A 57,671-nucleotide genomic window follows, 5' to 3' on the forward strand; every position below is an offset into this window, starting at 1 on the left:
GCATGGTATAACGATGTCAGAATTGACCTTCTCAGCCAGCGGTTTGACACGCTTGCCAAGAGCGTCACCCTGATAGGTGAACGCCAGTTCGGCTCCATGATCATGCAGCATCTGAGCGATGCCCCACGCAATAGAATTACCGTTCGCAACACCCATAATCAGGCCGCGTTTTCCTTGCATCAGTCCGGTCATATTTCTGACAGTCCTTATCCGTTATAACGCTGGAAGATGAGCGTCGCATTGGTGCCACCGAAACCGAAACTGTTAGACAAAGCAACATCAATCGATTTATCGAGGCGTTCACGCACGATGTTCATATCCGCAAATTCCGGATCCAGTTCGGTGATGTGAGCAGATTCGCCAATAAATCCAGCCTGCATCATCAACAGGGAATAAATGGATTCTTGAACGCCTGCGGCACCCAGAGAGTGACCTGTTAACGACTTAGTGGAGGCGATATGAGGCTGATCGCTGCCAAAGACTTCGCGAATAGCACCCATTTCAGCGATATCGCCTACCACAGTAGATGTGCCGTGACAGTTGATATAATCAACCTTGCCATCCAATGTAGCCATCGCTTGATGCATGCAACGTTTGGCGCCTTCACCTGATGGGGCAACCATATCATACCCATCTGACGTGGCGCCATAACCAACGATTTCAGCGTAGATTTTTGCGCCACGTGCTTTGGCATGTTCAAGCTCTTCAACCACCAATACACCAGCACCGCCAGCGATAACAAAGCCGTCGCGCGTAATGTCATAGGCCCGAGAAGCAGTGGTGGGTGACTCATTATGTTTGGAGGTCATCGCACCCATAGCATCAAACAGGTTGGACATGGACCAGTCGAGATCCTCATGGCCACCGGCAAAGACGATGTCTTGCTTGCCCATCTGGATCAACTCACAGGCGTTACCAATGCAATGGGCAGAAGTGGAACAAGCCGACGAAATAGAATAGTTGACGCCGTGGATCTTGAACCATGTTGCCAATGTGGCAGAGGCCGAAGATGACATGGCTTTTGGCACAGCAAAAGGCCCAATGCGTTTCGGCGACCCGTTTTTGCGGGTGATATCCGCTGCCTGAACCACCGTTTGCGTGGATGGTCCGCCGGACCCCATAACAATACCGGTGCGCTCGTTGGTGATGTCGCTTTCTTCCAGACCTGCATCAGCGATGGCCTGTTTCATGGCGACATGATTCCACTCACCGCCTTTGGACAGAAAGCGCTTGGCGCGACGATCAATCAAATCGGTTGTGTCTATGTCTGGGGCACCCCAGACCTGACAACGGAATCCATGATCGGCAAAATCCTGCGCAAAGGATATACCGGATTTTGCATCACGCAGGGATGTTGTAACGGCGTCGGCATCGTTACCGATGGAGGAAACAATACCCAAGCCGGAAATGACTACACGTCTCATAATCTAGGCCTCACTATCAAATTCGGGGCGCACTATTTTCAAGCAAATCATACAGATTTACTTGGGCCATGAATATGGTGCTGACAAGGGAAGAAGCCATTTTTTCAGAAAATGCTTCAATCAACAGCATAATTCACACAGCCATATATTGGGTTGGAACAAAATAAGGTTCGCTAAAGGCTCAATACCCTCTTAAGCGTCCTTAAAAGCACCAACACGTAAATCCTTGGCGGTAAATACGGTTTCTCCGTCGGCTTTAACCCAACCATCACCGATGCCCAGGTTAAGACGTCCCTTCATGACGCGCTTATATTCGACGCCGAACTGCACCAGTTTGGTTGCTGGTGTGATCATGCCAGAGAATTTGATTTCACCAACCGAAATGGCGCGGCCCTTGCCTTCAAGCCCCAACCAACCAAGGTAAAATCCCGTCATCTGCCAAAGCGCATCCAGCCCCAGACAGCCAGGCATGACCGGATCGCCAGCGAAATGGCAATCGAAGAACCAGCGCTCGGGGGTGATGTCATATTCTGCCAGAATCTGGCCCTTGCCATATTCGCCACCATCTTCTGAAATCTCGGTGATCCGATCCAGCATCAGCATAGGCGGCAGAGGCAACTGGGGATTACCCGGCCCGAACATTTCACCGCGACTGCAGGTCAGAATTTCTTCGTAAGTGTAGCTGGATTGGCGCTTTTCCATTCGGTTTCCACTCTCATCTTTCGTAAGTTCGCTCACGTCTCTAAGCGAGATCGTCTTAACGCACGGATGGGCTGTCCGAAGCAGCCGCATAACCGTGCATACCGATTTGCATCGGTCTGCGATATGACTTTATGTCATCTGTTTGTCTTTCTCATTCGCTTATAGCCTGTTCTGTTGGACAGGACTAGGCGTTCTAATGATTAAGTTAACACTTGTTATACAATCAATTGCGGCAAAATTGGCATTCCTTACGGCATTTCCAAAAGGAAATGAGATCGGACCCAAATGAACCGTTTACCCCAAGCATGACTCTGGCCGCCACTTTCTTGGGTGCGGTTAAGAACCAGCAACAAATGTCCATTTATCGCCGACTTTATTATTACGCGGGAGATGTGGTTTTATGTAGTTTACTTGCTGTCTCAAAAAAAAAGCTCTATATCTGAAGGACGGGCAATAAACTGCCCCATTGAGACGCCATGCGTCGCTATGAACCGCATGTTCGTCTATCAGGGATTATTGGCATGAAATCAGAGTTGAAACAGTTCGACAAGCGTTCCGCTAGGGATTTGCTGGTAGGAGCGGGTCTGAGGCCAACCCGACAAAGATTATCGTTGGCAGAGCTGCTGTTTGCCAAAGGTGACCGGCACGTGTCTGCTGAATTGCTGCATGAAGAAGCCGAACGGGTCAATGTTTCAGTGTCACTAGCGACCGTTTACAACACGCTGCATCAATTTACCCAAGCAGGCTTGTTGCGTGAAGTTGCTGTTGAAGGCACCAAGACTTATTTCGACACCAATGTTTCCGATCATTATCATTTCTATTTGGAAAACGAAGGCAAGGTTGTCGATATTCCAGGCGGACTGCGTGTAAGTGAGTTGCCCGACGTACCTGAAGGTATGGAAATCACTCGTGTTGATGTGGTTGTCCGGCTTCGCCCCAAACAAAATTAGTCTAATTGCACATCTCTGGATTGCGAGGCTGCTCTTTATAACCGGGTGCGCTTAACGTCGAGGCCTTGGCTTAGAGCCATCTCTTCCATTAGCAAATTCAAGAGTGTGCAAATCCCCTAGTTGATCTCTTCGTTGGGATAAACACCCCAGAGTAGGTTGGCTTTTAGCCACCCTTGGTGGCGTTTTGCGCTGACTTCGCACCAGCTTTTCTCGCACGTTTTGATGTCAACTTGCAGACCAATCTGGGCTTGGGCCGCCAGGTCTGCCTTTTCGTTAGGCTTGTCACGCAAAGATACAATCGTTCCGGTGCGCTGCCATGGACTGATAAGCGCAGTACGACGCCCTGACAAGAGCGAGTGATAAACCCAGCCCTCTTCACCTTCGGAGTCGCGAATCCGACGCCAATTTTCAAATTCCGCAATAATTTCTACCGGCAAGCCAGCACGACGAAAAATCCATTTCACTTTGTGGTCTGTTGAGGGGCCGCCTCGGACATTGACCCGGTCCGATTTAAGAGACACAAAACGTGGTATTTTCAAACCAGACGGTCCAACGCTGGTGCCTTGAGCCACTGCAGGCGACAGTGTTCCTGCGCATATTCCCGCCACCAACACACATTTTGCGAGGATAAGTCTCATGGTCATAATCAATAGGTGCCCTAGGTTTCGATGAATCGTTGCTTTGCAAAACGGCCTACAGATTAGGATCTTGCGATAAACAATCCTTTAACCAAGTGCGCAAAAGTCGAGGGACTGAAGCACCATCTCAACACAAGGAATGACTGGTCAAGATACGCGCTTTGCCTATAGCATCAACGAGAGAAGAAAATTTGGCGCAGGAAAAGTGCGCTGCAAATCAAACTCGCTCACCTGAATGTGGCCGAAAGCCCGGATTGGATAGAGGATTCCACGATCCTAACCTACTGATCAGGCTCGTTGGAATTGGGTGATGCTATGAGGCATGAATAGGGCAAACCTATGGCGAATACCAAGCCGATTGTTGTTGTTACCCGCAAGCTCCCCGATGCGGTGGAAACTCGTATGCGGGAATTGTTTGACACCCGATTGAATGTTGATGACCGTCCAATGAGTCAGGCCGAATTGGTTGAGGCTGTCAAAACGGCAGACGTGCTCGTGCCGACAGTGACGGACCGCATTGATTCTCATATTATCTCGCAAGCGGGTGAGAAGTTCAAATTGATCGCCAATTTTGGTAACGGGATCGACAATATTGACGTTGCCACGGCAAATGCGCGCAATATTACCGTAACCAACACCCCTGGCGTTTTGACCGAAGACACCGCCGATATGGCTATGACTCTGATTCTTGCCGTTCCTCGCCGCCTGATGGAGGGTATGGCGTTTATGAAGGAGCAAAAAGAATGGTCAGGCTGGTCACCCACATGGATGCTGGGAAACCGCATCTGGGGCAAGCGGTTGGGTATCATTGGCATGGGCCGCATCGGTCAGGCCGTTGCGCGCCGCGCCAAGGCCTTTGGTATGCAGGTTCATTACCACAACCGCCGCCGCCTGCCGGAAAAAATCGAAGATGAGCTTGAAGCCACCTATTGGGAAAGTCTGGACCAGATGCTGGCGCGGATGGATGTGATTTCCATTCATTGCCCTCATACACCGGCGACCTATCATTTGTTGTCCGCCCGCCGTCTAAAGCTGATCCGGCCAGAAAGCTATATCGTCAATACTGCGCGTGGTGAGGTGATTGACGAGAATGCCCTCGCCCGCATGGTGGTCAATGGCGAGATTGCTGGCGCCGGGCTTGATGTGTTCGAGCACGAGCCTGCGGTCAACCCAAAACTGGTTAAATCTGATCGTGTGGTGCTTATCCCCCATATGGGGTCTGCGACCAAGGAAGGCCGCTCTGATATGGGTGAAAAAGTCATCATCAACATCAAGACCTTCATGGATGGGCACCGCCCGCCAGACAGAGTTCTACCGTCAATGCTCTAGGAAGCAGATATTCAGGATTCTCCAGCCAGTTTTGCGACGCCAATTGGATAGACGGAAACACTTGAATCCCTGATGCACTTTTTGTTAGTTCCATCGATTAAAGAGAGACTAGTGGTTTCAAACATCGGTTTCAGACCACTAGTCTTTATCGTGTCGTCTGCGATATTTGATGGTTTCAAAACGAGCAGCACGGGCGTCATAGAGCACCAATCGACCGACCAAGCCCTCGCCCAGACCGACAATTTCCTTGATCACTTCCACCGCTTGCATGGAGCCGATCACGCCAGTCAAAGCGCCCAAAATGCCCGCTTCCGCACAAGAAGGGATGGATCCTGGTGTTGGTTTGTGAGGGAACAGATCCCGATAGCGCGGGTTAAGCTGTCCCTTGTCGTTGACCTCATAAGGCTTGAGCATGGTGATTGAACCGTCAAACAGCCCCACAGCTGCTGTGATAAGTGGTTTTTCCGCTTGCTCACAAAGGTCAGCCACCAAATAGCGGGTATCAAAATTGTCCGACCCGTCAACAACCAGATCATAGTCTGCGACAATTGCCGCCCCATTGGCTGCATCAAGCCTAATCTGGTGGGCATGCACCGTCACGTGAGGATTGATGCGCTTGAGGCTATGACGCGCGCTTGCTACTTTGGGTTGTTCAATCGCATCAGAATCGTGAATAATCTGTCGCTGCAGGTTCGACAGCGAGACAACATCGTCATCGACCACTCCCAACGTGCCGACACCAGCGGCGGCAAGATAGGCAAGCAGTGGCGAGCCCAAACCACCAGCACCAATGATCAACACCCGCGCCGCTTTTAGTTTTTGTTGGCCGAGTCCACCGACATCACGCAGTAATATGTGGCGCGCATAGCGCTCAAGTTCCTGATCAGAAAGCATATGTTGATTTTCTTTATGCCGATTTATGCATATTAGAAGGAAAAGGGTACTGCGATATAACGCAGGTCCGGTCCTTCAAACCCCTGACTAAACACACCAACCAACGCTACAGCATATGTAGCTTCTCTATGACGATTTGGTGCAAATACAGCGATCAGATGATATTGTGACGGGCAACCACGAGATTGAGGGGCGGTGCTTTCATCATGCAATGTAGTGGATTGACCGTTCGGCTTGGTTAGAGAGAGTGAGAACCCCATCACACGTCCATTTTGGAAACCACAATTATTCAGGTCCCTGACATCGATATTGCTCAGCTGCAAACGGTAGGATCCGAGCTGATTAGACAACAGCGGGTTGATTGACTGTCGAAACTCCAATTGTGCTTTGTCACTGACTTCATTAAGTGGCGATGCGGCCATCATCACACCCGAATTGGAAATACCATATTTCTCCATCAGGGGGGTGGCTTGCTGAAAGGCCTGGATGCGGGCGGCCAGTTGCGGCTGGCTTTCGTCTTCCAATAAAATGCGAATCGGCGTTTGCGGCACCCATTTGTCCGTTTGCAAATCGACAATATAGATGTTTGAGAAGGGGAAACCGGAGCCGTCTTGCGTGCCAAATTCCTCAAAGGCAAAATAGCGCCCCATCTTATCAGCGGAAAAGCCATGAGAGCGAAATTCCGCAGCATCACCGGCCTGTGCAACGGGGCCTGAAAGCAAAGGGCCAACACAAATGGTGATCAACAATAGAACCACCAACCAAACCGTTTTTTTCATAGAAGCAATCATATCAAGGCCTTTCGCACCAACTTGAGCATTTCTGGGCGTTAAAAACTCAGCCATAATGCGGGCAAGATGTGGAAATGAAAAGGCAAAGCATGGTTTGGACAAAAAAATCACCGCGGCAGTGTCGCGGTGATTGAGGTTTCAATTTATTTCGACTGTGAAACGAAGCTTATTTTTCTTAGATACCGTCAAACAAAGCCGTTGAGAGATAGCGCTCTGCAAAGCTTGGGATAATGATGATAATGTTCTTTCCGGCCATTTCGTCACGCTTGCCGACTTCGATGGCAGCCGCCAGCGCAGCCCCTGAAGAAATGCCACCAGGCACCCCTTCCGTACGAGCCAATGCACGGGAGAAGGAAAAGGCATCTTCATTGGCGATGGTGATCACTTCATCATAGATTTTGGTATCCAGAATATCTGGTACGAAGCCTGCGCCAATGCCTTGGATTTTATGAGGGCCAGGAGTGCCACCAGACAGGATCGGGCTGTCGGTCGGTTCCACGGCCACGACATGCAAGGAAGGCTTGCGGTCTTTCAGAACGGACCCAACACCTGTGATCGTGCCACCGGTTCCGATACCGGAGATCAGAACATCGACTTCTCCGTTGGTGTCGTTCCAGATTTCCTCTGCAGTGGTGTTGCGGTGTATCTCTGGATTGGCGGGATTTTGAAACTGCTGCGGGATAACCGCATTTTCGATTTCCGAAGCGAGTTCTTCGGCGCGCGCAATCGCTCCCTTCATGCCTTTGGGGCCTTCGGTCAGTTCCAGCTCGGCTCCAAGGAAGGAGAACATCTTGCGGCGTTCGATAGACATGGTTTCAGGCATGACCAAAATCAGACGATAGCCTTTGGCCGCAGCAGCAAATGCCAGCGCAATGCCGGTGTTACCGGATGTCGGTTCAATCAGGGTTGTTTTCCCTGCGACGATGGTGCCAGCTTCTTCCATCGACTTGATCATATTGACACCAATGCGGTCTTTGACGCTGGCGAGGGGATTGAAAAATTCGAGTTTACCGATCAAATTAGCCTTCACACCATATTCCTTGGCTATCTTGTCGAAGCGCACAAGGGGGGTGTTGCCGATGGTGTCGATGATGGAATCGTAAATCCGACCACGACCTTCGGTTTTGATTGGGTTATTGGTCATGAGATTCTCCTCGCTTATAGGATCAACCTGCCTTCGCCCTGCAATGATGCGGGCGGCATTTGTTGATCGACAACATGATCACAGTATTTGCTGTTAATGTAGGTAGTTCGGCGAGTGAGTGCTAGGAACTTTGTACCAACTTTAATGGCTTACAGAGAAAATATACCCCTCAAAACTTCTTTTATTAGGATATAGCAGTTGCCCGTCTAAAGCTCGTTCTGATGCAAAGAAAATTATTCTAACAATGGGCTTATTTAGTCGCGCAGAAAACACCCGAGAGAAAACAGAGCCAACCTCTAATCTTTGTGGCCGGTGGAGCCAAAACCGCCTGCCCCGCGTTCTGTGTCATCCAGAGTGTCAACCGGCACGACCTGCATTTGCAATACGGGTGCGATGACCATTTGCGCGATGCGCATACCGCGCTCGACGATAAACGCCTCCTCACCATGGTTGATCATCAAGACTTTCACCTCACCTCGATAGTCCGAATCAATGGTGCCGGGTGTGTTGAGCAAGGTAACCCCGTGTTTGAGCGCAAGTCCGGAGCGTGGTCGAATTTGCGCTTCAAAACCAAGATCCAGCGCCATACAGAACCCCACGGGGACCAAAGCGCGGCCGCCCTTGGCTTCGAGTGTCACAGGCTCGCCCTCGGGATTGGCGGCTTGAAGATCAAGTCCGGCTGCTTCATTGCTTTTGTAACAGGGTAGTTCAAGCCCTTCAAAGTGAGGCAGCGGCATAATGGAAAGTTGTGTTCTGGCCATGAAGCCCTCCTCTGATGGATTTATAAATTTGAAATACGGATTGATCTTAGACTTGTGGAGTCTAGACCTCGATCATCCCATCCAAGGTTTGCGCGATTAAAGCAATCACACGGTTCGCGACTTCTTGTTTGGGCATATCGGGCCATGTCTCGATGCCGTCGCTCCGGACAATTTTAACCGCATTGTGATCTCCACCCATGATGCCCGTTTCTGGCGAGACATCGTTGGCGATGATCCAATCAGCGCCCTTTTTGGCCAATTTCGCGCTGGCGTGGCGATCCAGGTTTTCTGTTTCGGCTGCGAATCCAACCACTAGACGCGGGCGTTGACTTTGGTGGGTGCCGACAAATTTGGCGATATCGGCATTTTCTTCAAAAGCCAATTGCGGCAAGCTGCCGTCTGCCTGTTTTTTGATTTTTTCCGCGCCCTGATTGGAGACCCGCCAATCGGCAACGGCTGCGGCCATGATGGCAACGTCAGCTGGCAGATTGTCAGCAACGGCCTTATGCATGTCTGCTGCGGTTTCAACGCGCACCACATCAACACCGACAGGCACATCAAGAGATACCGGACCGGATACCAAGGTCACCCGCGCACCGGCGGCTCGGGCAGCAGCAGCAAGCGCATAACCCTGTTTTCCGGAGGAACGGTTGGCGATGTAGCGGACAGGATCAATCGGTTCATGGGTGGGACCAGCAGTAATCAAGACATGTTTGCCAGCCAGCGGTTGATTTGATCCATTGAGCAATGCTTCGATGGTGGCCAAAATCACTTCAGGTTCGCTCAGACGCCCCGGGCCTTCTTCGTTGCAAGCCATCATGCCATGGTCAGGACCAAGGATAGACACGCCATCGGACTGTAGTGTTGCAAGATTGCGCTGGGTGGCCGGGTGCAGCCACATGCGCACATTCATGGCAGGCGCAACAAGGACCTTTTTGTCCGTGGCCAATAAAGTGGTACTGGCCAGATCATCGGCGATACCATTTGCCATTTTGGCCATGATATTAGCGGTTGCAGGGGCGACAACCACAAGGTCTGCGTCGCGTGATAATTCGATATGACCAATTTCGCTTTCACGCGTTAGATCAAACAATTTGGTGATTGTGGACTCGCCCGTCAGGGTGGAAATGGTCAGTGGCGAGACAAATTCCGTCGCCGATTGAGTCAGGATCACTTTGACACTGGCCCCGCGTTTCATCAAAAGACGGATCAGATCAATCGCCTTGAAAGCAGCGATACCACCCGAGATAATCAGCAATATTCTTTTATCAGCAAGCATGGTGACTAACTCCAAAGATTGAGCGCAATCGCGCTCAGTGCCAACGCAATCACCCACAAAGCAACACGTCCCGACCGGCTCTCGCGTGCTTCGGCGCGGCCAATGGCGGCAACTGTGCTAGCCTCAAGGCGCATCCCTTCGCGGCCCATAGTATCAAAGCTTGCAGACAGACGCTCGGCGCGGCGGGCCATTTCAGGTAAACTTGCCGTCATTGCCCCCAGAGACGCCAAACCACCGGTCACTTCTTTGACCTTGGCTGCGGGCCCCAGATTGCTTTCCATCCAACGTTTGACCACCGGTTCGGAGGTGTTCCAAAGATTGAGGTTGCTGTCCATCATGCGGGCAACACCTTCAACCACAACCATGGTCTTTTGCAACAAAATCAGTTCGGTACGTGTGGCCATGCCAAAGACTTCGGTAAATTCAAACAGCTGGCTTAGCAAACCAGCCATTGAAATTTCTGATGCGTCACGACCATGGATTGGCTCTCCAATAGACCGCAAGGCTTGGGCAAAGGTGTCGACATCTTGGGTTGATGGCACATAACCGGCATCAAAATGCACCTGACTGACCCGACGATAATCACGGGTGATGAAACCATATAGGATTTCGGCGAGAAAGCGTTTCTCTTGTGGCCCGATGCGCCCCATGATACCAAAATCAACCGCAACCAGCTTGCCGTCGCGGTCTAAAAACAGATTGCCCGGATGCATATCAGCATGGAAGAATCCATCGCCCAGCGCATGGCGCAGGAACGACTGTATAACTGTCTCACCTAAGGCCTTCAAATCATGACCAGAGGCCTTGAGCGCTTCCTGATCATTGAGCTTGATACCGTCAATCCATTCCATGGTTAGAACGGATTTAGCGGTCATGTCCCAGTGCACGGTTGGCACACGGAAATCAGCATCATCTTTGCTGATTTCACCCATTTCGCTCATGGCGGCAGCCTCTAAGCGAAAATCCATTTCCAATTGGATAGAACGCGCCAACGTATCAACAACGGCAACGGGGCGCAGTCGGCGCGATGGGACATGCAGGGCCTCAATCACGCGGGCCGCGAGGTAAAAGCCTCCCAAATCGGCCTTGAAGCGTTCTGCAAGGTGTGGACGCAGAACTTTGACGGCAACGTCGCGCGCCACACCATCGGCATCAATGACACGGGCTTTGTGAACCTGAGCGATGGATGCGGCAGCAACTGGTTCAGAAAAATGCTCGAACAGTACTTCAATTGGTTTTCCCAGCGCTTCATGCACCACTTTTTTTGCTTCTTGCATGCCAAAAGCCGGCACGCGATCCTGCAAACTGGACAAGGCCTGCGCCAATTCGGGCCCAACCACGTCAGGGCGGGTGGCCAGAAATTGGCCCATTTTGACATAAGAAGGCCCCAGTCGATTGAGCGCTGCACTCAGGCGTTCGCCTTTGTTGCGCTCTGATATGCCGCGCCGCTCCAACAGCCGCAGCATAGAAAGGCCAAGGCGTGGCAGAGTTGGCAGATCCGCGGGCGGCGCGATGATGGAGAAAACCCCCTCACGAGCCAGAATGTAGCCCGCACGCCCGAGGCGGAACAGGGATGAAGACGCACCAATCATTGCAACCCCTATAATTTCCAGCCTGAATGCATGGCGGTGATACCGCCCGACATGCTGCGATAGGATACCTGCCGGAAACCGGCATCTTCAATCATCGCCTTGAATCGGGTCTTGTTGGGGAACTTGCGAATGGATTCAACCAAATAGCTGTAACTCTCGGCGTCTCCCGTGACAAAGTCACCAATTTTGGGAATCGCATGGAAGGAGAAGGCATCATAGACTTTGTCGAGCACCGGCATTTCGACATTGGAAAATTCAAGGCACATGAAGCGACCACCACGCTTCAAAACCCGATGTGCTTCGGAGAGAGCTTTGTCAATGCGCGGTACATTGCGAATGCCATAAGCGATGGTGTAGGCGTCAAAGCTATTGTCTTCAAAGGGCAAGTCTTCTGCGTTACCTTCAACAAAATCAAGATAGGCATTCAGGCCATTGTCCTTGGCCCGATCACGGCCGACATCCAGCATCGAGCCGTTGATGTCAAACACCGTGGAATGGGCGTTTTTACGCGATCGCTCAATGACACGAAAGGAAATATCACCAGTACCGCCAGCAACATCAAGCAGTTTGAACGGCGTTGCTCTGGGGCGCTGGGGTGGATTGAGCCAAGCAACAAAGGCATCCTTCCAGAGCCGATGCATACCACCGCTCATCAAATCATTCATCACATCATAGCGGTCAGCGACCTGATGGAAAACGTGATTGACGCGGGGTTGCTTGTCCCCTTCCTTAACGGCTTCAAAGCCAAAGGACGTGGCCATATCCACGACATCTTCAGTGCGTTGTTTATTCTGTGCCGACATGTTTTTGTCCTGCGATCCAACCGGTTGCCAGAAGGATATTCTGTTCATATTTGACCAGACAATAGCCGATCTTTTTGCCAAATACCATGACGCATCAGCGCTTTTGTCGCCTTTGGCGATGGCAATTGGTCTGGATTAACCGCTCTCTTGTCACGGCTTGGCTGCATTGATACGCTGGCGCGTCTTTCCCCGATCAAATCTTCTCTTCTAGCCAAGTGGTTTTCTATGGACATCGATAAAATCAGATCTGAAACGCCGGGCCTTTCCCATGGCATTCACATGCTTGCCTGCGGTTCGGCTCTTCCTTCTCAATCAGTTGTTGATGCCGTCGTGGAATTCACCCAACTGGAATCGCGCATTGGGGGGTATGAAGCCCATACCCAAGAATCAACAATGCTGGACGCCACTTATGACAGTGTCGCGCGGTTGGTCGGGGCCCAGCGCCATGAGATCGCATTGGTAGAAAATGCGACCGTGGCTTGGTGTCAGGTCTTCTATACATTGCCTCTAAAGGCCGGTGATCGCATCATCACCTGTCAGGCGGAATATGCAGCCAATTATGTGGCCTTTCTGCATCGCCAAAAAAAGGATGGCATTGAGATTGATGTAGTACCCAATGACGAGGCTGGCGCCTTGGATATCACGGCGCTCGACGCCTTGATCACGGATCGCACGGCACTCATCGCCATCACATGGGTGCCAACCAACGGTGGCTTGGTAAACCCCGCAGCCAAGGTGGGGGCGATTGCCGCCAAACATCAAATCCCTTATTTGCTCGATGCCTGTCAGGCCGTGGGGCAAATGCCGGTGGATGTGACCACGCTCAAATGCGATTTTCTTTCGGCAACGGGCCGCAAATTCCTGCGGGGGCCGCGGGGTACCGGCTTTTTGTATATCAAGGAAAAGTGGCTTGAAAGGCTGGAACCTGTGATGCTGGATCACTTTTCCGCTCCGCTTGAAGATTCCAGTCTCTACAGTCTGCGCAGCGATGCTCGGCGATTTGAAACATGGGAAAACAACTATGCCTTGCGCGCGGGGCTTAAAGTGGCCTGCGATTATGCCATGGTATTGGGTTTGGAAAAGATTCAATCACGCGCATGGGGGCTGGCCGCCTCTTTGCGGGAGAAGCTTTTGGGCCTTCCGGGCACAACGATTATGGATCTTGGTGCGGAACACTGTGCCATCGTCAGTTTTACCATCGACGGATTGGATCCGGTGGAAACCGTTGCCCTGCTCCGCCAAAAGGGAATTTCGATCGGCGTAACAACACCCGCCAGCACCAAGTTGGATGCGGAGCGGCGGCACTTGCCTGTGATGCTGCGCGCCGCGCCTCATTATTTCAACAATGAAGATGATCTTGATGCCCTGATCCGGGCGTTAAAAGACATGCTCTAAGGAGCCAGTATGCCCGAATTGCCTGAGGTAGAGACTGTGCGACGCGGCTTGATGCCCGTTATGGAAGACACGGTCATTGAAAGCGCCGAGATCCGCCGCAAGAATCTACGTTTTGATTTCCCGGACGCTTTGGCGGAGCGATTGACAGGGCGCAGGATTGTTGCTCTTGGGCGGCGCTCCAAATATTTGTTGGCCGATCTGGACGACGGCATGGTGCTTGTGATGCATTTAGGCATGTCGGGTTCCTTTCGAGTGGTCACCACCGATGAGAGCCATTTGATCGCGGACGCGGCTTTTCATGCCGCAAGGGGCAAAAAACCAGCGCATGATCATGTGGTGTTGCATCTCTCCACCGGCGACGCCGTGCTGTATAATGATCCGCGCCGATTTGGCTTTTTTGACCTGATTGCAAGGGCCGACCTGGCCGACCACCCTTATTTTGCCAGGCTCGGCATTGAGCCGGTGGGCAATGAATTGAGCGCGGATTATTTGGCCGAAAAATTCAACGGCAAGAAAACGCCACTGAAATCAGCGCTTCTGGATCAGCATATCATCGCAGGACTCGGCAATATTTATGTTTGCGAGGCCTTACACCGCAGCGGACTTGATCCACAAAGACAAGCGGGCAGTTTGGTTACCAAAGCAGGCAAGGCGTCCAGCAAGCTGATGCTTCTGACCGATGAGATTCGCGCCACCATTCATGAAGCAATTAAAGCGGGAGGATCAACCTTGCGCGATCATACCAAGACCGACGGCAGTCTTGGTTATTTTCAACATCGCTTCAAAGCCTATGATCGCGAAGGTGAGCCCTGCCGCACCGAGGGCTGCGGCAGCACAATCATCCGCATCACCCAAAGCGGGCGCTCAACCTTCTATTGCCCTAAGTGCCAAAAATGATGGGTTTAAGACCGCTTTTCAAGTCATTTTCTGCAAGGTTTCTCGAACGAAAATCTGAGAATCGAAGGGTTTCTTTCCTTCAAACCATCGCCACTTTAGCATTGTTTAGCTTAGGGCTTTTTATCGCTTATTTGAGGTTCACTCGAAATTTTTAGCGACAGATCTTCTCTGAATGTGCCAAGCGACAGTCAAAAAGAAAGGGAGCCTTAGCTCCCCTTTATTGCGAAATCATCGATTGCCCGATCAATGGGTGATCAGCGTGCCTGCACCGCCTTCGGTGAACAGTTCGAGCAACACCGCATGGGGCACTTTACCATCGAGGATAACCACGCCCTGCACGCCCTTGTTGAGGGCCTCGATGCAGGTTTCGACTTTGGGAATCATGCCGCCAGAAATGGTGCCATCTGCAATCAGGGCATGAGCCTGTTTGATGGTCAGCGCCTTGATCAACCGTCCCTCTTTGTCCAACACACCGGGTACGTCGGTGAGGAACAACAAGCGCATGGCATCAACGGCCCCCGCGATTGCCCCGGCAAAGGTGTCTGCATTGATGTTGTAGGTGTGGCCATCGGCACCGGGAGCGACAGGGGCTATAACCGGTATAAGCGCGTCACGGGCAACCATATCGATGACAGACCGATCCACCTTTTTAGGCTCACCGACAAATCCAAGATCGACAACTTCCTCGATGGCACTGTCGGGGTCGCGGATGGTTCGGGTCAATTTTTCTGCCGTTACCATATTGCCGTCTTTACCGCACAAGCCAATTGCGCGACCGCCCTCTGCATTAATGTCACGTACGATGGACTTGTTGATAGAACCGGCCAGAACCATTTCCACCACTTCCACGGTGTGGGCATCGGTGACACGAAGCCCGCCTTTGAATTCGGATTTGATGCCCAAACGCTCCAGCATCGATTTGATTTGCGGCCCACCACCATGCACGACAATTGGCTTCACGCCTGACTGCTTGAGCAAGACAATGTCGCGTGCGAAGGCTTGGCTGAGGTCTTCCTCGCCCATGGCATGTCCGCCATATTTCACCACAACGGTCTGTCCGTCATAGCGCTGCATATAGGGCAGAGCTTCGGAAATGGTTTTGGCGCGGTTGGCGGGTTTGTTGGAAGCTGTGTCAGGTTTATCGGACATGAATTTTCTCAAGTTTTGCAGAGGATCAACTGGTCTAGCTCTATAAACCTTTGGAACCAGAAGGGCAATCGGGACGTTTATTTGCTCTCAGAACACATTCAATCACCGTCAGTTGGGATGGACTATTTTTGAACGTGCTCTTCAGAAGAAATTTATTGCCCTTCAGACAAATGCAACATTTGGGCGCGCAACAGGGTGATGCCGATTTTCTTTTCAGCCGAGGTGAGCAGCACTTCAGGGTGTGCTGCGGGGCGTTTTTTAATGCCCAGCTTTACCTTCACAAGTGTCTTTGTCAGCTCCGATAGTTTGGTCTTGTCCACTTTGGTCAGGATCACCTGATAGTTGACCGCTGCTTTATCAAGCGTGGTCATCACATCCAGATCGCTCTGCTTGAGACCGTGCCGACTGTCGACCAACACATAGACGCGGCGCAAATTGGGGCGCCCCTTGAGATAATCAAGGATGAGCTGGTTCCAAGCCGCGACTTCCTTTTTGGATGCTTTGGCATAGCCATAACCAGGCATGTCGCAAATGACGAGTGTAGGGTCTTTTTCAGGACGAAAGAAATTGAGCTCTTTTGTCCGGCCTGGCGTCTGGGAGGTCCTGGCAAGCGCTTTGCGGCCAGTGATCGCATTGAGCAGAGATGACTTGCCCACGTTGGATCGACCGGCAAAAGCGATTTCCACACCCTCGATCGGGGGCAGCTGATGGAAGAATTTCGTTCCCCACATGAAATCCCATGCTTGCGCGAACAGCAGTCTTCCGCGTTCGGCCGATTCCAGATCCACTTCATCTTCACCCACCAGCGCAGCAAGGCCAGTCAGTTCTTCAGCTTGGGGAGAGATCTCAGGTTTGTTCGGGTCGGTCATGGCACGGGATCCAATAATGAGAAAGGCAGACCTTGGTTAGCCTGCCTTGCTTCGAGAAACAAGCGGTTTGCGGCTGATTAGGATGCAGAATCGCGACAAATCACCTTGGAAGCCTGTTCCAACGCATCTATATCTGCTCCCTGTATCAAGGAGCGATACTCGCTTATCATTTCAACAGGCCAGTCCCACCATGCCAAAGCCATCAAACGGTCGATCACATCGGGTTCAAAACGCAGACGAATGAGTTTGGCGGGATTACCCCCAACAACCCCATAGGCTGGCACATCGCGGCTGACATAGGCCCCTGCCGCGATTATGGCTCCGGAACCGATGGTCACACCGGGCAAAATGGTCGCATTGCGGCCAATCCACACATCGTCACCAACAACGGTATCTCCCCGCGACTGGGCCCGATAGGAATCCAGATCAAAGCCCTCTTGCCAGCCACCACCCATCGCCGCAAAAGGATAGGTGGAAAAACCGTTCATGGCGTGATTGGCGCCGTTCATGATGAAGGTAGCGCCGGTGGCTATCGCGCAAAACTTACCGATGACCAAATGGTCACCAATGAATTCAAAATGGTAGAGCACATTGTTGCTCTCAAAGCGTTCCGGCCCGTCAGGATCATCGAAATAGCTATAATCTCCCACCGAAATCAGCGGATTGCTTATGAGAGGTTTGAGAAAAGCGACGCGATTTTGGCCCGCAATTGGATGGGGCTGGTCTGGGTCGGGACCATAAGACATGGGATTGGACATGATTAGCTGACCTGTTCGTTAAAAGGATGGGCAACAAAATATCCAGCAGACTAGGCACAAGGCTATCTGTCGGCAGTCGAACAACTGCATCGAACATCGAAGGTAATCGCCACACCATCTGCTGCTGTCAGTTAATCATCAAAACAAGTCCTTCTGCGCGAAACAACGAGGGTTATAAACCAATATCAAGATGGTGCGTTGATGCAACGATCAAGGTTGATGATACTCATTGTTTGGCAGGATATGTGGCATTCACACAACAAAAAGGCGGCCCGAAGACCGCCTTTAATTGTATCAATTGTATCATTAGATCCGTTATTCTGGCTTCTTTTTGCGCGAGAAGGAATCTTTGATGTTCTGGAAGATCTCTACCTTGGCACCATGCTTTTTCATAATGGTTGCCTGCTGCAGGATCGACAGTGAGTTGTTCCAGGCCCAGTAGATCACCAGACCGGCAGGGAATGTTGCCAGCATAAAGGTGAAGATAACGGGCATCCAGTTGAAGATCATCTGCTGGGTTGGATCCGTAGGAGCCGGGTTCAGCTTCATTTGTACGAACATGGTGATACCCATGATCAGTGGCCAGATGCCGAGGATCATGAAGCTGGGCGGGTCCCAAGGAATAAGACCAAAGGCAGTGAAAATGTTGGTTGGATCTGGTGCCGACAAATCCTGAATCCAGCCAAAGAATGGTGCATGACGCATTTCGATGGTGATATAAAGCACCTTATAGAGAGAGAAGAAAACCGGGATCTGGATCAGAATGGGCAGGCAACCGGCAAGCGGATTGACCTTCTCATTCTTATAGAGCTCCATAATCGCCTTTTGTTGACCCTCTTTGTTATCAGCAAATGTCTTTTTGATCTCTTCCATTTTTGGCTGAAGCATTTTCATCTTCGACATGGAAGCATAAGATTTGTTTGCCAGCGGGAAGAAGATTGCTTTAACGCCAACGGTGACCAGCAGAATGGCGACACCGAAGTTGCCGAACATGCCATACAGATAATCGATCACGGCAAACATCGGTTTGGTCAGGAAGTAGAACCAACCCCAGTCAATCAACAAATCGAAGTTGTAAGCGCTTGTGGTCGACTGAACGGCATCAAGAACCGCAACTTCTTTTGCGCCAGCAAACAGTGCGGTTTTATAGGATCCAGAGGACCCAGCGGCTACACCAACAGCATCGCCAAGATAATCGGACTGATATGCTGGTTTGCCAGCGACTTCACTGTAGCGGAATGTCGGCTGGAAAGACTGGCCCTGTGGCGGGATGATCGCAGTGGCCCAATATTTATCCGTGATACCGACCCAGCCTTGGGTGGATTTGGCAGGCGTCTCGATGCGGGATTCGGCGAGATCCTTATAATCCACTTCTTGCAAGCCGTCGTCACCGGCAACGCCAATTAGGCCTTCATGCAAGATATAGAGACCAGAGGTCTTGATATCGCCATGCCGTGAGATCAAACCATATGGATAAAGGGCAACCGCCGCGTCCGAGCTATTTTCTACCTTTTGATCAATAGAGAACAGATAATTTTTGTCCACAGTGATGGTGCGGATAAACTTCAGGCCAGCGCCATTGTCCCAACTCAAAACGAGCGGTGTATCCAACGTCAACTTAGCGCTATCACTTGCAGACCAGACCGTGTTGGCATTAGGAACGGCGATATCCGTTGACCCTGCGACCCAACCAAACTCAGCATAATAGGGAGTAGCGCTGCCAGAAGGGGACAGAAGCACGATTGTATCACTGTCTTTGTCCAGCGTCTCACGATAGTCGTTGAGATGCAGGTCGTCTATGCGACCGCCGGTCAAGTTGATCGAACCGGACAATTTAGGCGTGTCGATATCGATGCGGACAGATTGGGCCAGAACCGCAGCGGTAGTTTGTGGCACCGCTCCTGCGATTTGGACGCCGGGAACCACCGCACTGTTGCCGGTCGGACTGGTCACGGTCCCTGATTGGGCATCTGTTTGGCTCTGTGTCGCTGCTTGTTGAGCTGCGATTTGCTCTTGCCTAACCTTCTCCGCTTGCATCTGTGGTGCGGCGACAAAATACTGCCAGCCTAACAACACAACAAACGACAAGGCGATGGCAAGGAAGAAATTGCGATTATTTTCCATCGACTTTCTTCATCCCGTTTTTTGCGGATTTGCCTGCGGGTCTAAACCACGCAGACAGGTCCGTCACATTTGTTCCACCTGGCCACTCTTACGAGCGGCGTTAAGTGTTCTAATCGAATTTGAACCACGTTTGAACGGTCCTGACATGCAGCCCAGTTGGCGCTGTCGTCAACCAATGTGCCATAACTGGCCTTGTTGTGGTCCAATGAATACGCAAAATCAATCGGTCTTTTGCGTATTTTTGTGTGCCGCTGGCTCTCTTGTGCTAACGGAATTGGGCGCTTCGGTTGCTTTTGAATGCGGCCGCCTTTTTCGATAAGCCCCATCCGTTTTGCCACCCATTATATCGCGCACGCACCCTTTGAAGTCGGCAACCATGGCATCGAACGTCAAATGCAATGCTCCGAACCGCCCTATCAAGACATAGTCCCAGCCTGACTTCAGGTGATTCGGACCATGCAGCCGAGCCAGTTCGCGCAGACGGCGTTTGACTCGGTTGCGAACCACAGCGTTGCCCACTTTTTTTGTAACCGTGAACCCAACTCTGGGTGGCTGCAAATCTTCCGGGCTTCGCCGTATGGCCTGAAGCACAAAACCGCGACGCGAGAGACGAGCTCCCCTGGCCGCGGTTAGAAATTCGCTGCGCTTTTTCAATCGAAGCATCAATGCCTCCATGAAGCGCTGGTCGTCCGAGATAGGGACGAGAAAAATTGCTCTTTTCCACCCCCAGACATACAAAACCGCCAGATTTGAAACTCAAGGAGCCCAAAAACTGGCGGTTGTTGCTGATGTCTTAGGCAGACAGACGCTTGCGTCCTTTTGCCCGGCGTCTAGCCAAAACCAGACGGCCATTCTTAGTTGCCATCCGTGACCGGAAACCGTGGCGGCGCTTGCGCACCAGGTTACTTGGCTGAAAAGTCCGTTTCATGGGCTTTACTCCGCTTTCGCGGCCCCTTTTTTGATTTTCTCAAATCCCATCAGGCCGGGTAAAAAAGAGCGCCTCGAATGAGACGCTTTCCGCGATCCTGATACACTTGCTGCGGCTTATACGGAGATGCGGCCCCTGAGTCAATTGGGATCATCCAAAAAAGCTATTTTTTGCCAATGCTCAACCACTCAATCAACCACAAGGTCGATATCACAGCCCAATCACCGGACAAGCACGGACTGTCACATCGACGTGAGGCCTGTTTGAGGTGGGATCAAATGACGGTGAGACACCCCACAAGAGCATCTTTTAGGGCTATATAGAAATCAGAACAGTCAGCAAAGAGAAATGATATTTTCTTTGCATGACCTGAAAATGACCGCTTACCAGACAGAATGAGCCATATGATAAATCCGATCCGAACGTCACGCAACCACAGCCGCAAAGCAATACAGGGCTTGGCGGTTGCCCTGTTTGCGGGTTCTGTGCTTTTCGGGCTTGAAGCACAAGCCGCATCACTTGCCAAAAACTTTACCCCCAGAGGGGCTCAAACTCTGGATCATTCTGCCTTTGGTGCTTTGCTGTCCCAATTTGTCATACCCGGAACGGATGGCATCAATCGGGTCAACTATCGCGGCCTCAAAGCAGCCCGCTCCAAACTGCAGGCGTATCTGACGCGTATGCAAGCGGTGTCGGTACCGTCTTTATCATCCAAGGCAGCCAAGGCTTATTGGATCAATCTATACAACGCCAAGACGCTGGATGTGGTTGTTACGCATTATCCGATGAAATCAATCCGCGACATCAATCTGGGCGGCGGCTTTTTGACAAAAGGCCCTTGGAAGAAAAAACTGCTGAAAGTCGGAGGGGTTGACTTGTCACTGGATGATGTTGAACACAGCATCGCCCGCGCGACTTGGAAAGATCCCCGTCTACATTATGGTTTCAACTGTGCATCCATCGGTTGCCCCAACCTTGATACATCAGCCTATAGCGCTAAAACCATTGACGCACAGCTGGATGACGCCGCCCGCGCCTTTGTCAATCATCCGCGGGGCGTGGCGGCCAGCAAAGATGGCCTGACGGTTTCTAAACTTTTCAAATGGTACAAAGCTGACTTCGGCAACGACAACCAGCGGCACGCCCACTGGCAAAAATATGCAACAGGGTCTCTCAAGACCAACCTATCGTCCAACAAGACCGTCAAAGCCTATCGCTATGACTGGTCTTTGAATGAGGCCCGCTAAACAATGACCGACCAAATGACACAGACATCAGATCAATCCAGCATGATCCTGAGTAAACTGAAAAAATGGGGGCCTTTGTTCGCCATTATCGGCCTTATGGGTTTTGGTTTTTCTCAAGGCTGGCACAGCTATCTCAGCCTTGATTCTCTGGTACGCAATCGGGCGCTTTTGGCTGGTTATGTCGCTGATCATTATGCATTGATGCTTGGCGGCTACGCGCTGGCCTATATTCTTGCGGTTGCTCTTTCTTTCCCAGGGGCGTCCTTTTTGACCATTGCCGGTGGCCTATTGTTCGGCTGGGCCGTTGGTGGGGTGACAACCGTATTTGCGGCGACAGTCGGGGCCTCCCTTATCTTTTTGGCGGCCCGTTCAGCATTTGGAGCGTCGTTGCGCGCCCGCGCCGGTGGTTTTATTGATCGCTTTGCCGAAGGGTTTCGTGATGACGCCTTCAACTATTTGCTGTTTTTGCGACTTGTCCCATTGTTCCCATTCTGGCTGATTAATGTTGTGCCCGCGCTGTTCAATGTGCGGCTGGGCTCCTATTTCCTAGCTACTTTTATTGGCATTCTTCCGGGCACATTCGCCTACTCTTTCATCGGGGCGGGACTGGACAGTGTGATTGCAGCGCAACGCGCCGCCAATCCTGCTTGCGCAACAAACCCTGATTGCAGTGTAACCCTTGATCCATCAGCCCTCATTACCGGTGAGCTGATTGCGGCCTTTGTGGCAATGGGATTTGTATCGCTGATTCCGCCTGCGCTGAAGGCACTGAAAAAACACCGTTCGCAGAAATCCACTTGAACAATACGCCAAATAGGCGAAAAAAGACGATAGGGCTGTGATTGCGCTTCTGGGCCCAAAAGGAAATTCTATGACCAAACAGATTAAAACCGATATATGTGTGATTGGCGCCGGTTCGGGAGGCTTGACTGTTGCCGCCGCTGCTGCGGCCTTTGGCGAAAATGTCATCTTGCTGGAAAAGGGCAAGATGGGTGGCGACTGCCTGAATTATGGCTGTGTCCCTTCCAAGGCAATGATTGCCGCAGGCAAACAGGCGCACGCCATGCGCAAAGCCAACCTTTTTGGAATCAGTTCTGTTGAACCCAATGTCGATTATTCTGCCGTGCATGATCACATCCATGCCGTGATTGGCGCCATTGCACCAAATGATTCGGTCGAACGCTTTGAAAGCCTTGGCGTCAAGGTGATACAGCAGGCAGGTCAGTTCAAAGATGCCAAGACGGTCGTCACAGCAAATGGCAAAACCGAAATCACGGCCCGCAGGTTTGTTATCGCGACCGGCTCTTCGGCTGCAAAATTGCCCATCAAAGGGTTGGATGATGTCGATTATCTCACCAACGAAACCGTATTTTCGCTGACCGAACGCCCGCAAAAGCTGGTGATTATTGGTGGCGGCCCGATCGGCATGGAATTGGCCCAAGCCCAGCGCCGGCTTGGTGCTGACGTCACAGTTCTGGAAGCCTTTGGTGTCCTTTCTAAGGATGATCCGGAAATGTCGGCGGTGGTTATCGATCAGGTTCGCCGTGACGGGGTAGACATTCGCGAAGGCGTACGGATCGCCCGTGTGGAACGGCCACACAATCGTGTCGAACATCCCCATGGTGCGAAAATCATCCTCTCCACGTTATCTGCCGATGGCGAGGAAACTGGGGGAGAAGAAGAGATCGAAGCCACCCATCTTCTGGTCGCAGCAGGTCGCAGCCCCAATGTAGAAGGCCTTGGTTTGGAGAATGCACAAATCAAGTATGACCGCCGTGGCATCAAGGTCAAATCAAACCTCAAGACGTCGAACAGTCGCGTATATGCGATCGGCGATGTAACGGGCGGACTGCAATTCACTCATGTTGCCGGTTATCATGCCGGTCTGGTGATTCGCTCCATGTTGTTCCGCATGAATGCCAAAGAAGATCGCTCGATCATCCCATGGGTGACCTACACAGATCCGGAAATGTCCCATGTTGGTCTGAATGAAGAACAAGCCCGTGAGAAGCATAAAGGTGTCAGCATTCTACGCTGGCCTTATGGGGAAAATGATCGCGCGCAAGCCGAGCGCAAGACCGAAGGCCTTATCAAGATTATCATTGACAAAAAAGGTGTTGTTCTTGGTGCATCGGTGGTTGGTGCCAATGCAGGTGAAATCATCAACATGTGGTCGCTGATTGTTTCTCAGAAAATGAACGTCAAGGCCATCGCCGGTTACATCTCCCCCTACCCGACTTTCTCCGAGATTGGACGACGCGCAGCGATCAGCTATTATGGCGACTTGCCGAAAAAACCTATGATTCGGCGTGTAATTTCCTTCTTCAAATTATTCGGATAGAGGGCACAGATCAGACAACAGACTGGCCATGGTGTCCTGCCCTTACGAACCTCAAAACTGGACGGACCCATGGCTGACCTGCTCACTCTCGATAATTTTTTTACTTTTCTTATGCTTACAGTGCTGCAAGCCGTCCTGGGTTTTGACAATCTGCTTTATATCTCAATCGAATCTAAACGCGTCGCCATAGACAAACAAGCCATGGTGCGCAAAGTGGGGATCGGATTGGCGATTGTCCTGCGCCTAGTGTTGTTGTTTGCGATTATGTCGGCCATCTCCTATTTCCAGACACCCTTTGTCTCTTTTCATGTGACCGGAATTGTGGAGGGCGATGTCAATGTGCACGCTCTGATCGTGCTTCTTGGCGGGGTGTTCATCATGTATACCGCGTTCAAAGAAATCATGCATATGCTCAGCATTGATGATCTGGAAGGCCATGCTTCTGGCAAGAGCCTACGGTCTGTTGGCAAAGCCATTTTCTGGATCGTCGCGATGAATTTGATTTTCTCTTTTGATTCAATCCTCTCCGCTATGGCGTTGACCAACGTGTTCTGGGTGATGGCGGCAGCGGTTGTGGTGTCAGGTATCGGCATGATCTTTCTGGCAGACACCGTGTCCAATTTCTTGCAAAAGAACCGTATGTATGAAGTGCTCGGCTTGTTCGTGCTTTTCATTGTCGGCATCATGCTGATCTCTGAAGGCGGACACTTGGCGCATCTTTCCTTCTTTGGTTTCCACATCGAGCCCATGGCAAAAAGCACCTTCTACTTCGTTCTGGCAGTGTTGGTCGTTGTTGATATTGTACAGGGGCGCTATCAGAAGAAACTGATTGCGCAACGCAATGCCGAGATGAACAACACCAACGCCTAGCGGATGCCCGCATTTTCAGAACAGATTAGGGTGGCCCTCGGGTTTGCGCTGGTGCTATTGTGCCGGTGTACATTGGGGGCCATTTTCGCAGAGAGACAAGATGTCTGAGCGCATATACATCAAAGACGGTTTAAGCCTCGATCCGGACGAACTTAAAGAGCGTTTTATTCGCGCTTCCGGTCCGGGCGGTCAGAATGTCAACAAAGTTTCGACCGCTGTTGAATTGCGCTTTGATGTGTCAAATTCGCTGTCCCTACCGGGCTATATCAAAGCCAATCTGCGCAAGAATGCGGCGCATCTGATGACGCTGGACGGGGTTATGGTGATGCAAGTGCAGACCCATCGCACCCAAGCCCGCAATCGCGAAGAAGCCACCGAACGATTGGTCGCATTAATCGAAAAGGCCTCCTACCGGCCCAAACGACGCATAGCGACCAAACCAACACGCGCCAGCAAGAGACGGCGGGTGGATACCAAAACCAAACGTGGTGCCTTGAAAAAAACGCGCTCAGGCAAAAATTTTGAATAAGAATGCAGGATATTCCTGCATAAGTGCTTATTACATCACCAGTGATCCCATCGCGGCCATACGATAACTCAGCGCTTCAGCAATCTCTTCCTTGCCGGGTTGAGAGCGCCCGGCTAAATCAGCCAAAGTACGAGCGACTTTGAGAATCCGGTGATAGCCACGCGCAGATAAAGCCATGCTGTCAGCAGCATGCGCCAGCAATTTCCGCGCCTCGCCCTTTGGCTCACAAACCTTTTCAATGACACTGGCCGGACATTGAGCGTTGGTCAAAATGTCTCCAAACCCAAGAGCCTGATAGCGCTCTTTTTGTAAGTGTCGAGCGTTCAAGACACGGAACCCCACCTCGGCGGAGCCTTCTTTGGCCGAGGGCAACATCAAATCACTGGCTGAAACGGCCGGAACCTCAATGCGGATGTCAATACGATCCAGCAATGGGCCTGAAATGCGGGCCTGATAATCTGAAGCGCAACGTTGCCCGCGTTTGCAGACATACCCCGGATCCCCCGCATGGCCACATCGGCAAGGGTTCATTGCAGCAATGAGCTGGAAGCGTGCCGGATAGGTGACCCGATGATTGGCGCGTGAGATCACGGCCTCACCGCTTTCGATGGGTTGGCGCAAACTGTCCAGCACTTGCGGTGTGAACTCAGGCAATTCATCAAGAAACAAAATGCCGTTGTGTGAAAGGGCAACCTCACCGGGCTTGGCACGCAAACCGCCACCGACCATTGCGGCCATGGACGCAGAATGATGTGGCGCACGAAACGGTCTGGCAGCAGACAATTGCCCCTGAGGCAACAACCCCGCGATGGATTGGATCATAGAAACGTCGAGCAACTCAGCGGGACTGAGTGGCGGAAGAATGGTCGGCAAACGCGACGCTAGCATGGATTTCCCCGAGCCAGGAGGCCCAACCATCAGCAAATTATGACCACCGGCGGCTGTGACTTCCAGCGCTCGTTTGGCCATTTCCTGCCCCTTGATGTCTCTTAGATCGAGCCGCGTGTCTGTTTCTGTGCGAATGGCCGCTCGCGGCCGCGACAGCACCTGCGTGCCCTTGAAATGATTGGCCAATGCAATCAGACTGTCTGGGGCTAAAATGGTCATATCCGGATCAGCCCAAGCGGCTTCCGCCCCACAATCGGCTGGGCAAATCAGCCCTCTATCCTCACCATTAGCGGCCATGGCAGCGGGCAATACACCAACAACCGAGGCGAGACGACCATCAAGTGCCAGTTCTCCCAAAGCGGTATAAGCGTCAAGACAGTCAGCAGGAATGGCACCAATGGCGGCCATGAGACCCAAAGCAATGGGCAAATCGAAATGACTGCCCTCTTTGGGCAAATCTGCAGGTGCGAGATTGATGGTGATGCGCTTGGGTGGCAGAGACAAACCAGAAGCGGTCAACGCAGCCCGCACCCGCTCGCGACTTTCAGCCACCGCTTTGTCAGGGAGACCAACGATGGTGAAAGCGGGCAAGCCTGAGGCAACTTGCACCTGAACATCAACAGGTCGGGCCACGATGCCATGAAAAGAAACTGTCTGAACGTGTGCGACCATGGCCAGCCCCGGTGAGTACAATTGAAGAACCTAATTTCACAACCTTAAAGAGCCGCCAATTGCATTGCAAGAACAAATACCGAACAATATACGGGTGTGCAGTCTCGGTTTTTCGTGTAATTTGGGGGACAGAAACCATCACACCACATGCAATAGGGATTGACCTGACAATGCCGAACCCGAAATCTTCTATCCACTATTGCCAGTATGACAGCCCTTTGGGCCGCCTAGTGGTGGGTGGAGCCGATGGCCGATTGGGTTTTCTGCATTTACCCAAAGAGGGCCGCCCGTTCGAACCCGAGCCAGACTGGATTCCGGTCCCCTCTTCTTTTGATGACACGCGTCACGAACTGGATGCATATTTTTCCGGCAACCTCAAACAATTCACCGTTGCCTACCGGTTGATTGGCACTGATTTTCAAATGGCGGTGTGGCACGCGCTTGCAGCTATCCCCTATGGGGCCTTGCGGTCTTATGGCAACATCGCCAAAACGGTAGGCAGACCAAAAGGGTCGCAAGCCGTCGGGATGGCCAACAATGCTAACCCCTTGCCCATCATCGTTCCATGCCATCGGGTTATTGGGACCGATGGGTCGCTAGTTGGTTTCGGGGGCGGAATAAAAGCCAAGATCTGGCTATTGGAGCACGAGGGTATCGCTCCGAGCCAGGTGCATACACCCAATCAAATGGGATTGCCCTTTTAGGCGCCCCCATTCTACAGAGCAGCCCCTGTTGCTATCGTTGGATCTCGTTGGATATCAGGCCAACAGCGTCTATTTCAACGGACACCACATCGCCATTGTCCAGCGCTTGTGTGCGCCCAGGCGTCCCCATGAAAATCAGATCGCCTGGCAACAGCGTGAAATAACGCGATAGATAGCTCAGCACTTTGCTTGGTTTGTGAATCATGTTTTTGGTGTTTTCTTGTTGGACAATTTCACCATTCAGGCGCGTCGTAAGAAGCAGGTTGTTGTAATCAACTCCCGTTGCGATTACGGGGCCAACAGGACCAAATCCATCAGCGGCCTTGGACCGCATCCATTGCAAATCACTGCCTTGCCAGCTGCGTTCTGTCAGATCGTTGCCTGCCGTTACACCAAATATGTAATCTGGAGCCTCTTCGATTGAAACATTCTTGGCGGTTTTACCAATGACGAGAACCAACTCCCCCTCAAAATGCACATTGGTTGCATCCTTTGGCAGTAGAATCGGTGCTTGGTGCCCAATGAGTGATGTTGGTAATTTAAGGAACAAAGGTGGCGGCGCATCTGATTGCGATGAGATGTGGCTCGCAAAATTCATACCCACAGCAAAGACTTTTGATGCTTGTGTTGGTGGCAAAATCGAGACTGAGTTAAGCGCGACCTGCCTGCCCGATTTCTCGGACATCGGAAACAGCCCACCCGCCAAAATGTCAATCATCGCACCGTTCAAGATGCCATAATGCGTATCTCCGCCTTGTTCAAACCGGAGATATTTATCCGCGGCAGACGCAAAGGACGAGGCAGCAAAGCACATAATAAAAATAGCGCCAGCTAAAATACGGCTCCTGTTTGAGTTAGTCATTGCCACCCCAATCAATTAATTATCCAAATATGAAATGATACGGGTCCATTCAGCCCCGATGTCTTGCTCGACTTGTTCCTGCCCCGCCCGACGATACCAATAGCGCGCGTTCGAAATATCGCCTTCGATCAGATGGACCAGTGCATGCCCCAGATCATAATCCGGCTCGCCTTCATGAGCCTGACAAAGATCGTGGCATGCCTCCCAATTTGGGCCGGTCGTGAACTTATCATCTGCCAGTAATTTTACCGCATCTAAAAGCACCGCATCCGTCATATCAGCCTCCCCTTTGATTGGTTTGACCAATAGTAACCGCAGATTATCGGCTTCGACAAGAATATAACAAAACTCGATGCCCACCAACCCAGACGCCAGGACGTTTAATCGTCCAGCAAATGCTCATATCGTTGATCGGTTAGTGTCTTGAGGAAAGCCACCAAGGCCTTGATACGTTGATCATCCAATGCAGGACCGGTGGTCAGTTCTTTGACATCCAGCGTTGCAGGCACTTCAGGGTCACCAAATGGCTTGCCCGTTTCGGGGTTGATCTGGGCTGCTGCCGATTTGGAATTGTAGCGATTATAGAAACGAACCACAGTTTCCAAATCAGCGAACACGCCATTGTGCATATAGGGACCGGTGACCGCGACATTGCGCAAGGTTCCCGTCTTGAACTTGCCGTCCCACGCTTTGTTTTTAACCTGTGGGTTGGCCAACAGGCCATGGTCCACGGCATCCGCAGCCGAGCCATTGACGGCGCGCAGGGCTTTGTTCACGGGAACGCCGATATTGAAATATTGATAATTGGAGAACGGCTCCCGCGCCGCGCCCGGTGTTTTGTGCAATTGGTGACAAAGATTGCAGTTGGTAAATTGCTGAGAGAAAAACAGCGTCCGGCCCAATTCCTCATCACGGCTGAATTCGGCCTCACCGCGCAAATACCGGTCATATTTGGAATCAAACGGACTGAAAAATTCCGTGCGTTCAAAGGCCGCGATGGCGTCGGTCATGGCTGCATAGGCTTTGTCGGCATCGTTAAAAATGCCATCGCCATAAAGCAGTTTGAAACCAGACACATATTCGTCATTCTCCTGCAGGCGCGTTACAACGGACATCTTGTCCGGCATACCCATTTCCAGAGGATTGAGCGGCGGCCCTCCAGCCTGACCTTCAAGATTGCTCTCACGGCCATCCAGAAACTGCCCACCAACCCACAGGCCGTCTTTGTTTTTGTGGAAGTCTGGTGTTATCGCGGCATAGGAAGCCGTTGGAGCATTGCGATCCCCAATGGACACTTCATCATCACCCAACGAAGCAGCGCGCCCCACAGGCCCATCCTTGCCATTGTCTCGTGGATCCGCAAAACCGGATTCCGGCGCGTGACAGGTTGCGCATGATTGGTTTCTGTTTTTCGACAGATTTTCATCAAAGAAGAGTGCAGCACCCAAGCCTTCCAACGTCGCCTTGTCGGTGGGGAGGGTCGGCAAATCTTGGGCTGTGGCGGCAACGCATGTCAGCAACGGGGCCACAGCGGCATAGGCCGCCAAAGTCCGCAGCTTTTTAAAGTGAGACATAGATATCCTCATATCAAAAGCATGCGTTTAAGGCCGGTCACGCCAAACGCAATCCAAAAGGGTTGGTCCTTGAGAATTTAATTCGTGCGATCTTTTTGGCCCAGACTTGGCGGAGGGTCAATCACATATGGTTATTTAGCGCGCTTGGCTTCAATGTTATCCCAGATCATGGCAGCGATATCGATACCATCCAGACGTTTGATCACGCGGATACCGGTTGGGGATGTAACATTGATTTCGGTGAGATAATCACCGATCACATCGATGCCAACAAAGATAAAGCCACGCTCTTTTAGGGATGGCCCGATGCGGGCGCAAATTTCTTTCTCCCGCTCGGTCAGCACGGTTTGTTGTGCTTGGCCACCGACCACCATGTTCGAGCGCAGATCATCAGCAGCAGGGATACGATTGATCGCGCCGACAGGTTCTCCATCAACCAAAATGATGCGCTTATCGCCATTTTTAACGTCGGGCAGGAATTTTTGGGCAACCCATGGCTCAACGAAAATCTCACCAAACAAACCCATTAAAGAGCCGAAATTCTGGTCATCCTTTCGCAGCCGAAATACTGCTGCCCCGCCATTGCCATACAGTGGCTTCATAACGATATCACCGTATTTTTCCTTAAAGATCCGCAATTCTTTCTCAGAACGGGTAATCAAGGTTGGCGGCATCAAGTCGGGAAACTCGGTGACGAAAATCTTTTCCGGCGCGTTACGCACCTGGGCTGGATCATTGACCACCAAAGTCTTAGGGTGCAGACGCTCGAGCAAATGCGTGGCGGAAATATAGGCCATATCAAATGGCGGATCTTGACGCATATGGATCACGTCAAAGGTAGCAAGATTGGTGCGAACCTGTTCCCCAAGCGTATAGTGATTACCTGGCTCGTCACGTACCTCCACCGTTTCAACCTGCGCAAAGACTTCGCCGTCTTCCATTGCCATGGTGTCAACGGTGTAGTGGAAAAGCTCATGACCGCGACTTTGCGCCTCTAGCATCAGGGCAAAACTGGAATCCCCCGCGATGTTAATGCCTTCGATATGATCCATCTGGATCGCGACTTTAAGGGGGCGGGCTTGGACCATAACGGGGCTCCGGTGCACGGTGGCTAAAATTTGGGAATGCCCGAATGAAGCATTCGGGCGCGACTTTCTATATGTCCGCTTTGTCTATCAATTTCAAGGCGGTCAAAGCCACAACTGTCAAAATGCGTCAAAAGCAGCTTCAATATGCTGCCAGAGAGGCACAAATCGTGCCCCCTTGGCAAAGGCCATCACATCGAAGCGGTAAGTGTTGATTGTTTCATCAGGGTAAGCGGCCAGATAGTGCGAAGCGGCAGTGACAATGCGGGCCTGATTGCGGGGCGTGATCGAATAGAGCGCGTCATCAATTGATGCGCGATATTTGACTTCCACAAAGACCAACAGATCGCCCTTGCGACAGATCAGATCGATTTCCCCCCCTTGCGCCTTGTAGCGGCATTTCATAATTTGAAACCCTTTGGCGCGCATCAACCAACCAGCCCACCGCTCCGCCCGTATGCCGCGATCATAACTACGTTTGCGCTGCTTTTCTTTGGCAACCGCCATTGCACTGGCTTTGGCATTTGGGCGGTTTTTAGTGGATGCTGGTTCACCAATCATACCGGTTAGCTTTCATCGGGAGTGGTGGTGCGGTCTTTCAGGCTTTGAGCCAATTTGTAGATGTCATTTTTCTTGGCACCGACTTTGGTGGCGATGTCAGCCGACAATTGTTTAACATGCAAACCTGCCTGCAGCCCTTCCAGAATCATTGTTTCAATATCCTGCTCGCTGGTGACTTGAACGTCCCCCGGCCCTAACAGAATGACAGCCTCCCCTTTGGGCGCTTCTGCGGTGGCATAATGCTCGGCGAGCTTATGCAGCGGGCCACGATGGAAATTTTCAAATTTCTTGGTCAACTCTCGCCCAATGACCGCAGACCGTTCGCCACCGAGCATGTTGGCCATCGCCGTCAGAACAGGGCCTAGCCGACGAGGGCTTTCATAAAACACCAGTGTACCGGGCACAGCTGACAAATCGGCCAGCTTCCGGTCACGGGCACCCGCTTTTTGTGGTAAAAATCCTGCAAAGTGAATCTGGTCAGTCGGCAGCCCTGCGGCCACCAGCGCCGACAACATGGCCGACGCACCAGGAATAGGGACCACATCATAGTCAGATGCTATCATATCGGCGACGAGCTTGTATCCGGGATCGGACAACAGCGGCGTACCGGCGTCAGATATCAACGCCACAGCTTTTCCGTCTTTCAGCGCTTGCAACAAATATGGTCTTTGTTTGTCGGCATTATGCTCGTGATAGGTGATCAATCGGGTTCGGATACCATAATGGGTTAGCAACTTGCGAGACACCCGCGTATCTTCGCAAGCAATCAGATCGGCGGCGGCTAACACTTCAAGCGCGCGGATTGTCATATCCTTGAGATGGCCAATTGGAGTTGCAACAATATACAGAGCTGCAGGCAGTTTTTGTGCCCGCACCTTGTTACCAAAGAGGATAAAATTTGAACTGGCATCACCTTCAACCACCTCATTTTCATAAGATTGCATTTTATCATCATGCATCTCTTGGTATTCTTCATCTTGTGTGGTGGTCATGGTGTTCGGCCTGCTATCGTTGATTCTATCATTGGTGATTCTATCAATTGAATGAGAATCCTTGAATTTTGTCAGCCCATGTGAATTTGCATGGGAATTAGCGACAATTTGGCCACAGTTCTGCCGAAACTTTAGCCAATGCTGCGTTCAAAATCCAACCAGCTTGTTTTGACAGGTTATTTCTGACAAATCAAACGAACAGATGCGCGTCGTGTTTAATGCTACATCGACTGGTCCGGAGGCACTGTAGCTATCTACGTTGCCTCGGATGCGTCGGTGAAACATCACAACATTCTGAAACGACGCGCCTGAATTTCAGGCGAACGGTCTGATCCTGGAGGCCCGTATAGATGCGTATTTTTCGACAGTCACCCAAGCCAAAGACCGCCCTACTCAAAGGTCTGATGAGACACAGCCTAGCAGGTGCGATGCTTGGTGCCGTTGCGTTGCTCGCAGCTTGTCAGCCAGTCAGCATGTCCGGACCCGGGTTTGGTACTTCGAACAACACGCTTGGCCAACCAGCAGTCCTGGCACAGCCAACCGGCGAAGTGCTTGGGTCTGGTTCTGTACGCGTGGCCTTACTAACACCTTCATCAGCGCAAGGGTTCTTTGGGCAAACCGGCGTTGCCATTCGCAACGCCACCGCCATGGCACTGGAAGATTACAGCTCGGCTGATTTGCAAGTTATCGTGAAGGATGTCGGCACGGGAGCCACAGCAGCCACCGATCAGGCAGGGCGTGCGCTGGCGGAAGGCGCTCAATTGGTCATCGGGCCACTGCGTTCCTCATCAGTCAAGCAAGCTGGACTGGTGTTAAAACCAGCGGGCGTGCCGATGATTGCCTTCACCACTGACACTGGCGCTGCTGCGCGCGGTGTTTATCTTATCAATTTCTCTCCGGAAAATGACGTAGAGAGCATCCTGTCCTATGCAGCGTCCAAAGGCAAACGCAGCCTCGCTGCGATGCTCCCCAGCACACCTTACGGTTCGGTGGTGGAGGCTGCCCTCAGGCAATATGCTGCTCGTTTTGGCATTCGGGTCGTGACCATCGAGAAATACAAAGCCGGCTCACAACCAGATCCGTTTGATTTGCAAAAGGCCGCGGAACAAATCGCCCAGATCAAAGGCCAGGTGGACACCCTATTCATACCGGAGGCGTCAGCTGCAATATCCGCAGCACAGCTCTTGGCTGGACAGGGCGTGCGTGCCAATTCTGTTACCTACCTTGGATCAAGCCAATGGGACAAACCCGAGATTTTGCGAGAGCCAATGCTCAAGGGCGCTTGGTTTCCGGCTTCCCCAACATCCCTTCGGAATGACAAAGGCCAAATCATAGGCTTTGAAGCCTTTGCGAATCGCTATGCTTCCAAATATGGGCAGCAGCCACCGCGCGTTGCTGCGTTGGCATATGATAGTATCGTTCTCACCGCCACATTGGTCGCATTGGCTGGCGAGCGCCGGTTTGCACACGAGACACTTACCGGCCCGCAAGGCTTCATTGGCTTTGGTGATGGTTTTTTCCGCTTCCGCGGCGATGGAACATCCCAGCGCAGTTTGGCGATTATGGAGATTGCTAGCGGATCGTCCCGCATCATCCAAGATGCCCCGATGTCCGCAAGCGGCCTACCAAAGTAATTGGTATCTTATGTAAAAGAAAAAGGGAGCCATTGGCTCCTTTTTTATTGAGCGCATGGCCATTTTATCTCAAAAGGCCCGCTTGGCCGTTTGTGGCCGGTATATAATGGATAAACAGCATTCATTGCAGAGACTTTTTGCCTACACCAACCTAAGAATAATGGCGGTCGTTGTGTCTCCCACGACGGCGCACTGATGTCCTCCTAAATCGCCACGCAAATAAGCCCTCTTGCGCGATTAGGCCAGAGCGGCGACCAGTGAATTGAGCACCAAAAAACCGGCACGAGTGGCGCGAATCCGATTGTTGCCTTGCCGCTCGATTAGGCCAAGGCCAATAAGGTCATCCACTTTGTCCCAATCCATCGAGCGGCCCGCCAGTAGAGCATATCGATCCAGATTGATGCCTTCCTTGACGCGCAAGCCCATGATGAGAAATTCATCGCCTTGCTCTTCCGGACTCAAGCCATCCTCTGTTATTGCTCCGGTGCCTTGCTCTTCGACCCGCTTGAGCCAGCTTTCGGGGTGGCGCTCGTTGGCCGTGGCGATGCGGCCTGTTGGGAAGGTCAAACGACCGTGGGCGCCTGCACCCACACCGACATAATCACCATAGCGCCAATAGGTCAGATTGTGCCGAGATTCAAAGCCCGGTTTGGCATGGTTGGAGATTTCATAAGCAGGCATGCCGTTGGCTTCCAACACATCATGAGTCATTTGATACAGCGCCACAGAGGTGTCTTCATCGGGCAAATCAAATTTACCATTGCGATAGAGAGCAAAAAACGGCGTATCTTGCTCAATGGTCAGTTGATAAAGAGACAAGTGATCAGCGGCGAGCGAAACAGCTTCTTCCAGTTCCTTTGCCCAATCGTCGGGCGTTTGTTTGGGCCGCGCATAGATAAGATCAAAGGACATACGAGGGAAATGGGTTTGCGCCAATGCAATGGCAGCGCGGGCTTCATCGGCGCTGTGCAAACGTCCCAAGAAGCGCAATTGCTCGTCATGCAACGACTGGACCCCCAAAGACACACGATTCACCCCAGCGGCCGCATAGCCTTTGAAATGATCCGCTTCCACCGAGGTAGGGTTGGCCTCTAGTGTGATTTCCGCATCCGCATCGACAGGCCACAGCTTTGCGATTGCATCCAGCAGATCCGCCACGATGGCAGGCTGCATCAGGGACGGCGTGCCACCCCCAAAGAAAACTGACGTGACCGTTTTGTTCAGGCCGGCAGCTCTTTGTCTTTCGGCATACTGGCTTAGCTCGGCAATCATGGCGCGAGCGAAGCGTTTTTGATCCACAGGTTTGTGGCGAACGTGGCTGTTGAAGTCGCAATAAGGGCATTTGGCCATGCAGAAAGGCCAGTGCAGATAGAGACCAAAGCCGGGATTATCCGGCCCTGGCATGGTTTCACTTTGTGCCCGTTGCTCGGTCATTCAGCCCTTATCCTTCCAGACAAGCATCAGCGAAGAGCTTAAACGCCCGCGAGCGGTGAGACAGACCCTTGTCTCCGCCAGGCTTCCAGCCGTGTTTTTGTTGAGAGTCCATTTCACCAAAGGTGATGCTATGGCCCTCTGGCTGGAACATCGGATCATATCCAAAGCCCTTATCACCACGCGGTGGCCAGACAGCTAGACCCTCGACTTCACCACGGAAAAACCGGGTTTCGCCATCCGGCCACGCAAGGCACAGAACCGCAATAAAGCGGCATGTGCGCTGATTGGCTTGTGTCGCCCCTTTGACCTGCAGCTTTTCTTCAACATTGCGCATGGCTTGAGCAAAATCCTTATCCGGACCCGCCCATCGAGCCGAATAGATGCCCGGGTCGCCATTCAATCCATCGACAGCAAAGCCGGAATCGTCGGCCAGAGCAGGCAGACCGGTCGCATTGGCGGCGGCCACCGCTTTCAATTCCGCATTGGCTTCAAAGGTCGTGCCCGTTTCTTCTGGCTCTTCCAAGTCCAACTCGGTTGCGGTTTTTACGGTCAGACCATAATGGGCAAGCAATTCGCGAATTTCACGAATTTTGCCCTGATTATGGCTGGCAACGACAAGCGGTGTTTGTGCGGTAAGCTTGTTTGTCATCCTGCGCCCCTCGGTTTATTCAGCTGCATCAGCCGTTTGTAGGACCAGCAATTCGCTGATGCCCTTTTTGGCCAATGCCAGCAGTGCCATCAATTCTTCTTCCGAGAAAGGCTCGCCTTCAGCTGTGCCCTGAATTTCGACAATGCCACCCTTACCGGTCATAACAAAGTTGGCGTCTGTTTCGGCATCCGAATCTTCCAGATAATCAAGATCAAGAACCGGCGTGCCAGCATAAATGCCGCAAGAAATGGCCGCGACCTGATCTTTCAGAATTACAGCATCGGCAGCGATCATGCCACGGGTGCGCATCCATTCGATGCAGTCATTGAGCGCGATCCAAGCACCAGTGATGGACGCGGTGCGGGTGCCGCCATCGGCCTGAATGACGTCGCAGTCAACAGTGATTTGCCGCTCGCCGAGAGCACCGAGATCCACGATGGCGCGCAATGAGCGGCCAATTAGACGCTGGATTTCCTGAGTACGGCCCGACTGCTTGCCTGCTTGGGATTCGCGGCGCATACGGTCACCAGTGGCGCGGGGCAACATGCCATATTCGGCCGTGACCCAACCACGATTCTGACCGCGCAACCAAGGCGGGATTCGCTCTTCAAGGCTTGCAGTGCAAAGAACATGGGTGTCACCGCTTTTGATCAAGCAGGAGCCTTCCGCATGTTTGGAGACATTGCGCGTGATGCTCACTTCACGTTTCTGGTCGGGCGTTCGTTTGGAAGGGCGCATAAAAATCTCCTGCCTTGCCGTTGTTTTAGATGCTAATTGGATATCAAGCATTTCGGGGCGAATCACCCCATCGCTTGTCAATTCGCATACAGTGTCTATATGAAATTTTGTGCAACACGTATTTCGATACATGAGGCATTGCTTGGGACTTCTTAGAAGTGCTGGCCTTGATAGACAAGGGCCGCTTGCAGCTTTTCGTGTTTTTGGGGCATAACAATGGTTCTGGCTTCGCACCTTTGGTGCCGATGTATGATTGGCAAACGGAGCAGAACACTGAAAGTAGCGACATGATTGATCGTGACCACTTTAATCCCTTTCCTCAGCTTACAGGGCTGGATGACCGATCGAAGGATATTTTCCGCACCATTGTGGAATCATACCTCAATACGGGCGATCCTGTGGGGTCGCGCAATATTTCCAAAGCCCTACCCATTTCCCTATCTCCCGCTTCTGTGCGCAATGCGATGTCCGATCTGGAGCAATTGGGCCTGATTTATGCGCCACACACCAGCGCCGGGCGCCTGCCAACAGAAATCGGGCTGCGCTTCTTTGTCGATGCGATGATGGAGTTTGGTGACCTATCCAACGATGAGCGACATAAAATCGAACGCCAAATGGTTTCCACACATCAACCCGAGGCGGGGGTGGAACACTTGTTGACCAAGGCCAGCCAAATGTTATCCGGTCTGTCCTCCGGCGCAGGGTTGGTATTGACCACAAAACAAGACAAGCGTCTCAAACATGTTGAGTTTGTCCGCCTTGAAGCCACCAAGGCGTTGGTCGTGTTGGTCGATGAAGAAGACAGGGTTGAAAACCGTTTGATTGATTTGCCGTCCGGCTTGCCCGCCTCGGCAATGACCGAAGCCAGCAATTTTCTCAATGCGCATATTCGGGGCAAAACCCTAGCAGACGCTCAAATGGAGATTGAGGCCCATCGCCATGAATTGCAGGCAGAACTAGACGGTCTGACAGCGAAGCTGGTAGAAGCCGGTCTGGCAACGTGGGCAGGAGCAAGCACCGATCGCCCTCAAAGCCTCATTGTTCGGGGTCGGTCGAATTTGCTGGAAAATGTCACAGCATTGGAAGATCTGGACCGAATTCGTCATTTGTTTGATGATCTTGAATCAAAGCGCGATCTCATTCAACTGCTTGAACTGGCCGAGAAAGGCGATGGCGTCCGGATTTATATCGGTTCTGAAAATCAACTCTTTTCGCTTTCCGGCTCATCGGTCATTGTATCGCCTTATCGAGACAGCGAACAAAAAATTGTGGGAATATTGGGGATTATCGGGCCCACTCGACTCAATTATGCGCGGATTGTACCGATGGTTGATTACACAGCACGTGTCTTGAGCAGCATGCTATCCGACCCGAACTGATTACAATATTATGCAGCAGAAGCGAGGGATATAAACTTTTTTCGCTCCGAGATATTCACCTGTTATCGATGCAGCACTTGATTTTTTGCTCAGAAAGCCTGATATCCGGTGCAAATGAGCACCTGCTTGATAGGCAGTAAAACCGCTTGCAAGGTGCATAATCCAAATTAGAGGCCAACATATGTCTGACGAATTGCAAAACGCCGACGCTGTAGAGGGTGCAAACGCTGAGGCCCAGGCGGACGAATCCACTCAGGGTGAAACCTATCTCAATCCGTTGGAAGCCGCCGAGCTTCGCATCGCTGAATTGGAAAAAGAAGCATCTGATATGAAAGATCAGTTGCTGCGTACCATCGCCGAGATGGAGAATCTAAGACGCCGGACACAAAAAGAAGTACAGGACGCCAAGCAATTTTCTGTCGCCAGCTTTGCCCGTGACATGCTGGGCGTTGCCGACAATCTGCGGCGCGGCCTTGAAGTGATTACCGATGAGCAGCGGGCTCAGGCTGACGGTGCACTGAAGGCATTGCTGGAAGGCACCGACTTGACCGAGCGCGAGATGCTCAAAACCCTTGAAAAGCATGGCGTCAAAAAGCTTAATCCCGAGGGCGAAAAGTTTGATCCAAATTATCATCAAGCCATGTTTGAAGTGCCAAATCCTGATGTTCCCAATAACACTGTCGTACAGGTGATTCAGGCAGGCTATGTTATCGGAACACGTATGTTGCGCCCGGCTATGGTCGGCGTTTCAAAAGGCGGCCCGAAAGCCTCGCCAAAAGTCGTTGATATTAACGGTGAAGAAGCTGCTTCTGGTGGTTTTGATAAAACAGTTTAAACCATTTCTCTCAATGATATTTTCAATTAGGGCGGTTCACAGGCCCCTTTCGTTTTGAGACGAAAGGGGCCTCGTTATTTTAAGGCATTGGATGCGCGCCCCGCGCCTCAAAAAAAGACTGAAAACTCTTCATGTGCGCTGTTTCGTCGCAGTAAATAGGCGCAAGTTGGTGACGCTGTATGACTTCGATCAAAGTTGAACAAAATCTCATTGGCTAAATTGAATTTAACCTTGTGGTTCGGGTTAGCCAGTGCGTCTCTCTCCTCCCCTCGACGTTCCTCTGCTGGCGCTTATGCCCATGGATCACACCTTCAAGGAGACTCCCAAGTGAGTCTCCTTTTCTTTTTCAAAATACTATTGGCGATGATTGTGTGCCTACGCGATCCGCATGTTGGTAAGCAGCCACGCGCGGAACTGCACCGCGGCAGGATTGGCATGACCTCGGCGGCGCATCAAATAATAGCTTCGGCCTGTTGGCATGGGTGTCTTTGTCAAAGATACGAGAAACCCTTCCTGCAACGCTTGTGCAATGGACAGAGACCGGGCAATCAATAGGCCCCGCGCCTGCTTTGCCGCTTCAACTGCCAACCATTGATTGGGATAGCGCAGACCGGACGTCCAATCACGCTCGGGTGATGCATTTTGCGCGGCCCAGTTCGACCAATCTCCTTCACAAAGCGCATCATGCAACAATGTAACCGATTTCCAATTGTGGGGATCCTGAAGGCCCAACAGATCCCGATATTGCAAGGTGCACACGGGCTGTAGTGTGTCTTCGAATAAAAAGTCTGACAACACGTCACGTGCCATTGCTTCTTTGGTGCCGATTACAAAATCTACATCTCCATTTTTGGATAACGGGATCGATTTCTCCGCAGTTTTGACATCGATCACAATACCGGGATTTTTGGCATAAAAGTCAGACAGGCGCAGCAACAACCATCCGTCCGCCAGAGCGGGTGCCATTGCAATAGTAAGGCTGATAGCGTCGCTTTGTGTTCTTTCCGGCGGTAACAATATTGCCATGTCATCGAGAATACGACTGAGGCGGCCCAACAGATCGGCCCCTTTTTCCGTCAGCTTCACCCCGTTAGCACGACGCAAAAAAAGTGACTCGCCAAGCCAATGCTCCAAGCCTTTTACGTGTTGGCTCACGGCTGTTGGCGTCACATCCAACTCGTGTGCGGCACGCGAAAATGACCCATACCGCGCCGCGGCTTCAAACGCCTTAACCGCACTGAAAGGCGGTAGTTTTCTTACCACACCATTCTCAGCTCAACACTCGACTTATCAATTCATTCGCGAAGAATTGACAATTCGCTTTCTTTTTCTGGATCATATAGCTCTCAAAAGAACAAGCTATGTAAAGTTTTACTACCCCTATTCTAACTTATGCTTAGCATCATGACCAGCAACATTTGAATTGCAGCTTCATAACCAATTCGAAATTCATGTTTTTTCGTTCAGATGTCAGGGTTGATCTCATTCTCCTGGCTTATTTCATAAAAAAGCCCTCGCCAGCCAAGCGCCGACGAGGGTAGGTTTAGGGGACTTAAAGGTTCTTACGCGACCGATTTTATTCCTTCTGCAGCGGACAACAAAGACGCGTTGCCGCCAGCAGCCGTGGTATCAATGCAAAGATGACGTTCGAGAATATAGCGACATGGATCGGCCTCAACGATCAATGGCACAAGAGGACCATCGCGCTTGGCTAAAGCTGTTCTTATGGCAATCAATTCATCGAGACCAGCATTGCTTGCAATCGCATCAATTCCCTCAAGGCTTGCGATCATTTCGAGTTCGATATGACCATCAACGCCAACAACTGGAGCACCAGCCGCAGTCAGCGTCGCTGCAAAGGCTTCGGCCTTCTCTCCGACCATGACAACAGCGTTGCCGGCCACCAGAGCCGCGACGGATTGCATGAATAGAGCATGCACATCCGGTCCTGTCACGAGTACAATACCACGCGGCACAAATGTGAGGCGATTGGATTCCCCTGTTGGACCAGGCAGATCTTGCGGTGCCAGATCACACTGCATGTAAGCCATAAAATCACTCGGCATATCAGTGCAATTTTTAAGGGCCTCGAAACGGTCCTGATTTGCCTGCCAAGCGGCATGGGTATTTTTATCGGCAATCACTGTGTGTATTGCCCTTTGCAACACGTCAGCGGAGGCGACTCCAGCAGGTGCGACTTGGCTTTCATATCGAGGTGCTTGGTAGAAGCGCTCTACATAATGTGGACCGCCTGCCTTTGGACCGGTTCCAGACAGCCCTTCACCACCGAAGGGTTGGGACCCGACGATCGCGCCAATCTGGTTTCGGTTAACATAGGTATTGCCAACTTCAATCTGATCAACAATCTCTTGTACTCTATTGTCCATGCGCGTGTGCAGGCCAAAGGTAAGACCGAAGCCTTTATCGTTTATTGACTTGATCACATCATTGATTTTGCTTGCTGAGAATGAGGCGACATGCAGAACAGGGCCAAAGATCTCTTCTTCCAGCTCTTCAATCCCAGAAAGCTCAACAATAGACGGAGCGCAAAACAACCCCTTTTGAGGCACAGGCATTTGCTTGAGCAGCTTGCCCCTCGCCTTCATTTTCTCACAATGGCCATCAATTTTAGTCTTGGCCAGTTGATCAATAACCGGACCAATGTCAGTGCTCCATTTCCAAGGATCACCAAGCGCCAATTCATCCATCGCGCCACACAGCATTTCGATCACTTTGTCGTAAATATCCTCTTGCACATAGAGCATACGAAGGGCGGAACAGCGCTGCCCTGCTGACTGAAAGCTGGAGGCAACGATGTCTCTCACCGCTTGTTCCGGCAAGGCGGTCGAGTCCACGACCATCGCATTCAGGCCACCGGTTTCGGCGATCAGTGGCGCGTCGGGTGCCAAATTGGCCGCCATGGCCTTGTTGATCAATTGAGCCGTGGGTGTAGAACCGGTGAAACAGACACCAGCAATGCGCGGATCGCTGGTGAGCGGCGCGCCGACCGTAGGCCCATCGCCGGGCAACAACTGCAACGCCGCGATAGGCACTCCAGCCTGATGCATCATCTCAACTGCACGGAAGGCAATCAACGGGGTCTGTCCTGCCGGTTTGGCGATTACGGCGTTACCTGCTGCGAGCGCAGCAAGGATTTGGCCTGTGAAAATAGCAAGCGGGAAGTTCCAAGGCGATATGCATGTGATCGTTCCGCGTGGATTTTTCTCGGCCTCTCCGGCCAAACGCTCTGCCTCATTGGCATAAAAACGTGCGAAGTCGACCGCTTCGCGGACCTCGCCGATACCATCCAGCATAATTTTTCCCGCCTCACGGGTCGCAAGAGCGAAGAATTCTTCGGCGTTGGCTTCATAAAGATCCGCAACCTTGCGCAGTACGCGTGCGCGCTCGGACACGGCGATCTGGGACCATTGTTCAACTCCCGCCTTGCTGTTTGCAAGCGCCGCCTCCACATCCTCAGCATTGGCTTCTACCACATTGCCAATATGATCGGAGGAGTCAGCTGAATTGAACATCGATTTTGTTTCTGATGCGGATTGATGTCCAGAAATCAAAGGATGAGCCGACCATACATGGGATTTAAACCGCCCTCGCGCAGCATCCAATGCCTCGATCACGACGGGATCTGTGTGATCCCAGCCTTTGGCATTGACGCGCCCTTTGCCGAAAATATCTGCTGGTTTGGTCAAATATGGGTTGGCTATGGCCTCCCCCAATGCCCTCACCTGAGCAAACGGATCTTTGGCAATTTCTTCCGGGGCAATTGTCTCATCAACAATCTGATTGACAAAAGATGAGTTGGCACCATTTTCTAGCAAACGGCGCACCAGATAAGCCAACAGATCCGAATGAGCCCCAACCGGGGCGTAGATACGACAGTTGATCTTTTCTCCTTTCATGACCGTTTCAAAAAGGCTTTCTCCCATGCCGTGCAGACGTTGAAATTCGAAGCGATCCTTATCAACACCCATCATCTGGGCAATTTCCAAGATAGCGGCCACCGAATGGGCATTGTGTGAAGCAAATTGCGGGTAAATGCGGTCGGTCATGTCAAGCAAGCGGCGGGCATTGCTGAGATAGGATACGTCGCTGTTCACCTTGCGCGTAAAAACGGGGAAACCGGAAAGACCCATCACCTGAGCGCGTTTGATTTCTGTGTCCCAATAAGCCCCTTTGACCAAGCGCACAGTAATTTTGCGATCGAGCTTTTGGGCCAGCATATAGAGCCAATCAATAACAAAGGAGGCGCGATGCCCAAACGTCTGCACTACGACACCGAACCCGTCCCACCCAGCGAGGGCAGGATTGGACAGCACTTGTTCGATCACATCGAGGGAAATATCGAGCCGATCCATTTCTTCGGCATCTATATTGAAACCCATGTTGGCTGATTTGGCCAGCAATGCGAGCGCAAAGGTGCGTGACGTCAATTCAGTCAGAACGCGCTCTTTCTTGGCTATTTCATAGCGCGGATGCAGCGCAGAGAGCTTGACCGAAATACCTGGGTTTTTATGGATTGATTTGGATTTGCAATGAGGTGCAAGTTCGGTGATCGCATCAGAATAAGACAGGTGATATTTTTTGGCATCATCCTCGGTGCGGGCCGATTCGCCAAGCATGTCGTAAGAGTAGGTATACCCCTTGTCCTGCATCCCCTTTGCGCGATTGGTCGCTTTTTCAATTGTGGTGCCAAGAACAAACTGTCGCCCCAGCTCTTTCATTGCCTGCGCCACTGCGGTACGCACCACCGGTTCGCCCATGCGCTTGACCATAGAATGCAGGGTAGAGACGAGACCTTGTTGTTCCTGATCTTTCAATATTTTTCCCGTAAGCATCAGCGCCCAAGTGGATGCGTTGATCATAGGGGATGAAGATTGCCCCAGATGCACGCCCCATTCACTTGGCGCGATTTTATCGGAAATCAGCGCATCAATGGTTTCGTCGTCTGGCACCCGCAGCAAAGCTTCAGCCAAACACATAAGAGCAACACCTTCACGGGTCGACAAACCATATTGTGCGAGAAAATTCTCCATCATGGTTGGGGTGGTTGAGGACCGAATTGCCCGAATGAGATCGGCCGCGCGTTGGCTGGCGCTTTTGCCCAGACTTTCATCCATATGGGCATCTTCCATCAAGCGTCGCACATTAGTGGCTTCATCAGCCAAATAATGGTCGCGAATGATATGGCGCAAATCAGTCAAACGGGTATCAAGATCAAGCGTATCAGAATCAAGCATTGTGGCGCTCCAGGAAGGGTTTGCCTCAACAATCTTTTCGATTTTTTATAGTGGTGCGACCCGCATAGAAATATGTGCGACAGAAGCCCGGATGTTGAGGAAATTAGATTGCAATTATTTTATTGCTTCCAGCTTAGACAAAAACATCTAGGCTGAGCGCCTAAAATTCACGCAAAATCAGTCAAATCGTTTGTATTTTCGGGCGTAATTTGCACTTATTATTTATAAAACAGGTGATTCATGGACGATTTGGATAGTTTTGATCGCAAAATAGTGGCTGTGCTTGCAAACAATGGGCGCATAACCGTCACCGAGCTTGCCCAGCGCGTGGGGTTGTCCAAGACACCCTGCCAGATCCGCATGCGCAAACTGGAAGAAAACGGCTATATTCTGGGCTATGGTGCGATACTCGACCCGGAACGCTTGGGCGAAGGACATATCGCCTTTGTACAGGTGACATTGAGTGATACACGGTCTGAGGCGCTCAATGCCTTCAACGAAGCCGTGCGTCACATCCGCGAAGTAGAACAGTGCCACATGATCGCCAGTCATTTTGACTATCTGCTTAAAATCCGCACCCGTGACATGGCCAATTATCGCAAAGTGTTGGGCGAAAAAATTTCGGCCCTGCCTCATGTGGCGCAGACATCAACCTTCGTGGTGATGGAAAATGTGAAAGATCGGGCTCAATGATTGCAAAGACAAATCAAAAGGCCTGATCCATCCCTGTTACTTCGGCGCATAGTCCGCGTTGTCCAACGTAACCGCTTCATGGAAATGACGCAGCAGATCACGATCTGCAGCGCTGACGCGGCTCCAGTTGGGAATGAACGGCGTCTCCATTGGATTATCCAAATAAGCTGCCCCAGCTTCAACGATATTGGCCGCAAACAGCTCACAAGCACGCTCTTCTTCATGGCGATCGGTATGCAAGCCGTTCATAATGGCATCATTGTAATAGGTTTCCACCATATCGAGGGAAACGCGCAAGTAAGTCGCCTTCAGAGTGCGGAAAAATTCACCCGAGAAGATAACACCATCAATCGCCAGTTTCCGGTAGAGCGCTTTGGCAATGTCTGTGGACATGCGCGATAGACCTTGCGTGGCGTCTTCCTCCGACAGCGGCTGGTGTTTGTGATCGTAGATATCTGCGATTTCTGTTTGGCAGACAGCTTTGGGCGACAAATTGCGGTGCACTTCCGACAAAACACCGATTTCCAAACCCCAATCAGACGGTATCCGGATATCGGGCAACATATAGGTCCGCATGGCAAATTCACCGGCCAAAGGATATCGGAACGCTTGCAGATATTCCAAATATTGATTGTCACCAATCAATTTGCGCAAGGCGATCAACAACGGAGAAACCAATAGGCGTGTCACCCGGCCATTGAGTTTGCCATCGGCAATGCGTGGATAATATCCCTTACAGAATTGATAGGAGAAATCGGGATTGGCGACGGGATATACCAGACGCGCCAGCATGTCCTTTTTATAGGTCAAGATATCGCAATCATGCAAAGCAACAACATCACTGCTTTGGTCAGCAAGAGCAAACCCCATGCAATACCAGACATTGCGGCCCTTACCCGGCTCGTTTGGAGCGATGCCCAGCTCTTTAAGGCGGGCGTCGATTGCCATGAGCCGAGGGCCATCATTCCACAGAACGCTGTGTTCTTGCGGAAGACGCGAAAAATAACGCTTGGCATAGCGATATTGTTCTTCGTCGGCGCGATCAAGGCCAATGATGACCTGATTGATAAATTTTGCTTGGCTCAATTCGTCGAGAATATTTGCCAGCGCTGGCCCTTCCAGTTCTGAAAACAGAGAGGGCAGAATGAGAGAAATCTTCCGGGTTTGAGAAAATTCAACCAGCTGGCGTTCAAGCTGTTCAGAGGATCCTGTAGAGAAATGATGCAGGTTTGCTACTTTGCCATTTTGATGAAAATCACCCATTGCTAATCTCCCTGACTTTTTGGGTTTTGGGTCTGTCTATGTGCATCATTGCTATAGATTTGACCAAAAAGTTTCTGGATCGCTTCGTTCCAGCCTTGCGGCCCTGATTTTTGTGTACGGATAATATGATCTGGATATGCTTCCTCGCCAGACAAGGCTGGAAGCGTTGGGCCGTGGGGATTTTTTATAATAACCGCTCTATCAGCTGCCTCCAGCATTTCAATGTCATTGGGTGCGTCCCCGAGCGCAATGGTTAAAACTGGACGATCCCGCCATCCTAGATCATCGATAATGTTACGCATTTGATCCGCTTTTGTGGCGCCAAAAGACAGGGTGTAATACCGTCCACCCTGTCGAGCCTTGATGCCCTTTTTCTCAAGCCATGTCTCAAACTCTTGCCTTTGGCCATCATCCCCACGCCAGAGCCCTGGCTCTGAGTAAAATCGTTTCGATGCCAAAATGACCTTTTTCAGATCTAGTCCAGTTTGAGTTGCGATCTCACGATCGCTCCAATCACCAAATCCGACAAACAGCCCTTGCAAACCCGACGGTAATTGCTTCAAAGCCGCACGAATGCGCTGATACTCACTCACCTCGCCACTGGACGCATTCAGGCTCATATGAGCAGGAAGAAGGCCGGCCCCATTTTCAACGATGGCTGGACAATGCACAAAACCAAGCTCCGCGCGAAGAGGCGCAATTTCTGCTGCAGTCTTGCTGCTGGCCAAAATGAGAGGGACATCGCGATTGCGCAAAAGATCAAGCGCTGGCTTGGCTGCGTCGTAGCTGTAGCTGTTATGATCCAGCAATGATCCATCAAGATCGGTAAAGACGATCAATCTCATTTCGTTACTGACCAGTTGGCCCAACCTATTAGCCTCATCGCTTAAGTGATGCCCGAATCGATATCAAATGGGTAGCATTAATTTGCAGAGAGAACCAGAACGAGCGCCAAAATTGACCCGTTGCCGCATGGTCATATTATTGCGCGGGCACTGCCAAAACCGAAAGTGCTTTGGGGTGAATTTTGATATCGATGACATCAGGAACGGGCCATAATTCGCCATCCAGAACACTCTTGGCAGGTTTTCCCTTATGCAGCCGCTTGATTTGCACAGAGCTGCCTGAGCTGACCAGCATATTGGAATTGTCCTGCATTTTGCCAATCAATGTATCGGCAGCAAGGGCTAGTGCATCCTTGCGGCTCAAATTTCCGGCCATATATACGCCCAGAACGCCACCATCGGGTTTTTCTGCCCTTGGCGGTGCAGTTTGCTCAAACAGATTGTTTGAGACCGACAGGCTGCTCAATCGAACTGATTTGGCCACACCATCTATTGTCATTTCCAGCGCATGACATGGCATATGTCTGATCGTGTCGAGATAGGCGCGAATACCCGCTAGCATTTTTCCAAATCTGGATTGATAGGAATAATTCTTTCTTTTAATGACCGTTGTTGGATGCAGGCCGATGGACAATTGATGCACAAAGGCGTGATCGTTGGCTGTTGCGATATCGACCTTGCGTTCCTGCCCTTTGGCAAGCGCTTCAATGGCACCTTCCACGTCTAGTGGCAGATCCAAAGACCGTGCATAAAGATTCATAGTCCCTGCAGGTACGACAGCGAGGGTTTTGCCATGGCGCCACGCCAAAGAAGCCGCGGCTGAAATTGTGCCATCCCCGCCAGCGGCCAGCAATATGTCCAGCTCAGGATCGCCCGCTTTTTTGGTCATAAGCTCAATCAGTTGTTTGCCACCATTTCTATGAATTTCAACCTGATAGCCTTGCGACACAAAACAGCTTTCCAGCTTTTCCTCGACCATTTGAATGTCAAGCGACCGTAAGGTCCCACTATCTGTATTGAGAAATGCGACAAGTTTTTTGGCGGATTGTGGCATCGAGGAATAGGCCTTTATCATTAAATTGCATTGTTGTTTTTGCGTTCTTTAAGGCAGAGTTACCCGTCGTATCGTCAAGTTTATCCGACCCGGCTCCCTGAGCAATGCCGATGTGCCCGCATCTATGCGATCCACCCCATGATAGGCCATACGATCGGCCCCATCCAAAATCAAGATATCGCCAGATCTGAGCAAAAAGCTTTTGGTCGCAGCGGAGCGTTCTGTACCACCCAGACGAAAGCGCGCATCGTCCCCCAACGATATCGACAAGATTGGCGCTTTCATGTCCTTTTCATCACTGTCCACATGCAATCCCATTTTGGCATCCGCGCTGTAATAGTTGATGAGGCAAGCTTGGGGAGAATGGGAATAGCCCGTCACTTCATCCCACAGCACCATGAGACTATCTGGAATGGCTGGCCAAGGCTCTCCCGTTACAGGGTGTGTTTCCTCATAACGATAGCCAGATTTATCCGACACCCAGCCAAGCGGCCCGCAATTGGACATGCGAACCGAAAATGGCTTTCCCCAACGTGGCATGGTCGGTGTAAACAGCGGAGCTTTTGCCACTATGGCCCTGATTTCTTCAAGCAGGGCAGTTTGTTGTGGATGGTTTAGGTAACCGGAAAGCAGCTGCATATCTTACGCACCCACCCTACTGGAACATCAAATGACTTGGAGCGCCGAATTGTTCGGCCCACGGTTCCCATGCAACGTCTGTGGGACCGATAACGACAGCCTTGGATATCCAGCGACTGCCATTATAATTCACCAACGCATATGTCGTGAAACCGTCAAAAAAATCAGCATCCGCTGCTACGGGTGTTTTGCGTATGTCAATAGGGCGACCACCAGGTCTCTGCGGTTCGACAACGACAAAAGCCCAATTGTTCGCTACCTTCATGGAGGTGACGACAAATTCTATCGGTTTGAGCAAATCTGCTTCAACACTGGGGCGAACGGCATCGAGAATCGCTTTGCGTTCGGCTGAACCACGTTGGGGCGTATAAGAATCACCTGCAGCCAAAGCGCTGTTCACAACGGTGAAGCAAAGAAATATAGACGACAAAATGGGCACAATAAAACGCATTAAGGGGTTCCTTTTCCGGCTTTTTGTTGGCCCTTCGTTGATATGGTTGGTCAATATATCGGTACAATGTGACGGGAAATTCACATCAAAAATCCCATCTTGTTTTTCAGCTATAGCATCATTAACCAGATATTAATGCAATTCTCCCTCTTTATTTTGCCTCTGCACTCTTATATGAGGGGTGCCTAATTTTAAAATTTTGTGGCAAAAGCACTCAAAGTGATAGGGTTTTCGCCTTGCAGGAAGCAAGACTGAGCCTTATATGTCCCCTGAATGAGTATGAAACCCGCGTCCTAGACGCATCTTCATGGGGGCCGGACCGATATTCGGTGATGCAAAACCGCTTTTGAAGGGTTTGACCGGCCTGCCGATAAGGAGAAGAGAAGATGAGTAAAATCATTGGTATTGATTTGGGTACCACCAACTCTTGTGTATCCATCATGGATGGCAAAGAACCCAAAGTTATCGAAAATGCGGAAGGTGCACGTACAACCCCTTCCATGATCGCTTTCACGGACGATGGCGAACGCCTAGCTGGACAGCCTGCAAAACGTCAGGCTGTGACCAACCCAACGAATACCCTGTTTGCTGTCAAACGCCTGATCGGTCGTCGCTATGATGATCCTGCTGTGGCAAAAGACAAAGAGCTGGTGCCATATGAAATCGTCAAAGGCGACAATGGCGATGCATGGGTTAAAGTAAACGGTGAGACCTATTCTCCCTCGCAGGTTTCCGCGATGATCCTTCAGAAAATGAAGGAAACCGCAGAAGACTACCTCGGTGAGAAAGTCACAGAAGCGGTTGTGACCGTTCCGGCTTACTTCAACGATGCACAGCGACAGGCAACAAAAGACGCCGGCAAGATCGCTGGTTTGGATGTGAAACGCATCATCAACGAGCCAACCGCAGCAGCCTTGGCCTATGGCCTTGACAAAAATGACGGCAAAACCATCGCGGTTTATGACCTTGGTGGTGGTACGTTCGATGTGTCCATTCTGGAAATCGGCGACGGCGTGTTTGAAGTGAAATCCACCAACGGTGATACATTCCTTGGCGGTGAAGACTTTGACATGCATCTGGTCGACTATCTGGTGGGCGAGTTCAAAAAACAGAGCGGTATGGACCTTAAAGGGGACAAACTGGCGCTGCAGCGTCTGAAAGAAGCGTCAGAAAAAGCCAAAATCGAGCTGTCTTCTGCCACTCAGACCGAAATCAACCTGCCATACATCACGGCCGATGCGTCTGGTCCAAAACATCTGACCTTGAAATTGACTCGTGCCAAATTCGAAGCCTTGGTTGACGGTCTGATCAAACGTACGATCAAACCTTGTGAAGCAGCTTTGAAAGACGCTGGCCTCACTGCTTCTGATATCGATGAAGTGGTTCTGGTTGGTGGCATGACCCGTATGCCTAAAGTTCAAGCTTCAGTGAAGCAGTTCTTCGGCAAAGAACCTCATAAGGGTGTGAACCCCGATGAAGTGGTTGCCATGGGTGCTGCCATTCAGGCTGGCGTTCTGCAAGGCGACGTGAAAGACGTTTTGCTGCTCGACGTGACACCATTGTCATTGGGTATCGAAACCCTTGGCGGTGTCTTCACTCGTCTGATCGACCGCAATACCACGATCCCGACCAAGAAAAGCCAGGTCTTCTCTACTGCTGATGACAATCAGAATGCAGTGACGATCCGGGTCTTCCAGGGCGAGCGTGAAATGGCGGCCGACAACAAGGCTCTTGGTCAGTTCGATCTGGTTGGTATTCCGCCTGCACCGCGCGGTGTACCGCAGATTGAAGTGACATTCGATATCGACGCCAACGGTATCGTGAATGTGTCAGCTCTCGACAAAGGCACCGGCAAGGAGCAGAAGATCTCGATCCGTGCTTCTGGCGGCCTTTCTGATGCAGACATCGAGCAGATGGTCAAGGATGCGGAGACCAACGCTGAATCCGATAAAAAGCGGAAAGAGCTGGTCGAAGCCAAAAACCATGGCGAAGCTCTGGTACACTCTGCCGAGAAGTCACTGGTTGACTTCGGTGACAAGGTTTCGGAAGCGGATAAATCTGCGATTGAATCAGCCATTGCCGCTTTGAAAACGGCTCTGGAAGGTGAAGATCTCGAAGCAATCAGTGCCAAATCTGAAGCACTGGGTACCGCATCCATGAAACTGGGTGAAGCCATGTATGCAGCGCAGCAGTCAGACGAAGAAGCTCGGGCCGCTGCCGATGCCGCCGCGGATGCGGCACAAGGCGAGGACATTGTCGATGCGGACTTCGAAGAAGTACGCGAAGATGACGACAAAAAGTCCTAAGCACACTTCGGTGTCGATGTAGATCACTTAAGAGCCGGCGCCTCACTGGCGTCGGCTTTTCCATATTGATCCCGCAAAGACAGTCGCAGAACGGAACCGAGCATGATCGTCATTTCAGCGCAGGCTTTTCCCCCAAGAACCGGTGGTATCCAAAATCTTCTGGCCGGTACTGCTGAGTATATCGCCAAGGCAGGCTATTCTGTTCTGGTGCTCGCAGATGGAGGAAAAGACGCACGGCAATGGCAGCAGCAGGCCAATCTTCCCTATGAAGTGGAATGGTTTTCTGGCCCCCGCCCTTTGCGGCGACGTCTAAAGGCACGCCGGTTATCACAATTGGTGAAATCGGGCGAGGTACAGGCGCTTTATGCTGATACATGGAAGAGTTTGGAGCTTTTGGATCCATCCCAGCCCTTCCCTGTTGTGACATGGGCTCATGGCAACGAATTCCCTAATGTCGGAAAAAAGATCGAGCGCATCCAAGCAGCCCTGAGCAAAGCTGACCATATCATTTTCAATTCACAGGAAACCATGGGACGGGCAAAAGCCTTTACTCCCGCTGGGGCATTATCGTCCATTGTCCATCCACCCATTTTTGATCCGGAGCTCCCTGCCCCGGAAGACCAAGCTCGGTTGGACCAGATTTGGTCTACGCATTCTCCAAAACTGCTCTGCACCTGTCGGTTGATCGACTGGAAAGGGCTTGATCAAGCAATTTCAGCGATGCCCGCTATATTGCAGCAGTTTCCTGACGCCAAGTTGGCTATTGCCGGTATCGGTGATGATTTGGAACGCTTGCAGGCGTTGGTGCTGTCGCTGGATCTGGATAAAAATGTTGAGTTTTTGGGTTGGATTGACGATTCGACGAAAACCGCTTTGTTCCGATCTGCTGATTTGTTTCTTCAACCGGGAAGACAAGTGATTGAGGAACGCGAAGGTTATGGCATCAGTTATGTTGAAGCCGCCTTACAAGGATTGCCAACGGTTTGTGGCGATGCAGGTGGTGCTCCCGAGGCGATTGTTGATGGCGTAACAGGATTGGTTGTGGATGCAACCAGCACAGAAAATGTGTCCAGCGCAGTGCTTTCGGTCCTCGGCGACAAGGCGTTGCATGCTTCGATGCAATCCTCGTCCAAAACCCACGGTGAAGCGTGTCTTTGGCGCAACCGCATTGCTGCCGTTCTGGCGCCTTGTGGCCTTGCGCCAGTTAATGACTTGTCTGAGCATGATATTAACGGGGTAGCGACCTAACGCTTTTACAGGTGGATTAAGCAATTATGTCCAAAGCCGATTATTACGAAACACTCGAGGTCTCCCGCGAGGCTTCCGACAAGGAGCTGAAAAGCGCCTTTCGCAAAAAGGCTATGCAGTTTCACCCTGACCGGAACCCGGACAACCCAGAAGCCGAGTCGCTTTTCAAGGTTGTGAATGAGGCCTACGAAGTCCTCAAAGACTCTGAAAAAAGAGCCGCTTATGACCGCTACGGTCATGCCGCATTTGAGCAAGGTGGAGCTGGCCAAGGGTTTGGATCTGATTTCGGCTCTTCTATGTCCGATATTTTTGAAGATATCTTCGGCGATATGATGGGCGGCGGCGGTGGGCGACGCTCGCGCGGTCGAGAACGCGGCGCTGATTTGCGCTACAACATGGAAATCTCACTCGAAGAAGCCTTTCACGGCAAAACCGCAGAAATCGATGTGCCGACTTCGGTTACCTGCACATCTTGTTCGGGAACAGGCGCCAAGGCAGGCACCAGCCCCAAACCATGCCGCACCTGTGGTGGTATGGGGAAGGTTCGGGCAAGCCAGGGCTTCTTTACCGTCGAGCGCACCTGTCCGAGTTGTCACGGTCGTGGCGAGTTTATTGAAGACCCTTGCGACAGCTGTGGTGGCGCAGGCCGCACCACCGAAAATCGCAACCTTTCTGTTAATATTCCAGCCGGAATTGAAGATGGCACGCGTATCCGCCTGTCTGGTGAAGGAGAAGCAGGTGTTCGCGGTGGCCCACCCGGCGATCTCTATATCTTCCTGACGCAAAAACCGCATGAATTGTTCCAGCGGGACGGGGCCGATATTTTCTGTCGTGTTCCCATTTCCATGACCACCGCAATTTTGGGCGGGCAATTTGAAGTGCCGACTGTCGATGGTGGTAAAACCCGCGTGAAGGTTCCTGAAGGAACCCAGACCGGCAAACAGTTCCGCTTACGAGGCAAAGGCATGCCGGTGCTACGCAGTCCACAATATGGTGACATGTATATTCAGGTTGAGGTGGAAACGCCGCGCAAATTGACCAAGCGTCAAAGAGAACTGATTCAGGAGTTCGGTGATTTGAGCCATGACGATAATCACCCCGATAGCACAGGCTTTTTTGCCAAGGTGAAAGATTTTTTCGAACGTATCGCAGAATAATTTGATAAGCTGATGCATAAAAAGGAGGCAAGCCGAGACATGCCTCCTTTTTTGTGCATTCTAGAAAAACATGACGATTTGTTCTGCTAAGGTCTTTTCACCGACATAAATACACCCTAAGTCTGGTATAAGCGTTTTTCATAGTGCTGTTACGTGATCAGGACCGCACCCAGTTTCGCAACAATGACAGTTACGAGCAGTAGGGCTTGGGCACGACAAGTTTTCGAGGAATAAATGCTCAAGAAATTGCGTAACCGCCCCCTAATCGGCCGTTTGCCAGATGAAATCCGTTTTCTCCGGCAGTGGTTTGACAATCCACTAAAAACGGGCGCTGTGGCTCCTTCAAGCCCGGCACTTGCGAAGCGCATGGCTTCCTATATCGACACGAGTATTTCAGGACGTGTGCTGGAATTAGGGCCTGGAACTGGCGTCGTCACCCAAGCAGTGATCAACTGCGGTGTTGATCCGATGCGTATTCTTGCCATTGAATATTCTACTGAGTTTGTTGAGATCCTGCGTGATCGGTTCGCGGGAGCAACGGTGATGCAGGGCGATGCCTATGATTTTGAAGCGATCCGTCAAGAGCACATTGATGAACCCTTGTGTGCGGTTGTCTCAAGCCTGCCTCTCTTCACCAAACCAAAAGCAATGCGCAAGCGTTTGATCTCACTGTGCCTAGATGCCTTGTCACCGGGAGCGCCTTTTATCCAGTTTTCTTATGCGCTGGTTCCGCCAGTGCCAGAGAGTGAAGGCAACTTTACGATAGAAACCAGCAGTTGGGTCTTGGGCAACTTGCCCCCTGCACGGGTTTGGGTCTACCGCCGCCCTGTAAATTAAGCTTGGGCAAATATTGTTGCCGCAAACGAGCGACAATGAATAGCTGCGATGCCCTGAAAATCAATCGAAAACAGGCATAAAATCGCAAGCGAAACAATTTTCTTGATCTTTGAAGCCCGCCATTCTGATTGTATGCACCCTTGCAATTTTACAAGAATGCAGGTCTCAATTGCATCGTGACATATCAGAATAGGGGCCTCCTTATGCAAACATTTCGCCTTCTTTGTCTGGCGGGTTCAACCCGAACCGATAGCTATAATTACGCCCTCGCGGGAACGATGGCCAAGCAATTGAGCTTGACGGGAATAAATGCCACCCTCATTTCGCTAGAGGATTATCCCTTGCCGCTTTTCAATGCGGATGATGAGACTGAAAAGGGATTGCCAGACAACGCCGTTCGACTGTCCAAACTTTTGGCGCAGCATGACGGTGTTTTTATCGCCAGCCCTGAATATAATGCGTCTCTCACTCCTTTGCTAAAGAATACGCTGGACTGGATTTCGCGCGTGCCTTCAGATGGCCGTGATCCTTTTAATACTCCCGTTTTTGCCATCGGCTCTGCGTCTCCCGGCAAATTGGGCGGTATGCGCTCCCTTGCTCATTTGCGGCAAATCCTTGTGGCGCTGGGTGCCATTGTTATTCCCGAACAAATCAGCATCGGATCTGCAGGGAATGCCTTTGATGACAAGGGAGATCTGACGGGAGATCGCGAAGCAGCATTTCTGAATAATTGTGCCAGCAAGTTGGTTCAAACAGCACAACGCCTCAAGTCACTCGCGTGAATGGCAAGCTGACTTTCGTTTGGCCTATGGACCATACGGTTTTGGGATGATATGGCTCTTGTCGAACCGACCTTGCCAGGAGCCTGCCCGATGTCTATCAGCCCCCGTGACCGTTTGATTGTTCCTCTTGATGTGCCTTCTGTCGACGATGCACGCCGCATCATCGATGATTTGGGCGACAGCGTCTCCTTTTACAAAATTGGCTATCAACTTGGCTATGCGGGTGGATTTGAGCTTGCGCAGCAATTGATCCAAGACGGCAAAGACGTCTTTATGGACCTCAAATTGCTCGACATTGACAATACTGTCGAAAAAGGCGTCGGTTCAATCAAAACAATGGGTGCTAAATTCCTGACCGTTCATGCCTACCCCAAGGTAATGCGGGCAGCTGTCGCAGGTCGTGGCGATAGCGATCTGCAATTGCTGGGGGTTACGGTTCTCACGTCAATGGATGACGAAGATCTGGATGCGGCTGGCTATCGAATGACGGCAGCAGAACTGGTAGCCAAGCGCGCAGCCGACGCGCGTGCCGCCGGTATGGATGGCATTGTGTGTTCTGCGCAGGAGGCTCAGTCCATGCGCGCCATTGTCGGACCAGATATGGCGATCGTTACACCGGGTATTCGCCCAATAGGCAGTGACGCTGGCGACCAGAAGCGCATTATGACACCAGCCCGCGCCATTGCTGTAGGAGCCGACTATCTCGTGGTTGGCCGTCCTATTCTTGGTGCTCCTAGCAGATCAGATATGGCAAAATCCATTATTGACGATATCGCGGTCGCTCTCGGCAAACGCTAGAGGACTGACTTAGCACAAAATTTGAATGACTTATCGTGCAGATCCCCAAAAGCGCGCAGCTGTCATGTCTGCGTTCTATCCAAAAGACCGGCCGAACCGGCCAAAAACCACGCAATTTGGCATCAGCGTGTGAAGAGTGCAATTTGCTACGATCTTGTTATCAAATATAAGACGACGCAGTTCTCTTTGTCAGACCTCTGTCTAAGCCCGATACCGAGATCTCCATAGCGAAGGCAATCAGAAATAATTGCCTCATTGCGCTATTTATTGGTTTCTCTATCAAACACGGCTTGACCCATTAGGCTGCATTAGGCACCGGACCGTTGAACTCTCCAAACCGCCATGCTTTGCGCTGTTTACGTTCCGCATGCATGTAAATCGCCTGCCCTATTGCCAAGCTCAAGGCGAGCATAATCAGGCCGGGTATGATCAGGGAATAGAGATAGCTTTCAGGATTGGCGGTCAAATAGGTCTTTTCCGGGCGGTCCGGGTTAACATGAGCCAATACAGTGCGTCCAACGCTATAAGCTGAGATCATACGCTTCACTTCACCGGGTGATTGCGAGCGAATGGGCTGCACAGAGAAGCGATCCCCCATAAAGGTTTGGCCGTTTTTCGTATATTGATATTCAATTTTGGCAGTGAAAACTGGCGTGCCGTCTTCATATTTCATGCGCACGACATCAGCGCGCGTGACGGTCGCCGATACTTGCTCCCAGCCTTTGGCAGTGTGAGCGGTAAAAAAGTGCGCAGCGCCAACAATCAATAACAGCAATCCAAGAACAACAAGCATAAAACGGACAAGACGCACTGACTTGCGCTGATCCGCATGGAACCGCGGGCGATTAAATTGCCAGCCGGTGGTTGTTTCAATCGGGTCCCGGCCAAGCCGTTGGGTACCGGGATAAACATAAGCAGGTTG

55 protein-coding genes (2 of these 55 running past the window's edge) are annotated in these 57,671 nt (G+C 51.5%); 20 read left to right on the forward strand and 35 right to left on the reverse strand.

Going from position 1 to position 57,671, the window contains the following annotated elements:
• The 3 genes from fabI to fabA form a co-directional block, all read right to left on the reverse strand.
• Window positions 1-192, reverse strand: the beginning of a protein-coding gene (gene fabI / locus C0081_RS14805) for an enoyl-ACP reductase FabI (RefSeq protein ID WP_101534613.1). It extends 615 nt beyond the left edge of the window; the window shows 192 of its 807 coding nt (coding positions 1-192); it begins with the start codon at window positions 190-192; the stop codon falls past the left edge of the window.
• Between the two features lie 14 nt (window positions 193-206).
• On the reverse strand, window positions 207-1,424 hold the full coding sequence (gene fabB / locus C0081_RS14810; RefSeq protein WP_101534614.1) for a beta-ketoacyl-ACP synthase I: 1,218 nt from the start codon (window positions 1,422-1,424) through the stop codon (window positions 207-209).
• A 192-nt stretch (window positions 1,425-1,616) separates the two neighbouring features.
• Complete coding sequence (fabA, locus tag C0081_RS14815; RefSeq protein ID WP_101534615.1) at window positions 1,617-2,126, reverse strand: bifunctional 3-hydroxydecanoyl-ACP dehydratase/trans-2-decenoyl-ACP isomerase; 510 nt, start codon at window positions 2,124-2,126, stop codon at window positions 1,617-1,619.
• Between the two features lie 521 nt (window positions 2,127-2,647).
• On the opposite strand from fabA, the gene irrA reads away from it, so the two are divergent.
• Entirely contained in the window at window positions 2,648-3,076 is a 429-nt protein-coding gene (gene irrA, locus C0081_RS14820) for an iron response transcriptional regulator IrrA (RefSeq protein ID WP_101534911.1), read from the forward strand.
• 116 nt (window positions 3,077-3,192) lie between these two features.
• Here irrA and C0081_RS14825 read toward each other — a convergent pair whose 3' ends face one another.
• Window positions 3,193-3,720, reverse strand: a complete 528-nt coding sequence (locus C0081_RS14825; protein ID WP_210200519.1) for an SH3 domain-containing protein — start codon at window positions 3,718-3,720, stop codon at window positions 3,193-3,195.
• 333 nt (window positions 3,721-4,053) lie between these two features.
• Between C0081_RS14825 and C0081_RS14830 the strand changes: the two genes are divergently transcribed.
• Complete coding sequence (locus tag C0081_RS14830) at window positions 4,054-5,043, forward strand: 2-hydroxyacid dehydrogenase (RefSeq protein ID WP_101534616.1); 990 nt, start codon at window positions 4,054-4,056, stop codon at window positions 5,041-5,043.
• 138 nt (window positions 5,044-5,181) lie between these two features.
• Here C0081_RS14830 and moeB read toward each other — a convergent pair whose 3' ends face one another.
• The 7 genes from moeB to ubiE form a co-directional block, all read right to left on the reverse strand.
• On the reverse strand, window positions 5,182-5,937 hold the full coding sequence (gene moeB / locus C0081_RS14835; protein WP_101534617.1) for a molybdopterin-synthase adenylyltransferase MoeB: 756 nt from the start codon (window positions 5,935-5,937) through the stop codon (window positions 5,182-5,184).
• Between the two features lie 32 nt (window positions 5,938-5,969).
• Entirely contained in the window at window positions 5,970-6,716 is a 747-nt protein-coding gene (locus C0081_RS14840; protein ID WP_180966911.1) for a DUF2259 domain-containing protein, read from the reverse strand.
• Window positions 6,717-6,903: 187 nt separating this feature from the next.
• Window positions 6,904-7,872, reverse strand: a complete 969-nt coding sequence (cysK, locus tag C0081_RS14845) for a cysteine synthase A (RefSeq protein WP_101534619.1) — start codon at window positions 7,870-7,872, stop codon at window positions 6,904-6,906.
• A 296-nt stretch (window positions 7,873-8,168) separates the two neighbouring features.
• On the reverse strand, window positions 8,169-8,633 hold the full coding sequence (gene dut / locus C0081_RS14850) for a dUTP diphosphatase (protein ID WP_101534620.1): 465 nt from the start codon (window positions 8,631-8,633) through the stop codon (window positions 8,169-8,171).
• Between the two features lie 61 nt (window positions 8,634-8,694).
• A complete protein-coding gene (coaBC, locus tag C0081_RS14855) occupies window positions 8,695-9,912 on the reverse strand; it encodes a bifunctional phosphopantothenoylcysteine decarboxylase/phosphopantothenate--cysteine ligase CoaBC (protein WP_101534621.1) in 1,218 nt (405 codons plus the stop codon).
• Between the two features lie 5 nt (window positions 9,913-9,917).
• Window positions 9,918-11,504, reverse strand: a complete 1,587-nt coding sequence (gene ubiB, locus C0081_RS14860; RefSeq protein ID WP_101534622.1) for a 2-polyprenylphenol 6-hydroxylase — start codon at window positions 11,502-11,504, stop codon at window positions 9,918-9,920.
• A gap of 8 nt (window positions 11,505-11,512) precedes the next feature.
• The gene (ubiE, locus tag C0081_RS14865; protein WP_101534623.1) at window positions 11,513-12,307 is read right to left on the reverse strand and encodes a bifunctional demethylmenaquinone methyltransferase/2-methoxy-6-polyprenyl-1,4-benzoquinol methylase UbiE; all 795 of its coding nucleotides are present in this window, start codon (window positions 12,305-12,307) and stop codon (window positions 11,513-11,515) included.
• A 225-nt stretch (window positions 12,308-12,532) separates the two neighbouring features.
• Between ubiE and C0081_RS14870 the strand changes: the two genes are divergently transcribed.
• Together C0081_RS14870 and mutM are read left to right on the forward strand one after the other, a co-directional pair.
• The gene (locus C0081_RS14870) at window positions 12,533-13,702 is read left to right on the forward strand and encodes an aminotransferase class V-fold PLP-dependent enzyme (protein WP_101534624.1); all 1,170 of its coding nucleotides are present in this window, start codon (window positions 12,533-12,535) and stop codon (window positions 13,700-13,702) included.
• Window positions 13,703-13,711: 9 nt separating this feature from the next.
• On the forward strand, window positions 13,712-14,599 hold the full coding sequence (gene mutM / locus C0081_RS14875; protein ID WP_101534625.1) for a bifunctional DNA-formamidopyrimidine glycosylase/DNA-(apurinic or apyrimidinic site) lyase: 888 nt from the start codon (window positions 13,712-13,714) through the stop codon (window positions 14,597-14,599).
• Window positions 14,600-14,842: 243 nt separating this feature from the next.
• Here the strand turns inward: mutM and argB are convergent, their stop codons facing one another.
• The 6 genes from argB to rpmH all read right to left on the reverse strand — a co-directional run bounded on the left by argB (window position 14,843) and on the right by rpmH (window position 20,427).
• Window positions 14,843-15,748, reverse strand: a complete 906-nt coding sequence (argB, locus tag C0081_RS14880) for an acetylglutamate kinase (protein WP_101534626.1) — start codon at window positions 15,746-15,748, stop codon at window positions 14,843-14,845.
• A gap of 152 nt (window positions 15,749-15,900) precedes the next feature.
• Window positions 15,901-16,617 (reverse strand): ribosome biogenesis GTP-binding protein YihA/YsxC, encoded by a 717-nt coding sequence (gene yihA, locus C0081_RS14885; RefSeq protein ID WP_101534627.1) that lies wholly within the window; start codon window positions 16,615-16,617, stop codon window positions 15,901-15,903.
• Between the two features lie 77 nt (window positions 16,618-16,694).
• On the reverse strand, window positions 16,695-17,375 hold the full coding sequence (locus tag C0081_RS14890; protein ID WP_245417961.1) for a CatB-related O-acetyltransferase: 681 nt from the start codon (window positions 17,373-17,375) through the stop codon (window positions 16,695-16,697).
• A 315-nt stretch (window positions 17,376-17,690) separates the two neighbouring features.
• Window positions 17,691-19,499: a membrane protein insertase YidC gene (gene yidC, locus C0081_RS14895; protein WP_101534628.1), complete on the reverse strand. Its 1,809-nt coding sequence runs from the start codon at window positions 19,497-19,499 to the stop codon at window positions 17,691-17,693.
• Window positions 19,500-19,718: 219 nt separating this feature from the next.
• Window positions 19,719-20,162, reverse strand: a complete 444-nt coding sequence (gene rnpA, locus C0081_RS14900; RefSeq protein ID WP_245417962.1) for a ribonuclease P protein component — start codon at window positions 20,160-20,162, stop codon at window positions 19,719-19,721.
• A 130-nt stretch (window positions 20,163-20,292) separates the two neighbouring features.
• A complete protein-coding gene (rpmH, locus tag C0081_RS14905; protein WP_101534630.1) occupies window positions 20,293-20,427 on the reverse strand; it encodes a 50S ribosomal protein L34 in 135 nt (44 codons plus the stop codon).
• 404 nt (window positions 20,428-20,831) lie between these two features.
• Between rpmH and C0081_RS14910 the strand changes: the two genes are divergently transcribed.
• The 5 genes from C0081_RS14910 (at window position 20,832) to arfB (ending at window position 25,414) form a co-directional block, all read left to right on the forward strand.
• On the forward strand, window positions 20,832-21,674 hold the full coding sequence (locus C0081_RS14910; protein WP_180966912.1) for a DUF547 domain-containing protein: 843 nt from the start codon (window positions 20,832-20,834) through the stop codon (window positions 21,672-21,674).
• 15 nt (window positions 21,675-21,689) lie between these two features.
• The gene (locus tag C0081_RS14915; protein ID WP_245417963.1) at window positions 21,690-22,475 is read left to right on the forward strand and encodes a TVP38/TMEM64 family protein; all 786 of its coding nucleotides are present in this window, start codon (window positions 21,690-21,692) and stop codon (window positions 22,473-22,475) included.
• 70 nt (window positions 22,476-22,545) lie between these two features.
• Window positions 22,546-24,015 (forward strand): dihydrolipoyl dehydrogenase family protein, encoded by a 1,470-nt coding sequence (locus tag C0081_RS14920; RefSeq protein ID WP_101534633.1) that lies wholly within the window; start codon window positions 22,546-22,548, stop codon window positions 24,013-24,015.
• 69 nt (window positions 24,016-24,084) lie between these two features.
• A complete protein-coding gene (locus C0081_RS14925; RefSeq protein ID WP_180966913.1) occupies window positions 24,085-24,885 on the forward strand; it encodes a TerC family protein in 801 nt (266 codons plus the stop codon).
• Window positions 24,886-24,985: 100 nt separating this feature from the next.
• Window positions 24,986-25,414: an alternative ribosome rescue aminoacyl-tRNA hydrolase ArfB gene (gene arfB, locus C0081_RS14930; protein WP_101534634.1), complete on the forward strand. Its 429-nt coding sequence runs from the start codon at window positions 24,986-24,988 to the stop codon at window positions 25,412-25,414.
• 30 nt (window positions 25,415-25,444) lie between these two features.
• Here the strand turns inward: arfB and C0081_RS14935 are convergent, their stop codons facing one another.
• Window positions 25,445-26,974 (reverse strand): YifB family Mg chelatase-like AAA ATPase, encoded by a 1,530-nt coding sequence (locus C0081_RS14935; protein ID WP_101534635.1) that lies wholly within the window; start codon window positions 26,972-26,974, stop codon window positions 25,445-25,447.
• 170 nt (window positions 26,975-27,144) lie between these two features.
• Here C0081_RS14935 and C0081_RS14940 point away from each other — a divergent pair, with 170 nt between their 5' ends.
• The gene (locus C0081_RS14940) at window positions 27,145-27,678 is read left to right on the forward strand and encodes a methylated-DNA--[protein]-cysteine S-methyltransferase (RefSeq protein WP_101534636.1); all 534 of its coding nucleotides are present in this window, start codon (window positions 27,145-27,147) and stop codon (window positions 27,676-27,678) included.
• A 31-nt stretch (window positions 27,679-27,709) separates the two neighbouring features.
• On the opposite strand, the gene C0081_RS14945 is transcribed toward C0081_RS14940, so the two are convergent.
• The 6 genes from C0081_RS14945 to rsmI form a co-directional block, all read right to left on the reverse strand.
• Window positions 27,710-28,540 (reverse strand): fumarylacetoacetate hydrolase family protein, encoded by an 831-nt coding sequence (locus C0081_RS14945; protein WP_210200520.1) that lies wholly within the window; start codon window positions 28,538-28,540, stop codon window positions 27,710-27,712.
• 15 nt (window positions 28,541-28,555) lie between these two features.
• Window positions 28,556-28,816 (reverse strand): hypothetical protein, encoded by a 261-nt coding sequence (locus tag C0081_RS14950; protein WP_101534915.1) that lies wholly within the window; start codon window positions 28,814-28,816, stop codon window positions 28,556-28,558.
• Window positions 28,817-28,920: 104 nt separating this feature from the next.
• Entirely contained in the window at window positions 28,921-30,114 is a 1,194-nt protein-coding gene (locus C0081_RS14955) for a cytochrome-c peroxidase (RefSeq protein WP_101534638.1), read from the reverse strand.
• 131 nt (window positions 30,115-30,245) lie between these two features.
• Window positions 30,246-31,202, reverse strand: coding sequence for a glutathione synthase (gshB, locus tag C0081_RS14960; RefSeq protein ID WP_101534639.1), 957 nt, complete (start codon window positions 31,200-31,202; stop codon window positions 30,246-30,248).
• A 117-nt stretch (window positions 31,203-31,319) separates the two neighbouring features.
• Entirely contained in the window at window positions 31,320-31,760 is a 441-nt protein-coding gene (locus C0081_RS14965; protein WP_101534640.1) for a YraN family protein, read from the reverse strand.
• Between the two features lie 5 nt (window positions 31,761-31,765).
• Window positions 31,766-32,752: a 16S rRNA (cytidine(1402)-2'-O)-methyltransferase gene (gene rsmI, locus C0081_RS14970; protein ID WP_101534641.1), complete on the reverse strand. Its 987-nt coding sequence runs from the start codon at window positions 32,750-32,752 to the stop codon at window positions 31,766-31,768.
• A 350-nt stretch (window positions 32,753-33,102) separates the two neighbouring features.
• Between rsmI and C0081_RS14975 the strand changes: the two genes are divergently transcribed.
• On the forward strand, window positions 33,103-34,386 hold the full coding sequence (locus C0081_RS14975) for a penicillin-binding protein activator (protein WP_101534642.1): 1,284 nt from the start codon (window positions 33,103-33,105) through the stop codon (window positions 34,384-34,386).
• 237 nt (window positions 34,387-34,623) lie between these two features.
• On the opposite strand, the gene hemW is transcribed toward C0081_RS14975, so the two are convergent.
• Genes hemW through rph form a run of 3 tightly spaced genes read right to left on the reverse strand, consistent with a single transcriptional unit; the run spans window position 34,624 to window position 37,207 of the window.
• Window positions 34,624-35,820, reverse strand: coding sequence for a radical SAM family heme chaperone HemW (hemW, locus tag C0081_RS14980; RefSeq protein ID WP_101534643.1), 1,197 nt, complete (start codon window positions 35,818-35,820; stop codon window positions 34,624-34,626).
• Window positions 35,821-35,827: 7 nt separating this feature from the next.
• Window positions 35,828-36,469: an RdgB/HAM1 family non-canonical purine NTP pyrophosphatase gene (gene rdgB / locus C0081_RS14985; RefSeq protein ID WP_101534644.1), complete on the reverse strand. Its 642-nt coding sequence runs from the start codon at window positions 36,467-36,469 to the stop codon at window positions 35,828-35,830.
• A gap of 15 nt (window positions 36,470-36,484) precedes the next feature.
• A complete protein-coding gene (gene rph / locus C0081_RS14990; protein WP_101534645.1) occupies window positions 36,485-37,207 on the reverse strand; it encodes a ribonuclease PH in 723 nt (240 codons plus the stop codon).
• A gap of 287 nt (window positions 37,208-37,494) precedes the next feature.
• On the opposite strand from rph, the gene hrcA reads away from it, so the two are divergent.
• Window positions 37,495-38,586 carry a heat-inducible transcriptional repressor HrcA gene (gene hrcA, locus C0081_RS14995; RefSeq protein WP_101534916.1) on the forward strand — a complete coding sequence of 364 codons (1,092 nt, stop codon included), beginning with the start codon at window positions 37,495-37,497 and terminating at the stop codon, window positions 38,584-38,586.
• Between the two features lie 181 nt (window positions 38,587-38,767).
• Window positions 38,768-39,421, forward strand: a complete 654-nt coding sequence (gene grpE / locus C0081_RS15000) for a nucleotide exchange factor GrpE (RefSeq protein WP_101534646.1) — start codon at window positions 38,768-38,770, stop codon at window positions 39,419-39,421.
• A gap of 375 nt (window positions 39,422-39,796) precedes the next feature.
• Here the strand turns inward: grpE and C0081_RS15005 are convergent, their stop codons facing one another.
• Together C0081_RS15005 and putA are read right to left on the reverse strand one after the other, a co-directional pair.
• On the reverse strand, window positions 39,797-40,684 hold the full coding sequence (locus tag C0081_RS15005) for a LysR family transcriptional regulator (protein ID WP_101534647.1): 888 nt from the start codon (window positions 40,682-40,684) through the stop codon (window positions 39,797-39,799).
• A gap of 299 nt (window positions 40,685-40,983) precedes the next feature.
• Entirely contained in the window at window positions 40,984-44,676 is a 3,693-nt protein-coding gene (gene putA, locus C0081_RS15010; RefSeq protein WP_101534648.1) for a bifunctional proline dehydrogenase/L-glutamate gamma-semialdehyde dehydrogenase PutA, read from the reverse strand.
• A gap of 240 nt (window positions 44,677-44,916) precedes the next feature.
• Between putA and C0081_RS15015 the strand changes: the two genes are divergently transcribed.
• Complete coding sequence (locus C0081_RS15015) at window positions 44,917-45,369, forward strand: Lrp/AsnC family transcriptional regulator (protein WP_101534649.1); 453 nt, start codon at window positions 44,917-44,919, stop codon at window positions 45,367-45,369.
• A gap of 36 nt (window positions 45,370-45,405) precedes the next feature.
• Here C0081_RS15015 and C0081_RS15020 read toward each other — a convergent pair whose 3' ends face one another.
• The 5 genes from C0081_RS15020 to C0081_RS15040 form a co-directional block, all read right to left on the reverse strand.
• Window positions 45,406-46,632, reverse strand: a complete 1,227-nt coding sequence (locus C0081_RS15020; RefSeq protein WP_101534650.1) for a glycosyltransferase family protein — start codon at window positions 46,630-46,632, stop codon at window positions 45,406-45,408.
• A gap of 2 nt (window positions 46,633-46,634) precedes the next feature.
• Window positions 46,635-47,477: an HAD-IIB family hydrolase gene (locus C0081_RS15025; RefSeq protein ID WP_101534651.1), complete on the reverse strand. Its 843-nt coding sequence runs from the start codon at window positions 47,475-47,477 to the stop codon at window positions 46,635-46,637.
• Window positions 47,478-47,613: 136 nt separating this feature from the next.
• Window positions 47,614-48,531: a diacylglycerol/lipid kinase family protein gene (locus tag C0081_RS15030; RefSeq protein WP_180966914.1), complete on the reverse strand. Its 918-nt coding sequence runs from the start codon at window positions 48,529-48,531 to the stop codon at window positions 47,614-47,616.
• A 48-nt stretch (window positions 48,532-48,579) separates the two neighbouring features.
• A complete protein-coding gene (locus C0081_RS15035) occupies window positions 48,580-49,170 on the reverse strand; it encodes an alpha-ketoglutarate-dependent dioxygenase AlkB (protein ID WP_101534653.1) in 591 nt (196 codons plus the stop codon).
• Window positions 49,171-49,186: 16 nt separating this feature from the next.
• Window positions 49,187-49,621, reverse strand: a complete 435-nt coding sequence (locus C0081_RS15040; RefSeq protein ID WP_101534654.1) for a hypothetical protein — start codon at window positions 49,619-49,621, stop codon at window positions 49,187-49,189.
• Between the two features lie 386 nt (window positions 49,622-50,007).
• Here C0081_RS15040 and dnaK point away from each other — a divergent pair, with 386 nt between their 5' ends.
• From dnaK to pyrF, 6 genes are all read left to right on the forward strand, one after another.
• Entirely contained in the window at window positions 50,008-51,927 is a 1,920-nt protein-coding gene (gene dnaK, locus C0081_RS15045) for a molecular chaperone DnaK (RefSeq protein WP_101534655.1), read from the forward strand.
• Window positions 51,928-52,029: 102 nt separating this feature from the next.
• Window positions 52,030-53,175 carry a glycosyltransferase family 4 protein gene (locus C0081_RS15050; protein WP_101534656.1) on the forward strand — a complete coding sequence of 382 codons (1,146 nt, stop codon included), beginning with the start codon at window positions 52,030-52,032 and terminating at the stop codon, window positions 53,173-53,175.
• 26 nt (window positions 53,176-53,201) lie between these two features.
• Window positions 53,202-54,332 (forward strand): molecular chaperone DnaJ, encoded by a 1,131-nt coding sequence (gene dnaJ, locus C0081_RS15055; protein ID WP_101534657.1) that lies wholly within the window; start codon window positions 53,202-53,204, stop codon window positions 54,330-54,332.
• Window positions 54,333-54,566: 234 nt separating this feature from the next.
• On the forward strand, window positions 54,567-55,169 hold the full coding sequence (locus tag C0081_RS15060; RefSeq protein WP_101534658.1) for a class I SAM-dependent methyltransferase: 603 nt from the start codon (window positions 54,567-54,569) through the stop codon (window positions 55,167-55,169).
• A 203-nt stretch (window positions 55,170-55,372) separates the two neighbouring features.
• Complete coding sequence (locus C0081_RS15070; protein ID WP_101534660.1) at window positions 55,373-55,951, forward strand: NADPH-dependent FMN reductase; 579 nt, start codon at window positions 55,373-55,375, stop codon at window positions 55,949-55,951.
• Window positions 55,952-56,041: 90 nt separating this feature from the next.
• Window positions 56,042-56,749: an orotidine-5'-phosphate decarboxylase gene (pyrF, locus tag C0081_RS15075; RefSeq protein ID WP_101534661.1), complete on the forward strand. Its 708-nt coding sequence runs from the start codon at window positions 56,042-56,044 to the stop codon at window positions 56,747-56,749.
• 298 nt (window positions 56,750-57,047) lie between these two features.
• Here pyrF and C0081_RS15080 read toward each other — a convergent pair whose 3' ends face one another.
• Window positions 57,048-57,671, reverse strand: the 3' portion of a protein-coding gene (locus C0081_RS15080; RefSeq protein ID WP_180966915.1) for a DUF3592 domain-containing protein. Its footprint extends 9 nt past the window's final position; 624 of the gene's 633 nt are visible here — the last part of the coding sequence; the start codon falls outside the window, past its right edge; the stop codon is at window positions 57,048-57,050.

It is taken from the genome of Cohaesibacter celericrescens (assembly GCF_002866925.1).
Lineage (GTDB): Bacteria > Pseudomonadota > Alphaproteobacteria > Rhizobiales > Cohaesibacteraceae > Cohaesibacter > Cohaesibacter celericrescens.

Excerpts from the sequence above, each read along its gene's own strand:
- arfB (WP_101534634.1), top strand. The coding sequence starts at position 24,986 with ATGTCTGAGCGCATATACATCAAAGACGGTTTAAGCCTCGATCCGGAC.
- C0081_RS14840 (WP_180966911.1), bottom strand. The coding sequence starts at position 6,716 with ATGAAAAAAACGGTTTGGTTGGTGGTTCTATTGTTGATCACCATTTGT.
- C0081_RS15015 (WP_101534649.1), top strand. The coding sequence starts at position 44,917 with ATGGACGATTTGGATAGTTTTGATCGCAAAATAGTGGCTGTGCTTGCA.
- C0081_RS14830 (WP_101534616.1), top strand. The coding sequence starts at position 4,054 with ATGGCGAATACCAAGCCGATTGTTGTTGTTACCCGCAAGCTCCCCGAT.
- rpmH (WP_101534630.1), bottom strand. The coding sequence starts at position 20,427 with ATGAAACGGACTTTTCAGCCAAGTAACCTGGTGCGCAAGCGCCGCCAC.
- C0081_RS15050 (WP_101534656.1), top strand. The coding sequence starts at position 52,030 with ATGATCGTCATTTCAGCGCAGGCTTTTCCCCCAAGAACCGGTGGTATC.
- putA (WP_101534648.1), bottom strand. The coding sequence starts at position 44,676 with ATGCTTGATTCTGATACGCTTGATCTTGATACCCGTTTGACTGATTTG.
- C0081_RS15025 (WP_101534651.1), bottom strand. The coding sequence starts at position 47,477 with ATGAGATTGATCGTCTTTACCGATCTTGATGGATCATTGCTGGATCAT.
- rph (WP_101534645.1), bottom strand. The coding sequence starts at position 37,207 with ATGCGCCCTTCCAAACGAACGCCCGACCAGAAACGTGAAGTGAGCATC.
- C0081_RS15030 (WP_180966914.1), bottom strand. The coding sequence starts at position 48,531 with ATGCCACAATCCGCCAAAAAACTTGTCGCATTTCTCAATACAGATAGT.
- C0081_RS14945 (WP_210200520.1), bottom strand. The coding sequence starts at position 28,540 with ATGACTAACTCAAACAGGAGCCGTATTTTAGCTGGCGCTATTTTTATT.
- C0081_RS14975 (WP_101534642.1), top strand. The coding sequence starts at position 33,103 with ATGCGTATTTTTCGACAGTCACCCAAGCCAAAGACCGCCCTACTCAAA.
- cysK (WP_101534619.1), bottom strand. The coding sequence starts at position 7,872 with ATGACCAATAACCCAATCAAAACCGAAGGTCGTGGTCGGATTTACGAT.
- C0081_RS14825 (WP_210200519.1), bottom strand. The coding sequence starts at position 3,720 with ATGACCATGAGACTTATCCTCGCAAAATGTGTGTTGGTGGCGGGAATA.
- moeB (WP_101534617.1), bottom strand. The coding sequence starts at position 5,937 with ATGCTTTCTGATCAGGAACTTGAGCGCTATGCGCGCCACATATTACTG.
- C0081_RS14965 (WP_101534640.1), bottom strand. The coding sequence starts at position 31,760 with ATGATTGGTGAACCAGCATCCACTAAAAACCGCCCAAATGCCAAAGCC.
- C0081_RS14935 (WP_101534635.1), bottom strand. The coding sequence starts at position 26,974 with ATGGTCGCACACGTTCAGACAGTTTCTTTTCATGGCATCGTGGCCCGA.
- C0081_RS15035 (WP_101534653.1), bottom strand. The coding sequence starts at position 49,170 with ATGCAGCTGCTTTCCGGTTACCTAAACCATCCACAACAAACTGCCCTG.
- mutM (WP_101534625.1), top strand. The coding sequence starts at position 13,712 with ATGCCCGAATTGCCTGAGGTAGAGACTGTGCGACGCGGCTTGATGCCC.
- pyrF (WP_101534661.1), top strand. The coding sequence starts at position 56,042 with ATGTCTATCAGCCCCCGTGACCGTTTGATTGTTCCTCTTGATGTGCCT.
- ubiB (WP_101534622.1), bottom strand. The coding sequence starts at position 11,504 with ATGATTGGTGCGTCTTCATCCCTGTTCCGCCTCGGGCGTGCGGGCTAC.
- dnaK (WP_101534655.1), top strand. The coding sequence starts at position 50,008 with ATGAGTAAAATCATTGGTATTGATTTGGGTACCACCAACTCTTGTGTA.
- coaBC (WP_101534621.1), bottom strand. The coding sequence starts at position 9,912 with ATGCTTGCTGATAAAAGAATATTGCTGATTATCTCGGGTGGTATCGCT.
- yihA (WP_101534627.1), bottom strand. The coding sequence starts at position 16,617 with ATGACCGACCCGAACAAACCTGAGATCTCTCCCCAAGCTGAAGAACTG.
- argB (WP_101534626.1), bottom strand. The coding sequence starts at position 15,748 with ATGTCCGATAAACCTGACACAGCTTCCAACAAACCCGCCAACCGCGCC.
- rnpA (WP_245417962.1), bottom strand. The coding sequence starts at position 20,162 with ATGCTTCGATTGAAAAAGCGCAGCGAATTTCTAACCGCGGCCAGGGGA.
- rsmI (WP_101534641.1), bottom strand. The coding sequence starts at position 32,752 with ATGACCACCACACAAGATGAAGAATACCAAGAGATGCATGATGATAAA.
- hemW (WP_101534643.1), bottom strand. The coding sequence starts at position 35,820 with ATGACCGAGCAACGGGCACAAAGTGAAACCATGCCAGGGCCGGATAAT.
- fabA (WP_101534615.1), bottom strand. The coding sequence starts at position 2,126 with ATGGAAAAGCGCCAATCCAGCTACACTTACGAAGAAATTCTGACCTGC.
- dnaJ (WP_101534657.1), top strand. The coding sequence starts at position 53,202 with ATGTCCAAAGCCGATTATTACGAAACACTCGAGGTCTCCCGCGAGGCT.
- C0081_RS14925 (WP_180966913.1), top strand. The coding sequence starts at position 24,085 with ATGGCTGACCTGCTCACTCTCGATAATTTTTTTACTTTTCTTATGCTT.
- C0081_RS14915 (WP_245417963.1), top strand. The coding sequence starts at position 21,690 with ATGACACAGACATCAGATCAATCCAGCATGATCCTGAGTAAACTGAAA.
- gshB (WP_101534639.1), bottom strand. The coding sequence starts at position 31,202 with ATGGTCCAAGCCCGCCCCCTTAAAGTCGCGATCCAGATGGATCATATC.
- irrA (WP_101534911.1), top strand. The coding sequence starts at position 2,648 with ATGAAATCAGAGTTGAAACAGTTCGACAAGCGTTCCGCTAGGGATTTG.
- C0081_RS14950 (WP_101534915.1), bottom strand. The coding sequence starts at position 28,816 with ATGACGGATGCGGTGCTTTTAGATGCGGTAAAATTACTGGCAGATGAT.
- ubiE (WP_101534623.1), bottom strand. The coding sequence starts at position 12,307 with ATGTCGGCACAGAATAAACAACGCACTGAAGATGTCGTGGATATGGCC.
- rdgB (WP_101534644.1), bottom strand. The coding sequence starts at position 36,469 with ATGACAAACAAGCTTACCGCACAAACACCGCTTGTCGTTGCCAGCCAT.
- grpE (WP_101534646.1), top strand. The coding sequence starts at position 38,768 with ATGTCTGACGAATTGCAAAACGCCGACGCTGTAGAGGGTGCAAACGCT.
- C0081_RS14940 (WP_101534636.1), top strand. The coding sequence starts at position 27,145 with ATGCCGAACCCGAAATCTTCTATCCACTATTGCCAGTATGACAGCCCT.
- fabB (WP_101534614.1), bottom strand. The coding sequence starts at position 1,424 with ATGAGACGTGTAGTCATTTCCGGCTTGGGTATTGTTTCCTCCATCGGT.
- C0081_RS15060 (WP_101534658.1), top strand. The coding sequence starts at position 54,567 with ATGCTCAAGAAATTGCGTAACCGCCCCCTAATCGGCCGTTTGCCAGAT.
- C0081_RS14890 (WP_245417961.1), bottom strand. The coding sequence starts at position 17,375 with ATGTCCAATCCCATGTCTTATGGTCCCGACCCAGACCAGCCCCATCCA.
- C0081_RS15020 (WP_101534650.1), bottom strand. The coding sequence starts at position 46,632 with ATGGGTGATTTTCATCAAAATGGCAAAGTAGCAAACCTGCATCATTTC.
- yidC (WP_101534628.1), bottom strand. The coding sequence starts at position 19,499 with ATGGAAAATAATCGCAATTTCTTCCTTGCCATCGCCTTGTCGTTTGTT.
- C0081_RS14910 (WP_180966912.1), top strand. The coding sequence starts at position 20,832 with ATGATAAATCCGATCCGAACGTCACGCAACCACAGCCGCAAAGCAATA.
- C0081_RS14870 (WP_101534624.1), top strand. The coding sequence starts at position 12,533 with ATGGACATCGATAAAATCAGATCTGAAACGCCGGGCCTTTCCCATGGC.
- C0081_RS14920 (WP_101534633.1), top strand. The coding sequence starts at position 22,546 with ATGACCAAACAGATTAAAACCGATATATGTGTGATTGGCGCCGGTTCG.
- C0081_RS15070 (WP_101534660.1), top strand. The coding sequence starts at position 55,373 with ATGCAAACATTTCGCCTTCTTTGTCTGGCGGGTTCAACCCGAACCGAT.
- C0081_RS15040 (WP_101534654.1), bottom strand. The coding sequence starts at position 49,621 with ATGCGTTTTATTGTGCCCATTTTGTCGTCTATATTTCTTTGCTTCACC.
- hrcA (WP_101534916.1), top strand. The coding sequence starts at position 37,495 with ATGATTGATCGTGACCACTTTAATCCCTTTCCTCAGCTTACAGGGCTG.
- C0081_RS14955 (WP_101534638.1), bottom strand. The coding sequence starts at position 30,114 with ATGTCTCACTTTAAAAAGCTGCGGACTTTGGCGGCCTATGCCGCTGTG.
- dut (WP_101534620.1), bottom strand. The coding sequence starts at position 8,633 with ATGGCCAGAACACAACTTTCCATTATGCCGCTGCCTCACTTTGAAGGG.